Genomic DNA, 57,671 nt, shown 5'->3' with positions numbered 1-57,671 from the left:
CCAAGCTGAAGCGCGACCTCGAACGCTTCGTCGAGGACGCGGAAGGCGCCGATGTCGCCTTCATCTATTACTCCGGCCACGGCATCGAAGCCGGCGGCGAGAATTATCTGGTTCCGGTCGATGCCGACATTTCGTCGCTGAAGGATGCCGATAACGCGCTGGTGCCGATTTCCGCCGTCATGGACGAGTTGAAGAAGACCGTGCCGGTGACGATCATGCTGCTCGACGCCTGCCGCACCAATCCGTTTCCGGCGGACGCCGTGGTGCGCCGGGCGCCGACCGCTTCCGCCGAGCCGATCGGCGCCGGCGGGCTGGAACCGGTGCGCGGCGCCAAGGCGCTCGCCAACGCGTCGGCGCGAGATGCGAGCCTGGGCACGGTGGTCGGCTTCGCCGCCGAACCGGGCCGACCGGCGCTCGACGGCGCGGCCGGCGAAAACAGCCCCTATGCCGCCGCCCTGCTGCGCCACCTCGCGGCGATGAAAGGCACGGAGTTCGGCTCCGTCATGCGCATGGTGACGGAGGAAGTCTATCTCGACACCAAGGCCAAGCAGCGTCCCTGGGTCAATGAAAGCCTGCGCCGCCTGCTGTATTTCGGCGTCGCGCCACCGGAACCGACCGGCGACGACGGGCTGATCACCGGCGAGAGGCGGCAGTTGCTCTTGACCATTTCCGACCTGCCCGACCCGAAGCGGGCGCAGGTGGAACTGGCCTCGCTGCAGGAGGGCGTGCCGCTCGACGCGCTCTATGGCGTGCTGAGGGCGCTGGGCACGGACAAGATCCCCGAGGATCCGACCGACCTGCAGAAGCTGCTCGACGCGCAAGCCGAGCGCCTGAAGAAGATGATGTCCGAGCGTGCTGCACTGCGCACCGACGATCCCGAGATCAAGCGGCTGGTCGCCTCCGCCGACAAGGCCATTGGCCAGGGCGCCATGGTGACGGCGCGCAAATTCCTCGACGACGCCGTCAGCAGGGTCGAGCAGAACAGCGGTGCCGTCGACGAGGCCGAAGAACTGGTCAGGCAGAAACGCATCGCCGACGCCGCCATCTATGCCAAACGCGCCGACGCCGCCGCACTGGTCTTCGACTACAAATCCGCCGCCAACGACTATGCCAAGGCCTTCTCGCTGGTCGAGAAATGGGACGACAAGCTGCGCTGGAACTACAAGAACCAGGAAGCCGAGGCGCTCAACGCCCACGGTTACGCCACCGGCGATCTCGATGCATTGCAGCACGCGATCGAGGCCTATCGCGTCATCCTGAACTTCATTCCCAATGGCGAGCAGAACAGGGATTGGGCCATCACCCGCAACAACATGGCTGTGGTGCTGCAGACCATCGGCGAGCGCGAGACCGAGACCGCACATTTGGAAGAAGCCGCGCAGATCTTCCGCGCTTCGCTCGTCGTCTTCGAGCGCGAGAAGGACGATCGCAACTGGGCGGCCGCGCAGAATAACCTTGCCAATGTCCTCTTGAAGATCGGCGAGCGCGAGAGCGATCCGAAGCGTCTAAACGAGGCAGTGGCCGCGATGCGCGCCACGTTGGAAAAGCGCCCGCGCGACAAGCTGCCGGTCGACTGGGCAGCTTCGCAGAACAATCTCGGCCTGGCGCTCTATGCGCTTTCCGAACGCGAACCAGCCGGCGAGCACCTGAAGGACGCGGAAGCCGCCTACCGGCTGGCGCTCGAGGAATACACGCGCGAGAAAGCCCCCGTGGAATGGGCGATGGTCGAGAACAATCTCGGCAACACGCTGGTGACGCTCGGCATCCAGCTCAACGACAAGGCCAAGATCAACGAAGCGGCCGATGCCTTCCGCGCCGCGCTGAAGGTGCGAACCCGCGAGACCTTCCCGGTCTCGTGGGCGACCAGCCGGCTCAACCTCGGCAACGCGCTGAGCGGTGTTGCCCGCTTCGACATGGGCACGGACACGCTTGAAGAGGCAGCCGCGGCCTATGACGATGCGCTGACGGTGTTTACCCGGCAGCGCTTCCCGATGGACTGGGCGTCCGCCCAGAACAATCTCGGCTCGATCTACCAGACGCTTGGCCAGCGGACCCGCGACGCGGCCAGGCTCGAACAGTCGGTGGCAGCGTTCCAGGCAGCCCGGCAGGTCTATGTCAGGCGGAAATTCCCGCAGGATTGGGCCATGAGCCACTACAATCTCGGCAACACGCTGCAGCTGCTTGGCGGCGTGACGGACAAGCCCGAGCACTACAGCGAGGCTGTCGACGCCTACAGCAATGCGTTGCGCGAGTACAAGCGCGAGACCAACCCGCGGCAATGGGCGCTCGCCCAGGCCGGCCTCGGCTCGACGCTGCACTGGCTGAGCATGAGCAAGGCCGATCCCAAAACCCTGCGGGATTCGATCGCCGCCCGGCGGGCGGCACTCGAAGTGCTGACCATCGAGACGGCACCGGTCGACTGGGCCAACGCCCAGAACGGCATCGGCATGAGCCTGCTCAATCTCGGCAATATCGAACGGACCGGAAAATATCTCGACGAGGCCGAGGCGGCCTTCACGGCGACGCTGACGGTCTTCACCAGGGAAAGCCAGCCCATGCAGTGGGCCTTTGAGCAGAACAATCTCGGCGACATCCACTGGAACCGCGCCAGCTATGGTGGCGGCAAGGCCGAGTATGTCAGGGCTATCGCGTTCTTCGAGAATGCCAAGCAGGGCTTTACCGAAGCCGGCTACACCATTCCCATCCCGCTTACCGACCAGAAGATCGATCTGGTGAAAAAGCAAATCGCCAAAAAGTGAGGCTGGGACATCTGCGACGCCCGCTTGTCTTTGTGCCGGCGTTCCGATCCCTATATGCGAATGGCCGGAACCCGATGTCGGGCCCCTGGAAGGACTGCGATGATCCGATTTGCCCTGGCCCTGTTGCTGCTCGTCGTTCCCGTCGCGGCCCATGCCACGGATGCCGGCTGGGCGTTGCTGCGCGATGGCGGCCATGTGGTGCTGCTGCGCCATGCCATGGTCACCGGCACCACCGATCCGGCCAATTTCGACATCGACAGCTGTGCCACCCAGATCAATCTGTCGGCGCGCGGCAAGCAGCAGGCAAGCAAGATCGGCGCCTTGTTTGCCGCTCGCGCCGCGCCGATCGAACGCGTGCTGTCCAGCCGTTACTGCCGCTGTCTCGACACCGCGCGTATCGCCTTCGAGGCCGAGCCGGAGCTTTTTGCCCCGCTCGATCTCCTGAAGGGCGACGACGGGCAGAAGGCAGCACAGATCGCCGCCATCATTAAGGAAATCCGCGCCTATTCCGGCTCCGACAATCTGGTCATGGTCACCCATTTGGAAGACATCGTGGCGCTGACCGGTGTTTCCCCGCGCGAGGGCGAGGCCGTGGTCGTCGAGCCGCAGGGCGACGGTCTGCGCGTGCTCGGCCGCGTCACCTTCTGAGGCCACTGCGTTCCATCCCGGGCGCGGCAGACAGTGTTGCCGAAATACCACCGCCGAAAGAAGCCGTAAATTCGCCGCGACAATGCCGCTTGCGACAACCCGTCGCAGGGGCTATAGGCGCGCACCCGGTCACGAAAACCGAAGTGAGCACAACGGTTGGAGCTTTCGTCTCCGCCCGTACAGGCGGCTTTGCCGCGCTGTATACGGTGCCGCTTTGGGGATTGGGATCGCGGACGTAGCTCAGCGGAAGAGCGCCGGATTTGGGTCCGGAGGTCGCAGGTTCGATTCCTGCTGTCTGCACCACGGATAGCTCAGTTTGGTTAGAGCATCAGATTGTTAATCTGACTGTCGAAGGTTCGATTCCTTCTCCAACGGCCTGATAAGCCGACACCTTTGGGTGGTGTTATCCAAAAACGGTCCGGGGACCGGAATGCTGAAGACCTGACGAACGGCCGAAGCCTGCGGGCCAGGGCCGTATCGAAAGGTCCGACGCCATCGGTTCGCGGCCAGGTCCGCGGTGACGATCAAGGCGCAGTGTCGCCGGCAAGGGAGGCTTCGACCTCCGGCGCCCGCTTCGCTGCCCCGCGATCCGCTCCCGAAGGCCCGCCACGGATCGATGCCACCGGTCTCCGGATCATTCGTGCCCGGAAGATGATGTGAAACGAGAAACGAAGGGAAGATCGACGCATGAGTTGACGCCTCGCATGGGGCCATGCCCGACAGGAGTAAGACAATGACTGTTCTCGAAAAGGTTCTTGGACGCGAGCGCGTCCTCGTAAGGGAAAACGAACGTGCCCTCACCCTCTACAAGGGCGAGATCAAGGCCGTCCTGATGCCGGGCGAGCACTGGCTCGCCAACCGGCGCGGGAGCCTGGAAGTGTCACGGCACGATCTGAAGAACCCGGAATTCGTTTCGGCATACGAGAAGGCGTTGTTCGACAAGCTCCCGGATGTGGCCGCGCGTCATTTCACCGTCCTTCGCACCGGGCGCACGGATGTCGCCATCATCGAGCGTGACCGAAACCTCCATGCCGTTCTGGCGCCGGACCGCAAGCTGGTTCTGTGGACCGATGCCGGGCCGTGGACGGTGACGACGGTCGACACTTCGGCCGATCTGGCCATCGATCCGGCGGTCATGCGCCGGCTCGGCCAGGCCCGGAAGGCGGAGTTGATGTCCGTCCATCCGGTCATCGACGGCCAGGCCGGCCTGCTGTTCGTCGACGGTGTCCTGGTCCGGACGCTTGCCGCGGGCGTGCACGGTTTCTGGAATGTCGGACGCCTGGTGCAGGTGAAGGTCGTCGACCTCAAGCGCCAGTCGCTCGACGTCGCCGGGCAGGAAGTGCTGACCAAGGATCGCGTGACGATCCGCGTCAACATCGCCGCCGAATACCGGGTCGTCGACCCGGTCAAGGCGGTGAGCGCAGTGAAGGACTTCTCCGAGGCCCTTTATCGCGCCCTGCAATACGCCTTCCGCAAGACGCTGGGCGCGCTGACGCTCGACCAGATCCTTGAAAAGAAGGTGACGGTCGACGAGGAAGCCGCGGCCAAGGTCCGTGCCGACATGGCCGAGATCGGCGTCGAGGTCAGCGATATCGCCCTCAAGGATGTGATCCTGCCGGGCGAGATGCGCGAGATCCTCAACCAGGTGGTTTCGGCCGAAAAGCAGGCCGAGGCCAACGTCATCCGCCGCCGCGAGGAGACGAACGCCACGCGTTCCCTGCTCAACACGGCCAGGGTGATGGCGGAGAACCCGGTGATGCTGCGGCTGAAGGAGCTCGAGGCTCTGGAAACCATCGCCGGCAAGGTCGAGCGGCTGACCGTCCACAACGGAACGGGCGGGCTGCTGAACGACCTGGTCAAGCTCCGTGACAACGACTAACCTAACGTAATGGGAAGGGCCGCCGGGTTGACCGGCGGCCCTTCTTGCGTTTCTTGGGCACGCTTCCCATCTGCGCCCGGACTATCAGGCCTTTTCCTGCCGGGAAAAACCGATTAGACAGCGCCCAAACAGGATGCGGACAGATTCCGCCCGCAAAGAAGGAAAAGCCCTTGTCCACCACGTTCGACAAAGTCGCCAAGATCATTGCCGACACCAGCGAGATCGATATCGACACCATCACGCCCGAGAGCCACACGATCGACGATCTCGGCATCGACAGCCTCGATTTCCTCGACATCGTCTTTGCCATCGACAAGGAATTCGGCATCAAGGTGCCGCTGGAAAAGTGGACCCAGGAAGTCAATGACGGCAAGGCTTCGACCGACGACTACTTCGTCATGAAGAACCTGTGCGCCAAGATCGACGCGCTCGTCGCCGCCAAGACCGCCTGACTTCAGTTGAGCGCGCGACCTTGACGCGCTTTGCCGCCTGACCCACAAAGCCGCCCATGAGTAGCCCCCGCGACGTCGTCATCACTGGTATCGGCCTTGTCTCCTCGCTGGGAGAAGGCCCTGACGCCCACTGGCAGAAGCTCGCGCAACCGGGCCTGCAGCCGGTGCTCGAAACCGCGCGCTTCGCGCCCTATACTGTTCATCCGCTGCCGGAGATCGACTGGAACCTGCAGATCGCCAAGCGCGGCGACCAGCGACAGATGGAGACATGGCAACGCCTCGGCACCTATGCTGCCGGCCTGGCGCTCGATGATGCCGGCATCAAGGGCAATGACGAGCTTTGCACGACCATGGACATGGTGGTGGCCGCCGGCGGCGGCGAGCGCGACGAGGCGGTCGACGCCGCCATCCTCGCCGCTTCGGAAAGCCGCAACGACCGCGACGTACTGCTCAACGAGAAGCTGACCACGGAACTGCGGCCGACCTTGTTCCTGGCGCAGCTTTCCAACCTTCTCGCCGGCAACATCTCCATCGTCCACAAGGTGACGGGCTCCTCGCGCACCTTCATGGGCGAGGAAGGGGCCGGCGTTTCCGCCGTCGAGACGGCCGCGGCGCGGATCCGCTCGGGCCAGTCGACGCACGTGCTGGTCGGCGGCGCCTTCCAGACCGAACATTCCGATATGCTGCTCGGCTACGAGCTTGCCGGCTATCTGCATCGCGGCCCCTGGAAGCCTGTCTGGCAAAGGCAGGGTGCCGAGGGTGGCGGCGTGGTCTCCGGCTCCGGCGGCGCCTTCCTGGTGCTGGAACAGCGCGACCACGCAATGAGCCGTGGGCGCAAGATCTATGCCGAGCTCGGACCGGTCGTCTCCGGCCGGGCCAGGCGGTCGCGCGGAGAACTCGACGCCGAAATCGCCGAACTGCTCAGCCAGGCGGCGCTGCCGAACGGCAGACTGCTCGCCATGTCAGGCGCGTCCGGCGCGCATGCCGCAACCACTGCCGAGAAAACAGCGCTCGATGCCGTCGAGACAATCGCCGCGCGCGGCTTCTCGACGCTGACCGGGCACATGAAGGAAGCGCAGTTTCCGTTCGCCGTGGCGCTGGCGGCACTCGCCGTTGACCGTAAGGCCGCCTACCCCGTCTTTGATGCCGCGGCCGAGAAGCCGTTCGAAGGCATCCCCGCAAGCGTCCTTGCAACTGCGATCGGCTATCACCAATTCGAAGGCATGGCGCTGGTCAAATCAGCGTAAGGCGGGCACTCGCCATGCTGCCATGCTGCAGAGATAAACCGCTCGAGGGCTCCGATGACCAATTTCAGAGATCACATGGGCAGGCCGATCGTCGCCGTCACCGGTATCGGCGTGGTGACTTCGCTTGGCGTCGGCAAGGCTGACAATTGGGCGGCGCTGACTTCGGGCAAGTCGGGCATCCACCCGATCACCCGCTTTCCGGTCGACCACCTCAACACCCGCATTTCCGGCATGGTCGACTTTCTGGACTCAAGCTCGAAGGGCGCCAGCCCCCTCACCTACGAGCTGGCCGAAACCGCCGCGCATGAAGCCGTGGCCGAATCCGGCCTTGATTCCAGCGATTTCGGTGGGCCTCTCTTCCTTGCCTCGCCGCCGGTCGAGCTCGACTGGCACGAACGCTTCTCGCTCTACAATTCCGACAAACAGGACGCCGGCGCCGAAAGGCTGCTGCGGGTAGCGCGCGGACTGAAGGAACTCGACATCTTCGAGACCACCCAGTTCGGCTCGATCGCTGACCGGCTCGCCGATCGGTTCGGCACGCGCGGCCTGCCGATCACGCTGTCGACCGCCTGCGCCTCGGGCGCCACAGCCATCCAGCTCGGCGTCGAGGCGATCCGCCGCGGCGAATGCGACCGGGCGCTGTCGATCGGCGCCGACGGCTCGGCGACCGCCGAGGCACTGATCCGCTTCTCGCTGCTGTCGGCGCTGTCGACCCACAACGACATTCCCGAAAAGGCTTCCAAGCCGTTCTCCAAGGACCGCGACGGCTTCGTGCTGGCCGAGGGCTCCGGCGCGCTGGTGCTGGAATCGCTGGAAGCAGCCCTGGCCCGTGGCGCGACCGTGCTCGGCATCCTGCGCGGCTGCGGCGAAAAGGCCGACGATTTCCACCGCACCCGCTCCAAGCCTGACGGTTCGCCGGCAATCGCGGCGGTTCGCGCCGCCCTTGCGGATGCGGGCCTCAGCAAGGACGAGATCGACTACGTCAACGCCCATGGCACCTCGACGCCGGAAAACGACAAGATGGAGCATTTGTCGCTGTCGACAGTGTTCGGCGAGCGCATCGGCTCGATGCCGGTCTCGTCGAACAAGTCGATGATCGGCCACACACTGTCTGCGGCGGGCGCCGTCGAGGCGGCGTTCTCTCTGATGACGATGCGCGAAAGCGTCATTCCGCCGACCATCAACTACGACAATCCCGACCCGGCGATCGTGCTCGACGTGGTGCCGAACAAGAAGCGCAACGCCGAGGTTCGCAGCGTTCTGTCGAACTCCTTCGGCTTCGGCGGCCAGAACACTTGCCTTGTCATGGCGCGGGAACCGGTCTAAGCGACCTTTTTCAGCCCCACTGAACCGACAGGCCCAATGCGCGCATTGCAACTTATCGAGGATCGCCGTCTTGAGACGGTGGACCTGCCGCCTCCCCCGCCACCCGCACTCGGCGAAGTCACGCTGCGCATCAAGGCAGTGGCGCTGAACCATATCGACGTCTGGGGCTGGCGCGGCATGGCCTTCGCCAAGCGCAAGCTGCCGTTGGTTGTCGGCGCCGAGGCCTCCGGCGAGGTCGAGGCGGTCGGTCCCGGCGTGTCCAGCCTGCTGCCCGGGCAATTGGTGTCGATCTACGGCGCGCGCACTTGCGGCCTTTGCCGCGCCTGTCGCGAAGGCCGCGACAATCTCTGTGAACATGTTTCCGGCGTCCACGGCTTCCATCTCGACGGTTTTGCCCAGGAGAAGATCAACCTGCCGGCGCGCCTGCTGGTCCCCGCCCCGCCCGGCGTGAGCGATATCGGCGCCGCGGTAGCCCCCGTCACCTTCGGCACGGTCGAGCACATGCTGTTCGACAATGCGAGATTGCAGCCCGGCGAAACCATCCTCGTCCATGCCGGCGGCTCCGGCATCGGTTCGGCGGCGATCCAGCTGGCGAAGCGGATGGGCTGCACCATCATCACCACGGTCGGCTCCAACGACAAGATCGACAAGGCCAAGGCGCTCGGCGCCGACCAGGTCATCAACTACCGCGAAGACCGCTTCGAAGGCGTCGTGCGCAAGCTGACCAAGAAGAAGGGCGTCGATGTCGTCTTCGAACATGTCGGCGCCGACACCTTTGCCGGCTCGATGCTGTGCCTGAAGCGCGGCGGCCGCCTGGTGACCTGCGGCTCGACCTCGGGCGTTTCGACGCAGATCAACCTGATGCAGCTCTTCCAGCAGCAATTGAAGCTGCTCGGCTCCTTCGGCTGCCGCATGGAGAACATGGCCAACGCCATGCAGAAAATGGCGGCGGGACAGGTCGCGCCGGTCATCGACACCGAAGTCGGCTTCGACGATATCGACGCAGCGCTGAAGCGCATGGAAGGCCGCGACGTCTTCGGCAAGATCATCCTGCGCGTCGCCTGAGGCCTTGACTTCGGTGCTCAAGAAGTTTCGCCGCGATCTCAGGTTTCGCTATGGCAGGCAGCTGCGCCAGCTGAACTACTGGCTGGTCGCACGTGCGGCGATGATCATCATTTCGGTGCTGCGCCTGCTGCCGGTCGACAGCGCGCTGAATTTCGCCGACCGCGTCGCGCGCTTCATTGGTCCCAGGGTCGGACGCCACCGGGTCGCCATCGACAATCTGCGCAAGGCCTATCCGGAAAAGAGCGAGGACGAAATCCAGGCTATTGCCTCCGACATGTGGGGCAACATGGCCCGCCTTGCCGCCGAATACATCTTCCTCGACGCCCTGTTCGACTATGACCCGGCCGCCAGCACGCCCGGCCGCGTCGAGGTCAAGGGAATAGAGCATTTCGTCGAGATCGCCGCGGAGAAGCAGCCGCACATCGTCTTCACCGGCCATCTCGGCAATTTCGAGCTGCTGCCGGTGGCGGCGGCGACCTTCGGCATGAATATCACGGCGCTGTTTCGCCCGCCCAACAACCCCTACCTTGCCGACTACATCCTCTCGACGCGGCGCTCGACCATGGGGGCGCTGCTGCCGTCGATGGCCGGCGCTTCCTTCGCATTGGCCGGGGTGCTGGAAAACGGCGGCAATATCGGCGTCCTTGTCGACCAGAAATTCTCCAATGGCCTGGACACGACCTTCTTCGGCCGCCCCTGCCAGAGCAACCGTGTGCTCGGCACGCTTGCCCGTCACTATGACTGCGACGTCTATCCTGCGCGTTGCATCAGATTGCCAGGCAACCGCTTCCGCCTCGAGATCGAGGACAGACTGGTCCTGCCGCGCACCGCCGACGGCAGCGTCGACGTCCACGCCACCACCCAGATGCTGAACGACGTGGTCGAGCGCTGGGTGCGCGAGGATCCCGGCCAGTGGATGTGGTTCCACAAAAGGTGGGAGATCAGCAACTGGCGGCGTAAAAAGCAGCCGCAGGCAAAGGCGCCGGCCGCGAACAGCTGACCCCTGAAGTGTTTGGCGCCTGCCATTTCCGGTACCGATGGGCCGCGATCCAGACATTCGTAACGTCGCTGGTCAGGGAATCTTAAACGACGAGAGCGCACATACCCCACCGAGATGTTCATCGACTGGGATGGAGCCCGTGGCATGACGAATATCGAAATGCCGCGCCTGGATCGGGATGGCCTCGAAGATCGTTCCTTCGGCCGTCTTGGCCGGGCATGGTCCTATCTCCGACAGCATGGCCTGCTGGAGCCGCTAAGGCTCATCCGCCGGCATGGGCTCGGCGCAAGCCTTGGCTTTGTCCAGCGCAACATCAGGCATATGCTCGCCGACCGTCTCGCCCGCAAATGGGATCGCCGGCACGGCGTCGATACGGCCGGCTCGATCCAGCTCGGCGCCCTCAATGTCGTCGGCCCGCACCGCGCCATGGGCAATGAAGCCGTCTGCACGTCGCCCAGAACCTTCGACTTCATCATGAAGTCGCTGCCACGCGATCTCCATGCCCATACATTCATCGACATCGGCTCCGGAAAATCGCGAACGCTGTTGCTGGCCTCGCAATATCCGTTCGCCGAGATCATCGGCGTGGAGTTCGCCCGCGAACTGGTGGACATCGCCCGGAGCAACATCGAGCGTTTCCGCGACCCGTCGCAGCGATGCCGAGCGCTCAGCGTCGTCGAGACCGATGCGGCGGCCTACGATTTTCCGCAAGTGCCCCTGGTGGTCTATTTCTACAATCCCTTCTCACAGGACGTCTTCGATATCGTCTTGAAGAATCTCATATCGTCGCTCGAACGCCACCCGCGGGATTGCTTCATCGTCTATGGCAGCTCGAGCCACCGCGCCATCGATTGGGCAAGGCCCGCCATCCGTGACACCGGTATTTTCCGGGAACTGTCCGTGCCGGCCATGCCGGGCTTCCTCGATGCGGTCCGCACCATCGACTACGCGGTCTTCCAGCTTCAGGCAGCGTAACGTCTGTCTCTCGTCCTCTGAATGAAACGGGAGACGGTGCGCGCGGCGAACGGCGTGCCGGCGGTGAACCGCATCAGCGGGCCAAAGCTGTCGACCGCGCTCGCGCCGACGAAATGCAGGCCCGGGATGCTGGATTCGAACCCGGCGGAAAGCAGCGGCAACCCTTCCCGGCGCGCAATCGGGGCAAGCATGGCGGGTGGGAACAGACCGAGCTTGGCGATATCTATCCGGTAGCCCGTGCCGAGCAGGACGTGGTCGAAGGTGGCGGCATCCTTCTCGAACCGCAGTTCGATGCCATTGTCCTTGGCGGATGCGCTGATCATCCTGCTGCCGGCCCTGATCTCTATCCCGTCGAAATCCGGCTTCAGCCAGCCCGTCGCACCGGCACCGAGGCTGCGCCTGTTGAGTCCGGCCCGGGCTGGCTCCGGGAACCGGTGCACGAAGCCCGGGACCTCGACCAGCCAGGAAATCGGGAACGGACCGACCCTGGACGGCGATGCGAGCCGCTCCGACAGGAAGTCGCGCAGGCTCCAGCTCTGCTTTCCCGACAGCGCCCGATAGCCCAGCCAATGGATGTCGCCATGGCAGATGAGCTCGACTTCGGCCCCGTTTTGTTTGAGCAGAACGGCGGATTCGCAGGCGCTTTGCCCACGCCCGATGACGGCGACGCGCTTGCCGCGGAAGGCCTCATAACCAGTATGGTCGCTGGCATGGCTGACAAGTTCTTTTGGGATGCCGTTGAAGACAGTGGGGATCAATTGCTGGTTCATCAGGCCGGTGGCAACCACGACGCGACGTGCCTTCAAGGCATCGCCATCGGCCAGTGCCAGACGAAATCCGCCATTAGCCTTCTCGACGCGGTCCACCTTGCGGGTATCCAGATCCGGAACCGTCTGGGCCTGGATCCACAATCCATAGTCGACGAAGTTCTCGAGCAGCAGCGGTTCGCGTGGCGAGATTCCAAGGACCTTGGCATAGGAATCGAGCGACATCGGACCTTTGGTGTGGCCGATATAGGTCGCGTGCCAGGGCGAGCGCAGCCTCATGCCTCTCGGCATATGGTCGCGCCAGAACGACATCACGCCGCCGAGGGTAAGCGTATCGACGCCCGCTCGCTTGAGGGCGGAAGCCACGGCCAGCCCAAAAGGACCGGCGCCGATCACGGCCACCTCGCAGTCGGTCCTGGGCGTGAAAACGGTCATGTCAGCGGTCTCGCCTGTCTGGTTCTGCAGCCGCGGAACTCACTCCGTCACGCCGCCGTCCTAAACATTTCCCGGTTAAGATTGCGGAAAGTATCCGTCGCGTCAGTACTCTCCAGGCCGTCAACGGCACGTCGATCAGGCCAGGCATCGGGTCATTCGCCTGGAATGTCGCCCATGCCCGTACTTTGGCGAATGAACTGAAATAGGCGAGTTTTGCCAACCGGCCGCTCGAGATCAACCGGCCGGCCGCCACAATATCCCTGACCAGATACATCCACGACGTGTTGGGCCGCGCTGAAGCTGTCTTTACCGGCTGGCCCGATTGGATCGCCCAAAGCATGGCGCCGAGGTCGACGCCAGCGGCGGCACCCAGCCCAAACCATGTCCAGGGCCGTGGATTGACGTCGAGCACCTTCATCGAGCCATCGCGCGCATCGCGCTTGAATTCGACCTCCACCAGCCCGTGATGCGCGATCGATCCAAGCAGCCGGCGCGCGGCGTCGATCAATTGCGGTTCGTCGACCACCTCCACGAAGGTGCTCGTGTAGCCGAAATCGACCGGATATTGCCGTGTACGGCGGGCGGTGAACTCCGCCACCGGCGCGCCCTCATTCCAGAGCGCCGCGTAGGAGAACTGGCCCTCGCCTCCGCCCGGTATCATCTCCTGAACCACGACATTGTCGCCACCGATCTCTTCGGCAGCCCAGGCATAGGCTGCCAAAAACGCTGCTCTGTCATTGGTGAGAACGGCCTTGGCACGCGCAAAACGGCTGCGCCCGCCCATATTCGGCTTCAGGATCACGGGAAAGCGAAGTTTGGCTGCCTCTGCCTGCTCGAGCGAGCTGACTGCATAGGTCAGCGGAACGGCAAGCCCCAGTTCGCCCGCCCGGCGATACAGCAGCGGCTTTTCACAGACCCATTTCAGTTGCTCCCAAGGCGGCAGCACCACGTCGAACGCGGCGGACAACCGGTCGATCGATTGCGATACGAAGCGAACTTCTGGATCACCGCCGGCAATCAGCAGAAAACCGCCCAGCCCATGAACCTTGGCCAGATCGAGCAGGAAGGCGGCCGCACCACCATCGTCGGGGCCGGGCCACGTCATTGTCCGCCGGGCATATCGCGAAAAGCCGGGCAACGGCGTGTCGTTGCTCACCAGCCAGACAGGCACTTTCCGAGCGCCGAAGCTTCTGGCCAGCGCCAGCGTCCCGTGCGCCCCGCCAAGAATGAGCACCCCGGCGGGCCGACTGGGAAGACGATCGTCCATCTGTGACTGGGGATGCATCTGTCAATTCCAGCAAACGGCACGCAACGGCAGGTTTCCGGCGAACCGATTGATCAGCCGGCAATATTTAAGCTACCCCTAATAGTTCAAACCGCCCGATACTGCCGTTTGTCCTCTGTCAGACATTGGCATGGAAAGCACGCCCCTTATCCCTCGACAATAGCCCTCAATCTCGGAACAGGTAAACCTTGGCCGATTGTTGTTGCCGTCAGTGGAATGTCTCGCGCCGGGCTCCGGCCCGGCAACGAGAATTCGCGCGTGCTTTTAGTTCGTCACGACAATGCGCGTGTTGCCGAAGCCCACTTCCCGCACCATGGCATAGAACGTCGCGGCATTGGCCGTGTGCAGCCGCACGCAGCCATGCGAGGCCGGACGGCCGAGTTGCCTGACGGCGCCCGTCCCATGGATGGCATAGCCGCCATGGAAAAACACCGAATAAGGCATCGGCGACATTTCGTATTTGCGCGAATACCACATCCGCGCGGTCCGCTGCGGCCGATACGTGCCACGCGGTGTGAAATAGCCCGGACGGGCAGTCGACACGACCCAGCGATAGACCTCCGACCCGTACCGTACCGTCATCGTCTGCGACGACACGTCGATATTTGCTTCCAACATTGCCGCGTAACTTGCGGACGGCGTACCAAACAGCGCGGTTGCCAACATCGCCGCTGCTACGAGAAAGAACTTCCTCATGCGATCAAACCCCTTTGATTGCCCCTTGCCTTCTTGCCATCACGTTGTTTTTCACCTTTTTAATGGCAGTGAACAGCTAGCACACACTCCTTGATCAATTCGCCAATCCAAAGCAGCGAATTTGAACGATTTCCCGCGATAGTTGCCGCAACGACACGCCGCACCGGCTTGATTGCCGGCGGGCTTGCAATGCAACGTCGTTCGTTGCTCAACTCCCCTGATGAACGAGCGACTCCTTCAAGCAATCGATGACAGGCGCGACGATGTCGTCGCGCTGACTGCTGACCTGATCCGTTTCCCGACCATCAATCCGCCTGGCGAGGCCTACCGGCCATGCGCCGAATATGTCGGCGCGCGGCTGAGGAAGCGTGGTTTTGAAACCGAATTCATCCGCGCCGAAGGCACGCCCGGCGACACCGATCGCTACCCGCGCGTCAATGTCGTGGCCCGCTTCGACGGCCGGTCACCCGGCGCCTGCGTCCACTTCAACTCGCATATCGACGTGGTCGAGGCCGGCGACGGCTGGACCGTCGATCCCTTTGCCGGCATCGTCAGGGACGGCAGGGTCTATGGACGCGGCGCCTGCGACATGAAGGGCGGCCTGGCCGCGTCGATCATCGCCGCCGAAGCCTTCATGGAGGTCTATCCCGACTTTCCCGGCGCCATTGAGATATCCGGCACCGTCGACGAGGAGTCCGGCGGCTTTGGCGGTGTCGCCCATCTGGCCAGGCTCGGCTATTTCTCCAAACCCAGGGTCGACCACGTCATCATCCCCGAGCCGTTGAACAAGGACCGCATCTGCCTTGGCCATCGCGGCGTCTGGTGGGCCGAGATCGAGACCAAGGGCGAGATCGCGCATGGCTCGATGCCGTTTCTCGGCGATAATGCGGTGCGCCATATGGGTGCCGTGCTCCAAGCTTTCGAGGACGAACTGTTCCCGGCGCTCGACCGCAAGATGACGCGCATGCCGGTCGTCCCCGAGGGCGCCAGGCGCTCGACCATGAACGTCAATTCCATCCATGGCGGGCAGACCGAGGATTTCCGGCCTGGCCTGCCCTCGCCCAACGTGCCCGATTCCTGCCGGCTGACCATCGACCGCCGCTTCCTGCTCGAGGAAGACCTCGCCACGGTCAAAGGCGAAGTGACCGGCATTCTGGAACGGCTGAAGCGCGAGCGCAAAAAATTCGATTACGAGATCCGCGACCTGATGGAAGTGCTGCCGCTGATGACCGAGCGCGACGCGCCGGTGGTCAGGGCGGTGGCACAAGGCATTCATGCGATCTTCGACCGCGAGCCCGACTACGTCATTTCGCCCGGCACCTACGACCAGAAGCACATTGCCCGCATCGGCCACATCTACGACTGCATCGCCTACGGGCCCGGCATTCTCGATCTCGCCCACCGGCCGGACGAGTGGGTCGGCATAGAGGACATGGTGGAATCGGCAAAGGTGATGGCGATCGGCCTCAACGTGCTGCTGCGCGGCACAACCGGATGATCGGCCCGCGGCGCAAAAACATTTCTCCTGGCGCGGCGCGACAGCACGAAACGCAATTTACTCCCGTGCGAAATCACGCTTCTATCCCCAGGCTTGAGCATTTGAGCATATGGGGAGTTCAGCGATGAAACTTTGGAAGACCCTTCTGGCCGCTGCCGTGCTGGCGGTCGCAACCGCCACTTCGGCGTTTGCCGCCCGGACCGATCTCGTCATCGGCATTCCGCTTGAACCCCCGCATCTCGACCCGACTGCGGGAGCGGCCGCGGCAATTAGGGAGGTCACCTACGCCAATGTGTTCGAGGGCCTGACCCGGATCGGCCCCAATGGCGAAGTCTTGCCGGATCTCGCCGAAAGCTGGACCATTTCCGATGACGGCAAGGTCTATACCTTCAAGCTGCGCACCGGCGTGAAATTCCACGACGGCGCCGATTTCAGCGCCGACGACGTGAAGTTTTCGCTCGACCGTGCCCGCGCGGAAAACTCCGTCAACGCGCAAAAGCAGCTCTTTGCCGCCATCGACAAGGTCGACGTGGTCGACACCGCCACCGTGAAGGTGACGCTGACCCACCCGCAAGGCTCGTTCCTCTACAATATGGGCTGGGGCGACGCGGTGATCGTGTCGCCGAAATCCGCCGACACCAACAAGGAAAAGCCTGTTGGTACCGGCCCCTTCAAGTTCGAGAGTTGGGCCAAGGGCTCATCGATCACGCTGCTGAAATCAGATCACTACTGGGGCGCCCCTGTCTTCCTCGAAAAGGTCGAGTTCCGCATCGTTCCCGATGCCGCGGCGGCGGTGCCGGCGCTGCTTTCCGGCGACATACAGGCCTTCCCCTTCTTCGATCCCGACAGCGTCTCCCAGGTCAAGGATGATCCGCGCTTCAAGGTGGTGGTCGGCGCGACCGAAGGCGAGACCATCCTGTCGATCAACAACAAGCAGCCGCCCTTCGACAAGTTGCAGGTGAGACAGGCGATCTCCTACGCGCTCGACCGCAAGGCGATCATCGACGGCGCCTCGGCCGGGCTCGGCCTGCCGATCGGCTCGCATATGTCGCCGGCCAACAAATATTATGTCGACCTCACCGGCCACTATCCGCACGACGTGGCCAAGGCCAAGCAACTGCTGAAGGAAGCAGGACTGGAGAACGGCTTCAAGGCCACGTTGAAGCTGCCGCCGACGACCTATGCACGGCTCGGCGGCGAGATCATCGCCTCGGAACTCCGCGATGTCGGCATCAACCTCGAGATCATCCCCGTCGAGTGGGCGCAGTGGCTGGACCAGGTGTTCACCAAGAAGGATTACGATCTGACCATCGTCTCCCATACCGAGCCCAACGACATCGATATCTATGCCCGCAAGGACTACTACTTCAATTACGACAACCCCACCTTCAAAAAGGTGATCGCAGATCTGGAACTGACGTCCGACGAGGCCAAGCGCAAGGAATTATATGCCCAGGCGCAGAAGATTCTGGCCGACGATGCCGTGGTCGGCTTCCTCTACGAATTGCCCAAGGTCGGGGTCTGGGACGCCAAGCTGCAAGGGTTGTGGGAAAGCGCACCGATACCTGCCAACGACCTGACCAAGGTGAAGTGGAGCGAGTGAGGTTCGTTTCGTCATCCTGGGGCGGAGCAGGCGCGCTGCGACTGTGCAGACCCTGGGATCCATTCCGTGACTTACGAGCGCCCTCGCGGTGCAGAATCTGGGAGACGTTGCAGTGGAAACAGTGAGGCGCGAGGCTGGTTCTGGACCGTCGCGCTGTTCGACCTCTGTTACGGAATGGACCCTGGGGTCTACGCGACGGAGCTTCGCTCCTGCTTCGCCCCAGGACGACGACACCTCTGTCGTCCCGTGTCCATGACTGCCTACCTCCTCAAGCGCCTCGCCATCTCGCTTGCCACGCTGGTGCTGGCCTCCATCGTGGTGTTCGCCGTGCTGGAAATCCTGCCGGGCGACCCGGCGCGACTGATGCTGGGCATGAACGCCAGCGCCGACCAGGTCGAACTCTTGCGCAACCAGATGGGCCTGAATGCGCCCCTGCTCTTGCGCTACCTGCACTGGGCCGGCGGCCTGCTCAGCCTCGATTTCGGCCGCTCCTATACCTATTCGGTGCCGGTCATCGATCTCGTGCGTGAACGGCTTGCCGTCTCGCTGCCGCTGGCGCTGATCGCGCTTGCACTCTCCACGATCATCGCCATTCCGGTCGGCCTGTTTTCCGCCAGCCGGCGCGGCCGGGCCGGCGACACGATTTCCATGGGCGCGGCACAGCTTGGCGTTGCCGTGCCGAATTTCTGGTTCGCGCTGATGCTGATCTATGTCTTCGCCGTCTGGCTGCGGCTGGTGCCGGCCGGCGGCTTTCCCGGCTGGAGCGCCGGCATATGGCCAGCGCTGAAATCGCTGCTGCTGCCGGCGGTGGCGCTTGCCTTGCCGCAGGCGGCGATCCTGGCGCGCGTCACCCGCTCGGCACTGATCGAGGTGCTGAACGAGGACTATATCCGCACCGCCCGCGCCAAGGGCCTGCCCTACCGCGCCGTGCTGTGGCGGCATGCATTGCGCAACGCCATGATCCCGGTCCTGACCATTCTTGGCCTGCAATTCGCCTTCCTGCTCGCCGGCACCATCATCATCGAGAATGTTTTTTATCTGCCTGGTCTCGGCCGGCTTGTGTTCCAGGCGATCACCCAGCGCGACCTGATCGTCGTCGAAAGCGTCGTCATGTTGCTGGTCGCCGCCGTCATTGCCGTCAACCTCGTCGTCGACCTTTCCTACGCGGTCGTCGATCCACGCCTGAGAAGCCGGCAATGACCCTGCACATCGACATCCCCGAGGAGACGCTCAGCGGCATCCTGGCCAAGGCGTTCCGGAACACGGCTTTCGTCGCCGGCTTCGTCATCACAGTGCTGATCCTGGTGATGGCTGTCATCAGCTACCTCTGGACGCCTTACGATGTGACGAAGCTGATCATAGCCGACAAGACGCAAGGCCCCTCGCTGGCGCATTGGTTCGGCACCGACCATTTCGGCCGCGACATCCTGTCGATGATCATGGTCGGCGCCCGCAATTCGATCGCCGTGGCGCTGGTCGCCGTCAGCATCGGCATGGGTGTCGGCGTGCCGCTCGGCGCTTTTGCTGCCGCGCGCGGCGGCCTCGTCGACGAGGCGCTGATGCGCGTCAACGATCTCGTGTTCGCCTTTCCCGCGCTGCTGTCGGCCATCATGATAACAGCCATCTTCGGGCCGGGCGCCGTCAACGCCATCATCGCCATCGGCATCTTCAACATCCCGGTCTTTGCCCGCGTCGCCCGCGCCGGCGCGCTGGCGATCTGGCCGCGCGAGTTCATCCTGGCCGCGCGCGCCGCGGGAAAAAGCAGCACGCAGATATCGATCGAACACGTGCTGCCCAACATCGCCACGCTGCTCCTGGTACAAGGCACCATCCAGTTCGCGCTGGGCATCCTGGCCGAAGCCGGGCTTTCCTATCTCGGCCTCGGCGCGCAGCCGCCAATGCCGAGCTGGGGCCGCATGCTGTTCGACGCCCAGACGCGCATGGTGGTGGCGCCGTGGATGGCGATCTTCCCCGGCATGGCGATCGTCATCACCGTGCTCGGCCTGAATCTCCTGGGCGACGGCATCGCCGACATTCTCGACCCGAAATCGCGGCGGCAGCGATGAGCCTGCTGGAAATCGACAGTCTGTCGCTGACCATCGGCGACACGCAGATCCTGAAGGGGATGGAGCTTTCCGTCGCCCCCGGCGAGGTGATGGGGCTGGTCGGCGAATCCGGCTCCGGCAAGTCGATGACCGCGCTGACGGCGATGCGGCTTTTACCGCATGCAGCGCGCGCCACCGGGCGCGTCACCTTCGACGGCATCGACATCCTGGCGGCAACCGAGGACCAGATGTGCGCGCTGCGCGGCGACGACATCGGCATGGTGTTCCAGGAGCCGATGACAGCTCTCAATCCAGTGAAGACCATCGGCGAGCAGGTCGCCGAAGGCATACGCTGGCATACCAAGGTCACACGCGCGGCGGCCGAAGAGCGGGCGCGAAAAATGCTCGACCGCGTTGGCCTGCCGCAAGCGAAATTCCCGCTGTCGCGCTATCCGCACGAACTCTCCGGTGGCCAGCGCCAGCGCGTCGTCATCGCCATCGCATGCGCGCTGAAGCCGAAGCTCTTGATTGCCGACGAGCCGACGACGGCGCTCGACGTGGTGCTGCAGGCGCAGATCCTCGACCTCCTGCGCGACCTTGTCGCGGAGAGCCGCATGGGTCTGCTCCTGATCTCGCACGACCTCGCCGTGGTGACCGAGATGGCCGATCGCATCACCATCCTGCGCCGCGGCGAGGTGATGGAGGCCGGCGACACCGCCCGCACGCTGTCCGAACAGCTCCACCCCTACACACGCCAGCTGGCGCAGGCCTCGATGCATGTGCCGGCACGCGCCAGAACGCACGATACAAGTCAGGGCAAGCCCCTGATCCAGGTCGAAGGCGTGACCCGCGACTACCCCGGGCGGCGCAGCTCCCTGCTCAAACGGGCAGCCCCTATCCGCGCCGTCGACGATGTCTCGCTGTCGATGCAGCCGGGCCAGTCGGTGGCGCTGGTCGGCCGCTCCGGCTGCGGCAAGTCAACACTCGCCCGCATGATCCTGGCATTGGATCGACCGAGTTCGGGCACGATCCGGTTTCGCGGCGAGACCATTACCGGCAAGAGCGAAGTCGAGCTAAAACCCGCCAGGCGCGACATGCAGGTTGTCTTCCAGGACCCATACGGCTCCTTCGATCCGCGCCAGAAGGTCGAGAAACTGGTTGCCGAGCCGCTGCACGTGCTGGAGAAAAAACCGACGCGCGCCGAGCGCCGCGAGATGGTTGCGCATGCGCTGCACGAGGTCGGCCTCGACCAGCGCGACATGGATAAATACCCGCACGAATTTTCCGGCGGCCAGCGCCAGCGCCTGTCGATCGCCCGCGCTATCATCACCCGCCCCAAGCTGGTCGTCGCTGACGAGCCGGTCTCGGCGCTCGATGTCTCGATCCGCGCGCAAATCCTCGATCTGTTCGCCGAGCTCAATCAAAAACTCGGCATCGCCTATCTCTTCATCACCCATGACCTGACTGTCGCCCGCGCCATCACGGACGAGGTGCTGGTGATGCATGACGGCAAGATCGTCGAGCGTGGCAAGACGACCGAGGTGCTCGATCATCCGCAATCAGAAGCGGCACAGGCGCTCGTCGCTGCCGCGCCGGACCTGCATCGGGCGATCGCCCAGAAGATGCAAGAGCAAGGCTGAGCGGGTGAAAGAACCTACTCTTCCGGCTTCACCACATCGACCGGGCTGATGTCGAGCAGGTCGAGCGTGCGGCGCAAGAGGCGCACCTCGCTCTCGGCCAGCTGCGAATCCGCCTTGGCGATCTCAGCCATGTGCTGGGCCAATTGCTTGCGCCGTTCGACGTCGAGATCGCGAAACAGCGCGATCGCCTGCGAGCCATTGGTCTCGTAGCCGAACTCATTGAGATATTCGATGACGGCGTCGATGCTGGTTTCCTGAATGCCGAAGGCGTCCTTGCAGATCCGCCGGAAGGCAACCATCTCGCTCTCGCTGACCGTCCCGTCGGCCAGGATCATACGGAAAAGCATCAGCAGTTCCGCCGACAGGACAGGATCGTCGGCAACCTTGCGCACGCCCGGGTCGCCGTCGAAGATGGAGCGTATCTGGTCCAGCAATGCGAATGCCATCAGGGTCTCTTTCCGGGTTAACCAAATCCAAGCGCATTGCGCTTGGATAGAGGTAGCGCGGAATCGGCCTTGCGCAAACAGGGCTGTCGTGGTCGAACGCCGTTATCCCGCCGACCGGACGCCTCCTCACATCAGATGATCGATCTCACCACCCAGACAATCGTCATGCTCGCCTTCGCCGCCTTTGCGGCGGGCTTTGTCGATTCTATTGCCGGCGGCGGTGGGCTGATCACCATTCCGGCGCTTTTGCTTGCCGGCTTCTCGCCGGTCGAAGCGCTTGGGACCAACAAGCTGCAAGGCATGTTCGGCTCCGGCTCGGCGACCATCCACTATGCCTCCAAGGGCCATGTCGATCTTCGCCGGCAATTGCCGTCGGCGCTGTTGGCGGCTGCAGGCGGTGTCATTGGCGCCTTGCTGGCCACCATCGTTCCGGGCGATCTCCTGCGCGCCCTGCTGCCCCTGGTGCTGATCGCCATCGCGCTCTATTTCGCGCTCAAGCCCAACATGAACGATGTCGACCGGGCCGAGCGCCTGTCGCCATTCCTGTTCGGACTGGCCCTGGTGCCGGCGATCGGCTTCTATGACGGCCTGTTCGGCCCGGGCGCCGGCTCCTTCTATATGCTGGCCTTCGTCGCCCTTGCCGGCTACGGCGTGCTCAAGGCGACGGCGCACACCAAGCTGCTCAACTTCGCTTCCAACATCGGCGGCTTCATCGTCTTCGCCGCTGTCGGCGTCATCTCCTGGAAGATCGGCCTGATGATGGGCGTTGCCCAGTTCCTCGGTGCCCGCGTCGGCGCGAGCCTCGCCATGCGCATCGGCGCCAGACTGATCAAGCCGCTGCTGGTGATCGTCTGCCTGGCGCTGGCCGTAAAGCTGCTGGCCGATCCGGCCAACCCGCTGCGTGTCCTGATTGGTGTGTGATCACGCGCCTGTTACTATGGCGCTGTTCGAATCATGTTGGAGGAGCCACACATGAATCTCAGCGCGCCTACCCAGATCGTTTTCATCATTTCCCTGGTCATCGCCATCATCGGCATTCTCGCCGCGCTTGGCGTTCTCGCGTTCATCCCGCTCGCATCGGTGTGGATCGTTCTCATTGCCTACATCGTGCTCGCCGCCGGTTGCCTGATGCGCGGCGCCTGACAGGTTTCCCTTGAAGTGGGGACGGAGAGCGCCCGGCCAAAAGCCGGGCGCTTTCGATTCCGGCCGACGGCTGATAGATTTGTCCCGGCGGAAGGATGGCCATGCCGATCGAGATGCAGCGCCGGGAGGAACAGGACCGCTCCATCGTAGGGCGCTTCGAGATGCGCCGGCGTCATCCTGATCCAGCGCTTGACGGCATTGTGTCAGACATTTGCGGCTATCGCGAAACAGCGGCAGGCCATTTCCGCAATGTCGAATACGCATCACTGACCGTGCCGCTGGTGATTAGCTTCGCCGAGCCTTTCGCCATCGGCCTCGGCAGGACGCCTGGCGACAATGACCGCTTCGCCAGTTTCGCCGCCGGGCTTTTTGCCGGACCGGTGATGATCGAATCCTTCGGCGCCGCCTGCTGCATCCAGGTCAACTTCACGCCGCTTGGAGCGCGCCGTTTCTTCCGCTTGCCGATGAGCGAACTCACCGACAGCATGGTCGTCCTCGACGACGTGCTGGGCGCCGAGGGGACGGCACTGCGCGAACGGCTCGGCAATGCGTCGGACTGGGCGTCGCGTTTCGACCTTGCAGAAACCTTCGTCACCGCCCGGCTTGAGCGCGCCGCCGAAACGCCGCTGGAAATCGCCTGGGCGTATGACCGCATCATCGCTTCCGGCGGCCGGGTCCGCATTTCCTCCATCGCCGAAAAACTGGGCTGGAGCCGAAAGCATCTCGCCGGCAGCTTTTCCAATGCTATCGGCATCGGTCCGAAGACACTGTCGCGCATCGTCCGCTTCAACCGGGCGCTCGGCCTGTCACGGCGGCAGACCGCCGATTGGGCCGATATCGCCGCCGATTGCGGCTATGCCGACCAGGCGCACATGGTGCGCGAATTCCGCGACCTTGCAGGCGACGCGCCGACGGCGCTCTCGGTCAGGTAACATTTCTTCAAGACGCTGGACCGGCCATGGAACAGAGTGGGTTATCGGCCAACTCAGATCAAGAAGGTTCCCATGCCCACCGCCACTGAAGCCCCTCGCCTCTACCCTGCCTTGCGTTACAAAAACGCGGCGAAAATGATCGACTGGCTCTGCGAAGCCTTCGGCTTCAGCGTCCGTGCCCGCTATGGTGAAGGCGATGTCGTGCACCATGCCGAGCTAGTCTTCGGCACCTCGATGATCATGCTGGGCAGCGCGCGCGATGACGATTACGGCAAGATGGTCGGCGAACCCGGCACCGGTGGCGGCAAGTCGATCTATATCGCCGTCGATGATGCCGATGCCGCCTATGCCAGGGCCAGGAAAGCCGGCGCCACGATCATCCAGGAACTGACCGAGCGCGATTATGGCAGCCGCGAATTCATCTGCCGTGATCCGGAAGGCAATGTCTGGTCGTTCGGCACCTACTGGCCGAAGGCCGGGGAAAGGGCATAGGTCCTACCTAGCCAGCGAAAAAATCGCGTCGCAGTCGAGATGGGTCTCCAACTCGGCCGCGACGTCGTCCAGCGCCCGCTCGACTTCGGCGCGGTAGTCGATGCCGCCGCCCTTGATGCCGAGGCTTTCGAGGAATTTTCCGCGAAAGGCGTCGGCACCGAACAGACCGTGCATATAGGTGCCTGACACCTTGCCGTCGGCCGAGATCGCACCGTCGGCAACGCCATTGATGATCGCCGACGGCCGCATCGTGTCCGGGCCGGTGGTGCGGCCGAGATGGATTTCGTAGCCTTCGAGCGGCAGGTCGAACTGGACCGAATGCGCGCTGACATTGCGCACCGTCTTCTCCGGTTCCATCACCGTTTCGATATCGAGCAGGCCAAGCCCTTCGGCCTCGGTGATGCTGCCTTCGATGCCGTCGGGATCGCGCACCCTGCGGCCCAGCATCTGAAAGCCGCCGCAAATGCCGACGACATGGCCGCCGCGCTTGCGATGCGCGGCAAGATCCCGGTCCCAGCCATTCTCGCGGAATTTCAGGAGATCGCCGATCGTCGATTTGGAGCCGGGAATGACCACCAGCCCGGCATCGGCCGGCAGCGGTTTCCCAGGCGGCACGAACACCACCTCGACCTGCGGTTCGGCCTTGAGCGGGTCGAGGTCGTCGAAGTTGGCGATGCGGCCAAGCATCGGCACCGCTATTTTAAGCGCCCGCGCCTCGCCGGATGCCAGCCGCTCGAGCACCACCGAATCCTCCGACGGCAGCCGCGCCGCCGCCTTCAGCCACGGCACGACGCCAAAACAGCGCCAGCCGGTGAATTTCTCGATCGCCTTCAAACCGTCATCGAACAGCGAAACATCGCCCCGGAACTTGTTGATGAGATAGCCGACGATCATGCGCCGGTCCTCTTCCGGCAGGATCAGATGCGTGCCGGCGACCGAGGCGATGACACCGCCCCGATCGATGTCGCCGACCAGCACAACCGGCACGTCGGCACGCGTGGCAAAGCCCATATTGGCGATATCGCGGCTGCGGAGGTTGATTTCGGCCGGCGAGCCCGCGCCCTCGACGATGACCAGATCGGCGCCCTCGCCGACCTTGCCCCAGGAGTCGAGTACGGCATCCATCAGCTTGGCCTTCAGCGCCTGGTAGTCGCGCGCGCGCGCCTCACCGAACACCTTGCCCTGCACGATGACTTGGGCGCCGACATCGGTCTGCGGTTTCAACAGCACCGGGTTCATGTGGACCGATGGTGCCACGCCGCAAGCGATCGCCTGCAGCCACTGCGCGCGGCCGATCTCGCCGCCGCCATGGTTGTTGTCGCCCGGAATATCCGCGACGGCGGCGTTGTTCGACATGTTCTGCGGCTTGAACGGCCGCACCTTCAGGCCACGCTTCTTCGCGGCGCGGCACAGGCCGGCGACCAGCACCGTCTTGCCGACATCCGAACCGGTGCCTTGCAGCATGATTGCCCTGGCCATCAGATTCGGCCCTGCGTGGCGGGTCCAGTGATAGTGGATTTCTGCGCCAGTGGTCCGCCGCGCCAGATGTAGAGCGCCAAAAGCGGTTCGGTGCCGGTTCGCATGGCGTGGTTGACATTCGAGGCGTGGTGGACGACCTCGCCCGCCTCCCGCACTCGAAAACCGCCCTCGCCCATGCGCCATTCCGTGCCGCCCGTCAGCGGAATGTAGATCTCCTCGGCGACGTGATGATGGTCGGGATAGACAATGTCTGGCCCAAGGATCAGCAGGCCGGCGGCCACTTCGTCATTGGCGAAAAGGCCGCGCGTACCGAACACTTCCAGCCAGCCATAATTGTCGATGAAGGCCTTGCTGAAATCCGCCTCGGTGTAGGTCTGCCCCCAGTGCAATCCGTTGCGATGCTCCGCCAGCCATTGCACCAATGGTTTGGCGGCAGGAGGCGCCAGTTCGGCGGCACGGTCGAGATGGCGCACGCAGCTGATCCTATGCGGCTCCAGCGCGCGGGCCGGCATGTCCCAGCCGATGCGGGCCACGGCGTCGCGCACCAGGGCATTGTTCACAGAAGTGAGATAGGCGTGGAATTGCCGAAGCAGCTCATCGAATTTTGTCGTCACATCTCGCTCCGGACATGCATTGGTGCACAGCCGCTCCGCGGAGGCTCGGGTTGCGCGGCGGCATCATTGGTCTAGATTGATGCGCGCGCAAAGCCAAAAACGACAGGCCAGCGGGCCAGCTGGCATATAGGGAGAGAACGCCATGGACGCCGCGGTCGATGCGAGCACCAGCCAGTTCGAACTCAACGAGGAACAGCGCGCCATCCAGGAGATGGCGCAGGCGTTCGCCGCCGACCGCGTCGCGCCGAATGCGCTCGACTGGGATCGCAGGAAGCATTTCCCGGCCGATGTGATCCGCGAGACCGGGCCGCTCGGCCTCGGCGGCATCTATGTCAGGGACGATGTCGGCGGCTCCGCGCTCGGCCGCCTCGACGCCGTGCTGATCTTCGAGGCGTTGTCACATGCCGACCCGGGCTTTTCGTCCTTCATCTCGATCCACAATATGGTGGCCTCGATGATCGACCGCTTCGGCGATGAGGAGCAGCGCCAGCGCTTCCTGCCGAAGCTCACCTCGATGGAATGGCTGGCGAGCTATTGCCTGACCGAGCCGGGCTCCGGATCGGATGCCGCGGCGCTCAAGACGCGCGCGGTCAAGAGCGGCGGCGACTATGTCCTCAACGGCGCCAAACAATTCATCTCGGGCGCCGGCGACAGCGATGTCTATGCCGTCATGGTGCGCACGGGCGCCGACGGGCCGAAAGGCATCTCCACCATCGTCGTACCGAAAGATGCGCCTGGCCTCTCCTTCGGCGCCAACGAGCACAAGATGGGCTGGCACATGCAGTCGACCCGCCAGGTCATCTTCGAGGACTGCAAGGTGCCGGCGGAAAACCTCTTGTCGGGCGAAGGCGCCGGCTTCGGCATCGCCATGGCCGGGCTCGATGGCGGCCGGCTGAACATCGCCGCCTGTTCGCTGGGCGGCGCCCAGTCGGCGCTCGACAAGGCGCTGTCCTACACCGCCGAGCGCAAGGCCTTCGGCTCGAAGATCAACCAGTTCCAGGCGCTGCAGTTCAGGCTGGCGGACATGGAGACCGAGCTGCAGGCAGCGCGCATCTTCCTCTATGCCGCCGCCTCCAAGCTCGACCGCAAAGCGCCGGACGCCGGCAAATGGTCTGCCATGGCCAAGCGTTTCGTCACCGACACCGGCTTCAACGTCGCCAACGATGCGCTGCAACTGCTCGGCGGCTACGGCTATCTGCACGATTACGGCGTCGAGAAATTGGTGCGGGACCTGCGCGTCCACCAGATCCTCGAAGGCACCAACGAGATCATGCGCGTCATTATCGCGCGCGCGTTGATCGGACGATAGGCAGTAGGCAGTAGGCAGTAGGCAGTAGGCAGTAGGCAAGAGATGACCGGCAAGATCAATTCTTACAAGGATCTTATCGTTTGGCAGCAGGCAATGGATCTGGCCGTCGCCACCTACTCCTTGACCAAGACATGGCCAAAAGAAGAAATGTATGGCCTGACCAGCCAAATCCGCCGCTCTGCAACCTCTATCCCTGCCAACATCGCTGAGGGCTACGGCCGCGACAACAGAGGCTCCTATCAGCAATTTCTCGGGATAGCCCAAGGCTCACTGAAGGAGTTCGAGACACACCTCCAGATCGCTGAACGCATTGGCCTCGCCACGCATGATCAGGCTCATCAGATGCTATTGGCGACCGAGGGTCTTGGAAAAATGCTTCGCCAACTCATTATCAAACTTGCCCCAGAATAAAGTCCCTACTGCCTACTGCCTACTGCCTACTGCCTTACCCAACCACGGAGCGTCACAATGACCACAATCGCCTTCATCGGCCTCGGCAACATGGGCAATCCGATGGCCGCCAATCTGGTAAAGGCCGGGCATGCGGTTCTAGGCTTCGATCTCATGCCGGAGAACCTTACGGTCGCAAGGGAGCATGGCGTGACGGTGATGGCCAACGCCATCGCGGCAGTCAAAGATGCCGATGTCGTCATCACCATGCTCCCTGCCGGCAAGCACGTGCTGTCGGTCTATGAAGACATCGCGCCCAAGGCAAAAAAAGGCGCGCTGTTCATTGATTCCTCGACCATCGACGTCGAGTCGGCGCGCAAGGCGCATGCGATTGCCGCCAAACACGGCCTGCTCTCCATCGACGCGCCCGTCTCGGGCGGCACCGGCGGTGCGGCGGCCGGCACGCTGACCTTCATGGCCGGCGGCTCCACCGATGCCTTCGCCGCCGCCGAGTCGATCCTGAAGCCGATGGCCGGGCGCATCGTCCATTGCGGCGGCGACGGTGCCGGCCAGGCGGCGAAAATCTGCAACAATATGATCCTCGGCATTTCGATGATCGGCGTCGCCGAGGCCTTCGTGCTGGCCGAAAAGCTCGGCCTGTCGCATCAGGCGCTGTTCGACGTCGCCTCGACCTCTTCGGGCCAATGCTGGTCCTTGACCACCTACTGCCCGGTGCCCGGTCCGGTGCCCACTTCACCCGCCAACAGGGATTACAAGCCGGGCTTCGCCGCTGCCCTTATGCTGAAAGACCTGAAATTGTCCCAGGAAGCCGCACTGAGCGCGGGCGCGGTGACCCCACTTGGCGCCGAGGCGGCACAGCTCTACGCCCTGTTCAACGCCCAGGGGTACGGCGGCGCCGATTTCTCCGGCATAATTAATTTTCTCAGGGGCAACCCAGCGTAACCAGCGGATTTGATGGGTTTTTTCCAGATCAACCCGGCAGAAGAACCGCAAATTTAGATTTGCTTAAGCTCTCGATAACTCTGCGGTAACGATGTCCCTATAAAACGGACTGCGAGGCGGACATATCGCATCCGCCCGGCGCTCCGGATCAGGTCTCGCGTACCGGAGCCCGTAAGTTTCGCCAAGTGTTTGCGTAGCGAAACGCCATGCGTATCTGGCAAAGCCGCGTTCCCGATGGAGCGCGGTTTTTGCATTTCTGCCGCACCCACTTCTCCCCGATGTCTATATTCCGATCGCCGCGTTCGGGATTGGCACATGATCTTCGTTGGTCAGCACAATCGGCGCGTCCACTCCATCGACCCTGACCACAAGCAGGCGGATGCTCCACGTGCCGGCATTGCGGACCAGATGGGATAACACGGTGGCTTTGCCCTTGGCGCCGTGGACGGGAATGCTGAACTGGGCGTCGCCCGTGCCGTTCGCACTGACGTTGAGATGGCCGCCGACCCAGAAATTGTCGGTCACGTCGTCGCCAATGGCAGCCTTGACGCGGGTATCGGAACGCACGGCGTCCATGGTCATGTGGTAGGCGTCGCTGCCTTTGAACATGAAGGGGATGCTGCCGACCGCCGTCGCACAGCCCCCGATACTGAGCACCCAGACAGCCAGGCCGGCTATTGCCCAGTTGCGCTGCGTCTTGCGGAACTGCTCGGCGTCGCGCCAGGCCCGGTTCTGCCAGGCCCAGCGGCTGCCGCGTGCTCCGAGCACGAAGATCATGACGAGGTTGACGACCGGGATCAGTGCCAGCAGCGCGATGAAGGTGCTGTTGCCGATGCCCCAGATCCAGTTGAGGAAGAAGGCGCCCCAATTCCAGCGGTCGAGCTCGGCCGGGATTTCAGCCGGCTGGTTGAGCGGTTGTCCGGCCATGATGTCCCCCCATCGGTGCTTATACCGATTGGTTCTAGACCATGATTTCGACAATGCGCAAAATCAAAGTTCCGCAGGGTCTATTTCAAGCCTTTGACGACAGCCGGCGAAAATTCGCCTTCACCGCGCGGCTGGCGGGCTTGAGCGCGGCGCTGATCGACCGTTCCGCCGCGACGCCGTTGAACAGCGACGGCGTGCGACCGGAAAGGAGTTCCGGCCAGAATCGCGATGCCGATTGCAGGAAGGACATTTGCGCCGCGAACGCGCCCTCGGCGATTGCCGCGGTCTTCTCGTTCACCGCACGCGCGGTTTCGGTGCTCCAGGGCTGGCTGCTGCCGCTGTCCATCGCCATCAACGGCAGGCGCATCATCGCCACCAGCGGCGCCAGCATCAGGTCAGCGCCGATGCTGGCTGCTTCTTGCGCGCGTCGGCTCTTGCCGGTTTTTGTCATGGAAATGAACCCCTTGTCGCGGCCGGATGGCTGCTGCCGGACACACTACGCGCGGAGGATAACGTTTGTTCCCCATCGGGCAGCATGTTTCTCGAGGCCGGGCGTTCCCCTGAAGAAACGCCCGGTCGAGGTTCGCCTTACCGCTTGCGCAGATCGGCCTGCGCCAGATCCAGCGCCTTGCGGATCCGCTCGCAGGCCATGTCGATCGTGTCGCGGGTCCAGATCAGCGGCGGCGACAGGATCATCGTGTCGCCGGTGGCGCGCAGCATCATGCCGTTGGCGATGGCATGGTCGCGCACCGTCACCGCGGCACTTCCCGACGGCAGGAACCGTTCCTTGGTCGCCTTGTCCTTGACGATCTCGATCGCGCCCATCAGCCCGATCGAGCGTACCTCGCCGACCAGATCATGCCCGGCGATACGCTCCTGCAGCGCCTTGGCGAAATAAGGCCCAGTTTCGTTCCTGACACGATCGACCAGGCCTTCCTGCTCGATGATCTCGAGGTTCTTCAAGGCCACCGCGCAGGCCACGGGGTGGCCGGAATATGTGTAGCCATGGTTGAACTCGCCGCCCTTCTCGACCAGCGTCGAGGTGATGCGGTCGCCGACCAGCAGCGCCGACAGCGGTTGATAGCCCGAGGTCAGCGCCTTGGCGGTGGTGATGGTGTCCGGTTCGATGCCGAAGGTCTGTGCCGCGAACCATTCGCCGGTGCGGCCATAGCCGGTAATGACCTCGTCCAGCATCAGCAGCACATCGTATTTGCGGCAGATCCGCTGCACCTCAGGCCAGTAGCTCGCCGGCGGGATCTTGACGCCGCCCGCACCCATTACCGGCTCGCCGATGAAGGCCGCGACCTTGTCGGCCCCGGCCTCGAGGATGGCGTCCTCGACCGATTTGGCCGCGCGCAGGCCGAAATCATGGTCGCTCTCGCCCGGCAGCGCCAGCTCATAGGCATAGGGCATCATCACATGCACGATGTTGGGCACCGCTCCGTTGAGCTGCTTGTGCATGGCGTCCATGCCGCCGAGCGAGGTGCCGGCGATGGTCGAGCCGTGATAGGCCATCTTGCGCGAGATGACGCGGTTCTTCTCGGGCTTGCCCTCGATCACCCAGTAGTGGCGGACAAGACGCAAGGCGGTGTCGTTGGCTTCCGAGCCGGAGGAGCCGTAGAACACCTGGTTGACGTTCTTCGGGGCGATCTCGGCCAGCTTCTTGGACAACAGCACCGGCGTCGGCGTCGAGCATTTGAAGAAGGAATTGTAGTAAGGCAGTTCCTTCATCTGGGCGTAGGCGGCCTCGGCCAGTTCGTCGCGGCCATAGCCGATGTTGACGCACCACAGGCCGGCCATGCCGTCGAGCAGTTCCACCCCTTCGGAATCGTAGATGAACGGGCCATTGGCGCGGGTGATGATGCGCGAACCCGCCTCACGCAATTCCTTGTGGTCGGTGAAGGGATGGAGGTGATGCGCGGCGTCGATCTGCTGAAGCTGCTTCAGCGAATAATTCTGATAGGTCATGTCTGGATCTTTCCTCTGGATTCAGTCCGGCTGGCGCCGGGGCGAATGCATCAGAGGGCGGCGGGTGGCGAATAACCGATGCGGGCGCACAGCCGCAAAAGCTCCGCACGCAGCGTGCGCGGTGACGGTGTCACCGCGACCCCGAACGTGCAGACAAAGGTCATAGCAGGAGCCATGCCAGGCACCTTAGAGCAAAGGCTGGCCGAGGTGAACCACCCTTTGCCTGGCCCATGACGGATACTTCTAAGCCTTGGCGCTCAGTGCCCGCTGCAGGAAGACATATTTCATCGCCGTCTGCGCCGCCTGCGGCCGGCGGTCGCCCCGCCCGCCATGGCCGCCTTCGGTCTCCTCGAAGAACAGTGTCCTGTCGTGGCCGGCCTCCTGCAGGCGAGCCGCCATCTTGCGCGCATGGCCGGGATGGACGCGGTCGTCGGCGGTCGAGGTCGTCAGCAGCACCGGCGGATAGGCGGCACCCGCCTTGACGTGCTGGTAGGGCGAATAGGCGGCCAGCCACCTGGCATCCTCCGGCTTCGACGGATCGCCATACTCGGCCATCCATGAGGCGCCGGGCGGCAATTCGGTGTAGCGCAGCATGTCGAGCAGCGGCACCTCGATGATGACGGCGCCGAAGAGTTCCGGGCGCTGCGTCAGCGAAACGCCGGTCAGCAGGCCGCCATTCGAGCCACCCTGGATGCCGAGCGAGCCTGCCGTCGCGATGCCGCGCCTGACGACGTCCTCGGCCACCGCGGCAAAATCGTCAAAACCGTTCTGGCGATTGCCTTTCAGCGCCGCCTGATGCCAGGCCGGGCCGAACTCGCCGCCGCCGCGAATGCAGGCCTGCACATAGGCATTGCCCTTCTCCAGCCACAGCCTGCCGCGCACGCCGGCATAGCCGGGCAAGAGCGGCACTTCGAAGCCGCCATAGCCGTAGAGCAGCGTCGGCACCGGTCCTTTCTGGTCGCGCCGCCGGACGACGAAGTATGGGATCATCGTGCCGTCCTTCGAGCGCGCCTCGAACTGTTCCGAGATCAGCGGCGCGGCATCGAAGCGCGCCGGCTGCGACTTCACCGTGGCGAGCGTCTCGCCATCGTCATCCGACCAGATGATCGAGCTTGGCGTCAGGAAATCGGTGAAGGAGAAGGACACGCTGGAGCCGAAGTGCTCGGCATGGCTGATGCCGACAGTGCCGTTCTCAGGCAACGCGACCGGCTTCAGAGACCAGGCGCCATTCTTGCGCTCGCAAACGAGAACCTTGCCGCGCACATTGTCCATCAGGCTGATGAACAGCCGGTCCTGCGTTCTGGCGAGCCCGGCGATGGACACGCGATGCGCCGGCGCCAGCAGGGTTTCGATGGTGCCCAAGCCGCCGGTTTCGATCCAGTGGGCGAAATCGAGCGAATAGAGCCCGTCCGGTTGGCACAGCGTGCCGTCCGGCGCCGTCCAGGGCGTGCGCACCCCGAACACCAGCTGGTCCTTGAAAAGCGATGTGTCGGTGGCGTCGTCGGGCAGCGGAATGCGCCTGTTCTCACCGGACGGGAGATGCAGGAAACTGTGCGATGCGAAGAAATTGATTGCCCGCGCCAGAAACACGTGACGCTTGTCGCCGTCGAACTCGACGCCCGCGCCGGCGGCGAGATCGTCTTTCTGCGCCTCGAAAATGGGTGTTGCGTCTTCGAGGCTGGTGCCGCGCTTCCAGAGCTTGATCACACGCGGATAGCCGGACTCGGTCTTGTCGGATTCCTCGAAGGCCGCCGAGACGATGACCGTGTCCTTGTCCAGCCAGCCGAAACCCGACTTGGAAGCCGGCGCACGGAACCCGCCCTCGATGAACGATCTGGTTTCAATGTCGAATTCGCGCATCTCGCTGGCGTCGCCGCCGTCCGGCGACATCGAGAGCAGGCAGCGGCTGAAGTCCGGATAGAGCCGGCTGGCGCCGCTGAACACCCATTTTATCCCCTCCTTCGCCGCGAGCTGGTCGAAATCGATGATCGTTTCCCAGACCGGGTTCTCGGTCTTGTAGGAAGCGACCGTCGTGCGGCGCCACAGGCCGAGCGCATTGGTCTTGTCCTGCCAGAAATTGTAGACATGGCCGGCGATTGCCGCGCCGACGGCGATGTTGTCCTCGGCCGTCATCAGGTCGAGTGCCGTCTGGAACGACGCCTGATACGAAGGATCGCCTTGCAATTCCCCAATCGCGATCTCGTTCTGGCCATGCACCCAGTCGAGCGACTGTTTGCTGGTCCTGTCCTCCAGCCAGAGGAAGGGGTCCGCGGTATCGGCTTCTGGCTTGGCGATGGGCTTGGTCATGGAATCTCCAAATAGGCAACGCTTGGGCATGCAACATCGACATGCCGCGTCCGATATTCAAGAGTTGCTGCCAAGGATTTAGGCCTTGCCGCGACCGGGGAGGCTCGCGACCGCCAGGGCCAGGCACATGAAGCAAAGCGTGATCGGCAGGCCTCTCGCGCCCAGTATATTCATGGCGCTGCCAGCCAGCGGCGGCACGGCTATGCCGCCGACGCCCCACATCAGCGAGAAGGCGGCGTTGCCGGCGACCAGGGTCGAGCCGGTGAAACGCTCGCCAAGCTCGATGATCGACATCGTGTAGATGCCATAGGAGACCGCGCCCCAGACGAAGATCATCGGCCAGATCAGCGGCGTTTCGATGAGAAGCGGCAGCAACACGCATCCGAGCACGGTCAAGGAAACACAGGCAAGCCGAACCAGGCGTGCGGTCAGCCTCTCCGCCAGCAGGCCGAGCGGCACCTGCATGGCAATGTTGCCGGCGATCATCATCGACAGCAGCGCCGACATGCGGGCTTCCGCGATACCATAGTGGTTACCATAGACCGGCAGCAAGGCCAGCGCCCCCTGTTCGAACCCCGCGGCCACGATGACCGCCAACAGAAGCAGCCAGGCCATCGGTACGAAGCCCAGAACGGAAACCCGATGCCCGGCCTCGTCCACCTTCGGCAGGCGCGGCAGCACCGACGCCAGGCACATGCCGCATAGCACGAAGGCGCAAATACCGACGAGGAAGGGCGGCCATCCCTGCGTACCGACGGCGAGCAGGCAGAGCGGGCCGGCCGCGAAGCCGGCCGAAATGATCGTCGAATAGACGCCCATGATGCGCCCGCGCCTGGCCGGCGGCGCAAGGGCAATTACCCAGATTTCGCTCAAGACATAGAGCGGATTGGTCACCACGCCGATCAGGAAGCGCAGCGGAAACCACAGATAGACATTCTGCGTCCAGCCGATCAGCGCCAGCACGACGGCCGAGAGCGCGGCGCAAGTAAGCGCCGTGCGCCCCGCCCCGAACCGCCGTGCCAGCCCCGGGATCAGCGGCGACGAGACGATGAAGCCGATCGGCGTCATCGCAGCCGACAGGCCGATCATCGCCGGCGAGACGCCCTGGCGCTGCAGGATGAAGCTCAGCAGCGGATAGGACAGGCCCTGCGCGATGGCGAACACCGAGACGGTCGCGATCACGCCGGTGATCGCCGCCCATTGCATTCCTTCGCCAGTTTTCGAAGCCGACGCGGCCATGGTCCTACCGTTGGTACCCGGCAGGATTAACGGTTCGGCCAGACAGCGGTAAGCCCCGCCGGCGGAAAGCGCTTGCTCCAGCCAGATCGATGTCAGGAGGCTCGACGTTGCGAGGAGCGGTACTAGGCGAAGACGACCAGAATCGCATCGAGAGCGGCGATCACCACGGGCAGGCCCAGCGGGCCGATGCCTTGCATCAGCAGGCCGGCACTTGGCGGGCCGACAATGCCGCCAACGCCCCACAGCAGGGCGAAGGCCGCATTGCCGGTGACGAGCAGCGTGCCCTTGAAGCGGCTGCCGAGTTCGACCAATGCCATCGTATATACGCCGTAGCCGACCGCGCCCACCACCAGCAACACCGCCCCAGATCAACGGCATGGTGAGCAGCAGCGGCAGCAGCGCCGCGCAGATTGCCGTCGCCACCGCGCAGGCGCGGCCCTGGCCGAGCGGCCGCGGACTGGAATGAATGGCAGATCCCCGGCCCGGCGGCACTACGGGAAATAGCGGGCAATCGCGCCCTTCTTGCCGTCGGCGTATGGCGTCAACCACTTGTCGTCGATATTGAGCCCGTCGTCGTCGGAAGGCCCCTTGCCGATTGTCCTGCGCCAGGCGCGGAATTTGTAGTGGTCGAACACGTCAAGCATGTGCACGGCATAGGCGGTCGCGAAAGTCTTGTCGCCCTCGACGATCACCATGTTCTCGTCATTCTCGTAGGACGCCTTGTAACCGAGATTGTGGCTGCCGGTGATGACGGTGGCGTTGTCTTCCATCGGATCGATGATGACGATCTTGTCGTGCACGATCGCATGGCCGACGGTCAGCACCTCCGCCTGGAAGTCACGGGCGATCGTGGCGCCGGTCAGGTTTGCCGCACGCACGATGGAGACGTTCGGCGCTTCCCAGACCTTCTCCGGATAGACGAACGGCGCCTTGCCGTCCTTGTTCGACTTGTGTGTGACCGCATCCTTGGTCGGCGCGACATAGTTGGGCATGGCGGTCTCGTCAGAGATCGCGCCCTGCACGATCAGGTTCGGATCGGCCTTGGCCGCCGCCACGGCCTGGTCGACGATCGAGTTGTCGCCGAGCAGCGAGGGATTGAACACCAGGAACAGCACCGCCCGCTTCGCCGCTTTGATGCGGGCAAACACATCCGCCAGGTCGACCGGCCGCACGGAGATGTCCTTCTTGTTGCGGTCAGGGTCGTTGGGCGAAAACCAGACCGTCATGCCGTCCAGCGCTGCGGTGGCGCCGTTGAGCGGATTGGGCATGTGGTTCTCCCCGCGGAACGGCACGCCTTGTGTCTGCGCGACACGACCGGCCGCACTTTCCGAGGCCGGGGGCGGAAAGACGTCGGCCTTCATGCGCTGCCAATAGGCGTCGAAGATCTCGGCCATCGCCGGATCGTCGCGGATGAAGGCGTTGTTGGACTGTCCGCAGATACCGGTCGACGTCCAGTTGGTGCTGCCGGTCATCACTGCTTGCGGCTTGCCGTGGGCATCGCGGTAGACGGCAAATTTGTTGTGGCCGATGTGGTTGTTGTTGAACAGGCGGTCCGTCACCACGACGCCCGCGTCATGCAGGCGCTTCCTGTATGGCGCATTGCCGGCATCCCAGGCCTTGGTCTCGTCGTCCCTGCCCGAATTGGAAAGGATGACCTCGACGGCGTCTTTGGCGGCGATGATGGCATCGCACAGCTCGTCGTCACCGAGTTCATAGAGCGCGAGCCTGACGGTGCCGCCTTCGGTCTTGGCCCGCGTCAGGAGGCTGGTCAGCACGTCGGGAACATCGCCATGCAGATAGGCCCGTATCTTGCTCGTCGGGTCCTGCAGCACTGCCCTGATCTTGTCGCGGTGCCCGACCTTGATGCCGGCCTCCTGCAGCGCATGCGACATCCATTGCGTCGACAGCACGCCATTGGTGAAGGCAACCCGCGCCTTGCCGAACATCTGACCCAGATAGATCGGCGGGCTGACCGCGCCCTTGCCGAGATAACCGAGCGGGCGCGCCGGGTGTGTGGGCGGGTTTGCCGTCGACGATCTGATCAGGGCGCACCGGCACCGCATCGAGGCCTGGCTTCCTGTCGCCGACCGGGCGCACCCGGTAGGCGATCATTTCGCCGTCCGGCCTGACGTCAATGCTGTCGCGCCGGCGCCGCACGGTGAGATCGCGCCAGAATGTCTTCTGCACCGGCCAGACGCCGGTATCCTGCGGGATCCAGTCCTTGTTCCTCTGCCCCTTGAAGGGCACCCAGGAGGCCAGGCAGCGCTCCTCGCCTGTCCCGGGATAGAGGCGAACGATCTCGAAACCGAGGCAACCCGGGATCATCCCGTCTATGTCCCAGGAAAGGAACGCGACTTCGTTGTTTGTCGCGGCACGCACTTTGACGACGTCAGGCATGGCTGTCCCTCCAGAGACACTCGGCGCGCAAGTATGTCAGAAGTAGCGAGTATGTCAGAAGTAAAAGACGATACTGTAACGTACGACCCGTCGATATCCATCGCGCTCGGCACTCGTCGAGCGCGACGCTGTGGACCGGGCAATGTCGCAGCCATGCGGCTGCCGTTCAGGCATGTCGCTTCCCTCGCCCTAGTGGTCGCCGCCTCCGCAATGGCTGGCGGGTCGCCGGTCCATTATGCCGGCCGCTATTCGCATCCTACGAGGACCATCATGACCGCCGCCCTAAACCCCTTGGAACCGGCTCTGGCACCCGACCGTGCCCGCCGTGGCGGCCGCGCCGGAAAGCGCGCTGGAGGCTCGGCCGCCTTCGAGCAACCGGCTTTCCGCCAGTTGAAAAACCCGCTGGCGCCGACCAGGCTGGTGTCGGAAGACGAGCTGGAATCGATCCACCTCGCCTCCTTGCGCGTACTCAAGGAAATCGGTGTCGACGTCCTGCACGACGAAGCCCGTCGCATCATGCAGGCGCATGGCGCCGATGTGCGCGAAGGTTCGGAGCGCGTACGCTTCGACAGCGACATGATCCTCGGACTCGTCTCGCACTGCCCGTCGGAATTCACCATCCATGCCCGCAACCCTGCGCATAATGTGCGCTTTGGCGGCGACAATCTGATCATCTCGATGATGGCGTCGGCGCCCAACTGCTCCGACATCGACCGCGGGCGCCGGCCCGGCAACCAGGCCGACTACCGCAATTTCCTGCGCCTGGCGCAGATGCACAACATCCTGAATTGCACCGGCGGCTATCCGGTAGAACCGACCGATATCCATCCGTCGGTGCGCCACCTCGAATGCATCCGCGACCTCGCCACGCTGACCGACAAGGTGTTCCACATTTATTCGCTCGGCAAGGAGCGCAATGTCGATGGCATCGAGATCGCCAGGATCGCGCGCGGCATCAGCCACGAGCAACTGCTCGAGGAGCCGTCCGTCTTCACCATCATCAACACCAATTCGCCGCTCAAGCTCGACGTGCCGATGATGGAAGGCATCATCCAGATGTCGAGCAAGGGCCAGGTCGTTGTCGTCACGCCCTTCACCCTGTCGGGCGCCATGGCGCCGGTCACCATTGCCGGCGCGCTGGTGCAGCAGAATGCCGAGGCGCTGTCCGGCATCGCCTTTGCCCAGATGGTACGCAAGGGAGCACCCGTCGGCTATGGCGGCTTCACCTCCAATGTCGACATGAAGTCAGGCTCACCGGCCTTCGGCACGCCCGAATATATGAAGGCGCAGCTTGTCGGCGGCCAGCTTGCCCGCCGCTACAACATCCCCTACCGCACCTCCAACACCTGCGCCGCCAACACGGTCGACGCGCAGGCGGCCTATGAGAGCGTGTTCTCGCTATGGGGCGCCATCCAGGGCGGCGGCAATCTGATGATGCATGCCGCCGGCTGGCTCGAGGGCGGCCTGCGCTGCTCCTACGAGAAGACCATTCTCGACATCGACCTGTTGCAGATGGTGGCCGAATTCCTCACCCCGCTCGACCTGTCCGACGAGGCGCTCGGCTTCGACGCCATCCAGTCGGTTGGCCCCGGCGGCCATTTCTTCGGCACCCAGCACACGCAGGACCGCTACAAGACCGCCTTCTATTCGCCCATCATTTCCGACTGGCGCAATTTCGAGACCTGGGCGGAAGCCGGCTCGCCGACGGCGCTCGAAAAGGCCAACAAGGTCTGGAAGGAACGACTGGCGTCCTATGAAGAACCCTACATGGATCCGGCGATCCGCGAAGAACTCAACGACTTCGTCCAGAAGCGCACAGCCGAAGGCGGCGCGCCGACCGATTTTTGATCAATGTTGTTGATGAACAGTCGACCCCCACTCCGTCGAGCTGCGCTCGACACCTCTCCCCCGATCGACGGGGGAGAGGAAGGGCGCGAGCGTGCCCCGGATGGCTCCCTTCCTCTCCCTCCGGAGGGGGGAGGGGTGGTGCCGCGAAGCGGCGACGGAGTGGGGGAAGCCGCTGGTCAACCCCGCAGTCGCCGCAAGACAGGCACAACCCAGCGGGTGCGCAACCTCAGGCAAGCAGGCAATCAGGCGGAAGCATTGCTTTGGCTTGAACTGAAGGCGCGCAAGCTTGGCGGCTATCGCTTTACACGCCAGTTTTCCATCGGCCCCTTTTTTGCTGACTTCTGTTGCCGCGAGCGAAGGCTCGTCGTTGAGATTGACGGCTCGCAACACGCCGGCAGTTCACATGACCGCCGCCGCGACGACTTCATGCGCGGCCAAGGCTATTCGATCGTGCGTCTTTGGAACCATGACGTTCTGAAACATCGTACTTCCGTCTGTGAAGCCATTCTTGCCGCGCTTGGCGGCAGGCTGGCCGAGGATACCACTGTCTCCGACCTCCGCTTCGTCTTCGCGCCGCGCTTATCCAATTCAATTTCTCTAAAAACGGACCTATCTTCATGAAATCCCATGTAAAAGCGGTGGTCATCGGCGGCGGTGTCGTCGGCTGCTCGGTGCTCTATCACCTGGCCAAGGCCGGCTGGACCGACATCATGCTGATCGAGCGCTCGGAGTTGACCTCCGGCTCGTCCTGGCACGCGGCGGGCGGCTTCCACACGCTGAACGGCGATCCCAACGTCGCCAAGCTGCAGGCCTACACGGTGCAGCTCTACAAGGAGATCGAGGAAATCTCCGGCCAGTCCTGCTCGCTGCACCTGACCGGTGGCGTGATGATGGCCGACACGCCGGAACGCATGGACTTCCTGCGCCTTGCCCATGCCAAGGGGCGCTATCTCGGCATGGACACCGAGCTGATCACGCCGTCCGAAGCCAAGGCGATGTTCCCGCTGATGGACGAGAAGAACTTCGTCGGCGCCATGTGGGACCCGGTCGAAGGCCATCTCGACCCGTCCGGCACCACCATCGCCTACTCCAAGGCGGCGAAGAAACTCGGCGCCGAGATCGTGCTGCGCAATCGCGTTGTCGATCTCACGCAGCAGCCCGACGGCACCTGGAACGTCGTGACCGAACAGGGCACGGTCCACGCCGAGCATGTCGTCAATTGCGGCGGCCTGTGGGCGCGTGAGATCGGCCGCATGGTCGGCGTCGAGCTGCCCGTGCTGGCCATGGAGCACATGTATCTCCTCACCGAGCCGATGCCGGAGGTCGAGGAATTCAACAAGTCGACGGGCCGCGAAATGATCGGCGTGCTCGACTTCAAGGGCGAGATCTACACACGCCAGGAGCGCAACGGCATCCTGCTCGGCACCTATGAAAAGGCCTGCAAGCCGTGGTCGCCGATCAACACGCCGTGGGATTTCGGCCACGAATTGCTGCCGCCCGACCTCGACCGCATCGCGCCGTCGCTGGAGATCGGCTTCAAGCACTTCCCCGGCATCGAGAAGGCCGGCATCAAGCAGATCATCAACGGGCCGTTCACCTTCGCGCTCGACGGCAACCCGCTGGTCGGTCCGGTGCAGGGCCTGACCAATTTCTGGTGCGCCTGCGCTGTCATGGCCGGCTTCAGCCAGGGCGGCGGCGTCGGTCTCGCCCTGTCGAACTGGATGGTGCATGGCGATCCGGGCTTCGACGTCTGGGGCATGGATGTCGCCCGCTTCGGCGAATGGGCAGGCCTGCGCTACACCAACGCCAAGGTGCGCGAAAACTATTCGCGCCGCTTCTCCATCCGTTTCCCCAACGAGGAGCTGCCGGCCGCGCGGCCGGCCCAGACGACGCCGCTCTACGACACGATGCTCGCCAACAACGCCGTCATGGGCGACTCCTGGGGTCTTGAAACCCCGCTCTGGTTCGCGCCGAAGGGCAAGGAACCGAAGGACATCGTCTCCTTCCATCGCTCCAACGATTTTGGGTCGATCAGCGAGGAAGTGCGCGCCACGCGTGAGCGCGTCGGCGTCACCGAAATCGCCAACTTCGCCAAATACGAAGTGTCGGGACCGGGCGCGGAAGAGTTCCTCAACCGGCTGATGACCAACCGCATGCCGAAGACCGGCCGCATCGTGCTCACCCCGATGATCAACGAATTCGGCAAGCTGATCGGCGACTTCACCATCGCCAAGGCCGGCGAGGACCGCTTCATGATCTGGGGTTCGTCGGCCGCGCAGAAATACCACATGCGCTGGTTCGAGAAGCACCTGCCGAAGGACGGTTCGGTGCGCATCCACCGTTTCGACCAGACGCTTGTCGGCCTGTCGATCGCAGGGCCGAAATCCCGTGACCTCTTGCAGAAGCTGGTCGACGTCGACATCTCGACGAAAGCCTTCCGCTTCATGGACTTCCGCGAGATGGCGGTCGGCGGCGCTCCCTGCATGGTCAACCGCATCACCTATACCGGCGATCTCGGCTACGAGATCTGGATGGCGCCGGCCTATCAGCGGCTGGTGTACAAGGCGATCAAGGACGCCGGCGAGGAGTTCGGCCTGGTCGATTTCGGCATGCGCGCTTTGCTGTCAATGCGCCTGGAAAAGAACTTCCCGACCTGGTTCCGCGAGTTGCGGCCGATCTACGGGCCGTTCGAAGGGGCGATGGACCGCTTCATCAAGCTCGAGAAGAACGACTTCATCGGCCGCGAAGCCGCTGCCAAGGAACAGGCGGAAGGCCCGAAACTGCGTCGCGTCTCCTTCATCGTCGATGCGGCGGACGCCGATGTGATGGGCGACGAGCCGATCTGGGCCAAGGTCAGCAAGGATTACGGCACGGTGGAAAAGCCGCATGGCTATGGCGCGCCGCGCTTCGATGACAAGGGCAAGGAAGTGCGCGGCTCCAACGCCGCCGAAGGCGCTTCCGCCGTGCGCGGCATCGTCGATGGCGGCTGGCGCGTGGTCGGCTGGGTCACATCAGGCGGCTATGCGCACTATGTGCAGAGGTCGATGGCGCAGGGCTACGTGCCGGCGGCACTGGCCGAGGACGAAAGTGCCGGCCTTTTCGAGATCGAGATCCTCGGGCACCGCCGCCCGGCGCGAATCAATGTCGAAGCGCCTTTCGACCCGAGCGGCGAGAAGATGCGGACCTGAGCCCATGGACAGCGCGGGGCCAAAGGGCAGTTTTGGCCGCCATCGCAAGATCATGCCGTTCGAGCCCGGCTCGATCGAGGCGCTGCGCGAAGCCTCCCGCCAGAAGGCGGCGTCTCTCAACCAGCATGTGCTGGGCTATGGCGCGCAGGCGGAAGCTGAATGGGCAGCGGCAGGGATTGCCGCGCCCGACCTGCCGGCGATGCGCCAATACCGGCTGGAGCGCATCCGCGCCGAGCTGAAGCGCCGCGACTATGCCGGCGCCCTTCTCTACGATCCCGTCAACATCCGCTACGCCACCGACAGCACCAATATGCAGCTGTGGGTGGCGCACAACCCGACTCGGCATTGTTTCGTCGCCACCGAGGGTCCGGTGGTGCTGTTCGACTATTTCTCCTGCGAGCACCTGTCCGACCATTCCGGCGTCGTCGACGAGGTGCGTCCGGCCGTGTCGTGGATGTATCTCTATGGCGGCGAACTGACAGAGCAGAAAGTCCGCCGCTGGGCCGCCGGCATTGCCGATCTGGTCAGGGAACATGGCGGCGGCAACAGCCGCATCGCGGTCGATCACATCAATCCGGAAGGCGTCGAGGAACTCGCCCGTCTCGGCATCTCGATCGGCAATGGCGAAGCGGTGATGGAGAATGCCCGGCTGATCAAATCACCGGACGAAATCCTCGCCATGCGCCGCGCCATCGTTGCCTGCGAGGCGGCGATGGGCGAAATGAAACAGGCTCTGCAGCCCGGCATTTCCGAGAACGAGTTGTGGGCCGAACTGCACCGCGGCAACATTGCGCGCGGCGGCGAATGGATCGAGACGCGGCTGCTGGCGTCCGGCCCGCGCACCAATCCGTGGTTCCAGGAGTGCTCGTCGCGCATCATCGAGGCCGGCGACCTCGTCGCCTTCGACACCGACCTGATCGGCCCCTACGGCTTCTGCGCCGACCTGTCGCGCACCTGGCTGTGCGGCGATACAAAGCCGACCAACGAACAGCGCGACCTGTTCCGCATCGCCGCTGACCAGATCACCCACAATACCGAATTAATGCGGCCGGGCATCTCGTTTCGTGACCTTGTCGAACACTCGGCCGTGCCGCCTGGAGACTGCTTCCCGACCCGTTACGGCGTGCTCTATCACGGCGTCGGCCTGGCCGACGAATACCCGACGCTGCCACATGCCAGCGACTGGACGCCGGACACGCCGGACGGCATGCTCGAACCGGGCATGGTGCTGTGCGTCGAAAGCTATATCGGCAGGCTTGGCGGGCGCGAAGGCGTCAAGATCGAGGAGCAGATCCTGATCACCGAGACCGGCAACGAGCAGCTTTCAACCTACCCGCTGGATGTGAGGCTGCTCGGCTAACCCAGCTAAGGCTTCACGCATTGCCCGGACGGTCTTTTCCGGCGTCGTCCTGGCAGTGATGAAGGGCAGGCCCTTGCGCCGTGCGGTCCAGCCGACGATCACAACCTTACGTGCCGCCGGTTCGAAACGCTGCGCCAGCGCCCAGCTCTCGCAGTCGATCGCGGCGACATCTGCCCTGCCCTCGGCAACAGTGACGATCGAAGCGCGATGACCGCCGCTTTCGCTGCGCGAGGAAAAGATAGCGAGGCTTTCGCCGGCCGCCTGCAGATCGCGCGTCAGGCCGATGGTGCCCGACATCGAATCCAGGCTGTTGAAGGTGAAGCATTTGCCGCGGAGCAGGTCGAGCGGCAGCACGGCCTTGCCATCCGCGGGCGATCGCGCCTCCGGCCCCTCGCCCGTCCGCATCACCAGCGCGCTGGAATAAAGTTCGCCCTGCCCGCCTTCATAGGCGTCATAGCTTGGCTGGCCGACCACTTGCACATGGCTCGACAGGCCGAATTCCATCGGCCCCCAGCAGGTCTGCGCGAACAGCAGCGCCGGATGTAGCCAGAGCATATGATAATCGAGTTCATCCGGTGGCGATGTCGCTGGATCCGGCGCGATCAGGACCCCCTGGGCATCGTGGATGCCGCCCGGCACCGGCGGCAGATCGCCATTGCGACGCACGATGGTTTGCGGTGCGTCGATGCCCTTTTGCCGGAAGGCATCGCGCAGCAGCGCCCACTGCGCATCGACCTCGCCGCGCACTTCGGGCCAATCGTACATCGGCAGGGCCGCAATCGATTCACTCATGCCGACACTCAATCATCATGTCTGTAGAAAGGATCGCAAAAACGCGGCGTCCAATCAGAATTGGCCGACACAGAACCCGAGGGATGCCCCGGATTATTCCTTGGGCGGCTCGGCGGGCACCGGCGCGGTGCCGAGGCCATTGATGTTGCGCGCCCGGATACGCGGCTTGAACGCCCGGCCGTGCTCGGGCGCACGCCGCAGCACCGGATGCACGATCGGCTCTTTCGCCTTGAAGGCATAGGCTTTGATCAGCGCGAAATAATTCGGATAGGCATAGCCGTTGTTCATCCGCAGCCATTCGTCGCGACGCTCGCGAAACAGTTTCGGCAGCTTGTACCAGGCCACCGTAGGCGTCTTGTGATGGACGAAGTGCAGATTGTTGTTGAGGAACAGGAACGACAGCGGCGAGCGCTCGATGATCACCGTGCGGCCTTCCGGATGCTCGGACCACTGATGCTCGGCAAAGGTGCGGATCGCGATCAGCGACTGGCCGAGCCAGACCGGCGCCAGAATGTAGAGCCACAGCGGAATGCCGAAGCCAAACTGCACGATCGGCGCCACGATGGCGAGGCCGATCGCATGCAGCAGCCAAGCCTTGCGGATCGCCTTGTCGCCGGCCATCATCTGCTTGAAATCGTCGATGAAGAAGCCGATGCAGGACAGCCAGGGGCCAAGGAAGAAACGGCCGACCATGGTGTTGTTGATCTTGAGCAGGAACTTCATCGTCGGCGGCAAATCGTCATGCTGCCACAGCGCCTGGTAATAGCTTTCCGGATCGTCGAGCGGATCGGTCAGCCGCTCGTCGGCATGGTGGCGCAAATGCAATGTCTTGAAGCGGCGGAACGGCCAGACCAGGCCGATCGGCAGGAAGACGAAGGCCTCGTTGATCAACGCGCTGCGCGTCGGATGGCCATGCAGCACTTCGTGCATGATCGACGACTGCAATGCCAGGATGAAGCCAAGGAGAGCGAGCGCGAGGATGGGATAGGACGGCCAGAGCAGGAAACCGGTGGCAAGCCATGTTCCGTAGCAGAAGAAAGCGAGAACCACGGTCGGCCACTCGATGGCCGGTGCGTTGCGTCGCTTGATGCTCTTGCCTGTCATGCTATCGACCACTGCCCCTCAGTCGTCGGAACCCCAACTGGTTCCTGACAGCATAGTGTCAGGAGAAACGATTCCACTCAACGCGACAAAGTATACAAAATGTTGCGATTGCGCATTTTTGACCGCACATGTTACACATTGTAAACAACCTTAGGGATTCATTTACGCCTGAGACGCCTCACTAAGCTGCTTTGGCGCAAATTTTTCCTCAAGACTCGGAGAAGCGGACGATGGACAAACGCGATCTGTCAGCAATTTTCCGGGAGCGTCTGAAGCTGCTCCTGACACGCTCGGACCTCAACCAGTCGGCCTTCGCGTCAGCGGTCGGCATCGACCGGTCGGCACTGTCGCAGCTGATGTCAGGTGCCTCGACGCGCCTGCCGCGTGCCGAAACGCTGCTCAACATCGCCGCCGAATTCAAGGTGTCGCTGGACTGGCTGCTGGGCCTCAGCCAGGACGAAGGCGTCACCGGCGAAATCCGCGAAAGCCTGGAGATCGAGGAAGCGCCCGATGGTTTCGACCGCACGCTGCTCGCCAAATGGTTCGCCGAGGCAGCGGGCACCAAGATCCGCTACGTGCCCGCGGGCATTCCCGATCTGCTGCGAACCCGCGCGCTGGTCGACTACGAAGCCAACATCACCAACAGGAGCCGGCTGGCGCAGGCCAGCGAGACGCAGTACCGCATCGAATACAACCGCCGCCCGGAAACCGACATGGAAGTCTGCATGCCGCGCCACACGCTGGAGATTTTCGCGCGCGGCCTCGGTGTGTGGGATCGCTTTCCCGAGGCCGACCGCCGGCAGCAGCTCGCCCATATGGCGACGCTGCTCGACGATCTCTATCCGACCTTCCGCCTGTTTCTCTATGACGGCCGCATGCGCTATTCGATCCCGCTCACCATCTTCGGCCCCTATCGCGCCGCCATCTATGTCGGCGACATGTATGTCGTGCTGAACGCCACCCAGCCGGTCCAGGCACTGACCCAGCATTTCGACAATCTGATCCGTGCCGCCGACGTCAATCCGCACGAGGCAGCAAGCTTCGCCCGCAATCTGGCCGGCATGTCGTTCCCGTCAGGCTCTGTCTGATCGACGGCAATCATGGTCATTCGAATGCTGGACCCCGACACGGTCGAAGGCCACGCCATTGGCATTGCCGAAGGTCGCCACAAATCATTGACTAGACATAAAGACTTCTTTATATCCTTATTCGAATTTGAAACACGAAAGCCAATCCGATGACCACCACCAATCCGATCGATGCCCTGCTGGCTGAAAAGGGCGTGCTGCTGGCCGATGGCGCCACCGGCACCAACCTGTTCGCGATGGGTCTGGAGGCCGGCGAGGCACCCGAACTGCTGAACGAGACGGCGCCCGGCACCATCACCAGCCTGCACCAGAATTTCGTCGATGCCGGCGCAGACATCATCCTGACCAACTCCTTCGGCGGCACCCGCCACCGGCTGAAACTCCACCATGCGCAGGACCGTGTGCATGCACTCAACAAGCGCGCCGCCGAAATTGCCCGCGCCGTCGCCGACAAGGCCGGCCGCAAGGTGATCGTTGCCGGCTCCGTCGGCCCGACCGGCGAATTGCTGGTGCCGCTTGGCGCCATGACCTATGACGAGGCGGTCGACGCCTTCGCCGAGCAGATCGAGGGTCTCAAGGAAGGCGGCGCCGAAGTCGCCTGGATCGAGACCATGTCGGCGCCCGACGAGATCCGCGCCGCCGCCGAAGCCGCCATCCGTGTCGGCCTCCCCTACACTTATACCGGCTCCTTCGACACCGCCGGCCGCACCATGATGGGCCTGCTGCCGAAAGACATCCATGGCGTCGCCGACGGGCTGTCGGAAGCACCGCTCGGCGTTGGCGCCAATTGCGGCGTCGGCGCCTCGGACATCCTGGCCTCGCTGCTCGACATGACTGAGGCGAAGCCGCGGGCGACGGTGATCGTCAAGGGCAATTGCGGCATTCCGGAATTCCGCGGCACCGAGATCCATTACTCCGGCACGCCGGAACTGATGGCCGACTATGTTCGCCTCGCCGTCGATGCCGGCGCCAAGATTGTCGGCGGTTGCTGCGGCACGTCGTTCCAGCACCTCGCCGCCATGCGCAAGGCGCTCGATGGCCACACCAAGGCCAGCCGCCCGACGGTCGAGACGATCGTCGAGCGCATCGGTCCGATGCGCAACAAGGTGGCAACGCAAAACACCGCCGAGACCAGCGAAGCGCGCCGCGAGCGTCGCCGCAGCCGGGCCTGAGGATTTCGATTATTCGCTGTTGTCGGCGTAGCTCGACTGCGCCGACTTGAAATCGACGGCATTGTCGCCGCGCATCGTCATCAGCGCGCCGGACGAAGCCGGATCGGTGATCTGTTCCAGCATGGCGCTGAAGCGGTCGTTGGTCAGCGCCGACATGGCGGTGTGACGGGCCTGCGCGACATCGTCGCTGATGCGTTTGGATTCGGCTGATGGTCCGGGCGAAGCCGTCGATGTTTGTGCTGGAATCTCTCGCGCCGGCGGCAACGAGTTGGCGATGGTGGTGATCTGCAATTGCGGCTCCCTCAAGCCCGAAGGCCAGTCCTGAATAATGGACCCGGGTTGCGATCCTCTACCGGAAATAACGCGCAATTTAACGACCTCGGAAAATCCGAAAAAAAGGCCGGCAAGGGAATGAACCCCTCGCCGGCCTGCCTCACCCGCCCGTGGGCCGGTTTCCCCTGTCAGAACGATCCCACCTGAAGGAAACCGGCCGTCATCGCCACTACCGGTTACCGCCCAGCGCCGAGGCAAGGCGCACAAGCGAGAGGAACTCGGACCTGTACCCAAACGGGTCGGCTCCTCGGGCGGCAGTGGCAATCTCCATGATCTTGTCGTAGCCGAACTTCGCGGTCGCATCCTCGTCGCGCAGCTTCTGGCCGAAGGCGGCGACCGCGACGGAGAAACGCTGGTCGGTGCTGGCCTGGTCGAAGGACGCCACCTCGTTGGCCGATGTCACCGGCGTGGTGATCAGCTTCGAGACGTCCTCGCTGGGCAGCTTGTAACGGATCTTGACGAAGGCATATTCATCCGCATTGGCGACGCCGCCATTGTTGACCGTGGCCTGGCCATAACGCAGCGGATCGATCTGCTCGCCACCACTGCCCTTCGGGGTGATCTCATAGATCGCGGTGACCGAATGGCCCGAGCCGATATCGCCGGCATCGACGCGGTCATTGTTGAAGTCCTCGCGGTTGAGCGCCCGGGTCTCGTAGCCGATCAGGCGGTATTCCGAGACCTTGTTGGGGTTGAACTCGACCTGGATCTTCACGTCCTTGGCGATCGGGAACAGCGTCGAGGAGGCATCCTCGACCAGTACCTTCTCCGCCTCGGCCAGTGTGTCGATATAGGCGGCGGTGCCGTTGCCGTTCTGGGCGATGGTCTGCATCATCTGGTCGTTCAGATTGTCGTGGCCGAAGCCGAACACCGACAGGAAGACACCGCTCTTGCGCTCCTGCTCGATCAGGCGCTTGAGATCATCGTCGTCGCTCTGTCCAACATTGAAGTCGCCATCGGTGGCCAGCATCACCCGGTTGACGCCGTCCTTGACGAAGGATTGCTGGGCAAGCTTGTAGGCTTCCTTGATGCCGGCTTCGCCGGCCGTCGAACCGCCGGGCGTGAGATTGTCGATGGCGTTCAGGATCTTGTCCTTCTCGGCAGCCCTGGTCGGCATCAGCACGGTGCCGGCCTCACCGGCATAGGTGACGATCGAGATCGTGTCGTCGGCCCTGAGCTTGCTGACCAGCAGCCGGAATGCCGACTTGAGCAGCGGCAGCTTGTCCGGCTCGTCCATCGAGCCCGAGACGTCGATCAGGAAGACCAGATTGGCCTTCGGCTGCTCGGTCGGCTTGATGTCGAAGCCCTTGATGGCGACATGCATCAGCTTGGTGTGACCATTCCACGGCGTCGGCATGACGCTGACGGTCGAATTGAACGGCGTCGACGCCGAGTCCGGCCCCTTCCAGTCATAGGGGAAGTAGTTGATCATCTCCTCGACACGGACGGTGTCGGCCTGCGGCACGGCCCCTTCCTTCAGCGAACGGCGCACGAAGGAATAGGAGGCGGTGTCGACATCGATCGAGAAGGTCGAGACCGGGTCTTCCAGTGCCGCATGCACCGGATTGGTCTTGAAATCCTGGACGCGATTGCGGTTTTCCTCTTGCGGCGCGATCTGATCCGCCGGCGCCATGGCAGGCTGCTGCGGGGCCATCAGCTTGGCCTCGGGAGCAGCTCGCGAGGCACTGCCCTCGAGCGCGAATTCGCCGGTTGGCGCCGGCGCTGGCGGTGCAATTTCGCTCAGCACGCCTCGTCCGAGCGCTTTCTGCTGCTGCGCTGTGCCGCCGGCAACGGTCGATTCGGATTTAGGCGGCGAAGCCGGCGCGACGAGCGCATCGCTGGCGTCGCGGCTTTCGACATCCGCGTCGGCCTTCTTGTCCTTGGCCGGCTCGGTGGCTGCAAGCGGCTGGTTGATCTTCGGCTTCGCCTGCTTCGGCTCGGCCGGCTTCAGCGTCGCCGGCTTGTCGGCCAGCGTTTCGGTGATCTTTTCGTCGCCGCCGAATTTGGCCGGCTGTTCCCTCAGCAGATGGAAAGTGGCGTATCCGGCGATCGGCAGGGCGACGAGCCCGGCAAGGGCCGGCGTGGCGATGAGTTTCTTTTGCATGATCTCGCTCCAGAGCTTTTGTGCTCGCTCTGTGAGACGAAGGCCGCCGACCGATCCTTGGGTGACGGCAGAAATAATTTCCTCATCATAGGCGCGCAAGGCGGCTTCGAAGGCGCGCGCCTTCGCGCTCTCACCCGGCGCCGGTGCCGCGATATCGCGCAGTCTGTTGAGTTGGTTGTCGTCGACCATGGTCACACTTCCCCGGCCGAGCGCATCAGCGTCTTCAGCCGTTTCTTCGCTTCATGGATGTGCCAGGAAACCGTCGTCTCCGAGATCGCCATCGCCTCGGCAGCGGCCGCATGGCTCAAGCCCTCGCCATAGACCAGCAGCACGGCGTCGCGCTGCTTGTCCGGAAGCTGCCGCACGGCGGCCCACAGCGCCTCGGCCGGATCCTCGCTCTCGGCCGGGGCCTCGCCCGAAATCAGCGCATGGACGCCATAGGCCTCGGTCTTCACGGTCTCGCGGGTGGTCTTGCGCATCATATCGCGCGCCGCGTTCATCGTCACGGAATAGAGCCATGTCGTGAAGGCACCTCCACCGCGATAGTCGCGGATCGCCTTGCCGAGCCGGACGCAGACTTCCTGGGCGATGTCTTCGGCATCGGCCTTCTTGCCGCACCAGCGATAGGCGGCGCGATAGACGAAGTCGTAGTGGCGCTCCAGCAATGTGCCGAAGGCCCCCCTGTCTCCGCCCTTCGCCCGCCCGATCAGTTCGGCGTCGGAGGCTTCGCTCTCATCCAGCATCATCGCCATCATTTGCCTGTTGGACGAAGGCTAATGGCTAATCCTTGGGATGATGGAAAGATTTTTTTGGCAAGCGCCCTCCTCCTTCACCCCGTTCACGGGAGAAGGTGCCCGGCAGGGCGGATGAGGAGCGGCGCCAACTCTCGAAGGTTCGTGCTGGAGTGCCCGAAATTGGAGCTTATCCCAAGCAGGCAGCCCCCCTATCCCAGCGTCTCCGCAAACAGCGTGATCAGCCTCTGCCAATGCCGTTCGGCGCCGGCCTGGTTGTAGACGCTGTGGTCCGGCACGCACCAGCCATGCGCCATGCCGACATAGTTCTCGATGGCGTGGTCGACTTCGGCATTGCGCAGCGCCTCCTCCAGCCGTGTCGACTGCTCCGGCGGGAAACTCCTGTCGATCCCCGCCATGCCGACATAGACACGCGCCTTGATGGATGCCGCTTTGCGGTGCGGGCTGTCGGCGGCATCGCTGGCGAGATTGCCGCCATGGAAACTCGCGGCGGCCCTGATCCTGTCCGGGTAAGCCGCGGCCGCATTGAGCGCCCGCGCGCCGCCCATGCAATAACCCACGGTGCCGATCGGACCGGTGACGCCTTCCTCGGCGAGCGCATCGAGAAAGGCTTCGCCGTCACTGATGGTCATCTGCTGCGTCGTGCCGGTGACCAGCGCCATCAGCGCTGCCTTGGTGCTTTCCTCGGTGAAGGCGGTCTTGGCGTCGAACGGACCATAGGGCGCGTTGCGATGGAAGAGGTCCGGCACCAGCACCGCGTAACCCTCGCCTGCCAGCCGCTCGGCCATGCCGTCGAGCGCCGGACGCGGACCGAAGGCGTCCTGGTAGAGAATGACGCCGGACTTGGCGGAGGGCGTCTTGGCCGAACGGAACAGGCCCGCTTTCGCCACGCCATCACGGGTCTTGATCCTGAGATCCTGCTTCGCCATTGCGCGCTCCATTTGTCGGATGCGCGATACATATCCACGCGGCCTGCCACGGCAAGGCATTCCTTGAAAGTACCCGTCAACATTTCGTGCAGGATCGCGGGACGATCACAGGCCGGCGAATGCCGCCATGTGGAAGGCCTGGATATCAGACGGATAGCGATATTCCGTGCCATAGGGACAGGCATTGCGGTCGAGGCAGCCGCCGCTCCGGCACGGTTCGCCATTCCCTCCCCGCACATGCGCCAGGCAGGCCTGATAGGCGAAGCCTTTCGTGGAATAGGCATCGACCGGACAGGATTTCAGGCAAGGTTTCTCAACACAGGCATCGCAGAGATGCGCTGCCGCGCCCTGCCCCGGAAGCGCGATCTCGTCCTCGAACAGCAAAGCGCCGCGATAGGCATGCCAAAGCCCGTATTGCGGATGCATCAGAATGCCGAGCGGCGACGGTTTTAGCCCCTCGGCCCGGACAGCCCATTGCTGGAACGGCAGATAGGGCTTGTCGGAGGGAGAAACGGCGCGCGCGCCGAATGCCTCCGCCACATCGCCGATGACCTGCCGCGACCAGCTGTCGAGCGGATCGGCGATTGTCGACGGCTGCTGCTCCCGCCAGCGCAGGAAATGCGGCCAGGGTGCCGCACCCGCCTGCCCCACCAGCAGCACGGATTTCGCCGGCGCGCCCGAGGCGCTATGAGGGGCATCCTCATCACCGGGGAAAAAGAAGCCGCCACGCAGGATGAGGCCGTTGACGCCGAGCGCGGCGGTGATCTCTTCGACCATGCCGCGGGCAATCATCCCTTGTTGTCCGGATCGGAGAAGGCGCTCCGCCAGACTTCCTTGTGGATGATGTTGGCGACTTTAGCCCCGCCTGACTCGGGCTCCTTTCAAGTGAAGGCGTCGGGCATCGACCCCTTCTTCTTGGCGATGAACTCCTTCAGGGCTTCGTCGATGCTTGGATCGAGATGCGGCGCCTCGTAGCTCTCCAGCCAGCGGCGGGCGAGTTCATTGGCGCGCTGCGGCGCGGTTTTCTCGCCTTCGGCCAGCCACTGTTCGTAGGAATTGTTGTCGGCGATGCTGGAGCGATAGAAGGCCGTCTGGAAATTGGCCTGGGTGTGGTCGCAGCCGAGATAGTGGCTGCCTGGGCCGACCTGGCGGATGGCGTCCATCGCCTGGCCGTTCTCCGACAGGTCGACGCCTTCGGAGAATTTCTGCTGCATGCCGAGCTGGTCGATGTCCATCATGAATTTTTCATAGCAGGACGCCAGCCCGCCCTCGAGCCAGCCGGCCGAGTGGAGGACGAAATTGGTGCCGGCAAGGATCGTGGAGTTCAGCGTGTTGGCGCTTTCATAGGCCGCCTGCGCATCCGGAACCTTGGACGCGCACAGCGAACCGCCGGTGCGGAACGGCAGGCCGAGGCGGCGGGCGAGCTGGGCGGCGCCATAAGAAACCAGCGACGGCTCCGGCGTACCGAAGGTCGGCGCGCCCGACTGCATCGAGATCGACGAGGCAAAGGTGCCGAACAGCACCGGCGCGCCCGGCCGGATGAGCTGCGTGAACGATGCGCCGGCCAGCACTTCGGCCAGAACCTGCGTCAACGTGCCGGCGACCGTCACCGGGCTCATCGCGCCGGCAAGGATGAACGGCGTGACGATGCAGGCCTGGTTATGGCGCGAATAAACCTTCAGCGCGCCCAGCATGGTTTCGTCGAACACCATCGGCGAGTTGGCGTTGATCAGGCTGGTCAGCACCGTGTTGTTCTCGACGAAATCGTCGCCGAACACGAGCTTGGCCATGGCGACGGTGTCCTCGGCGCGTTCCGGCGCGGTCACCGAGCCCATGAACGGCTTGTCCGAGTATTTTATGTGCGAATAGATCATGTCGAGGTGGCGCTTGTTGACCGGCACGTCGACCGGCTCGCACACCGTGCCGCCCGAATGGTGGATCGACGGCGCCATATAGGCGAGCTTCACGAAATTCTGGAAATCCTCGATCGTCGCGTAGCGCCTGACACCGTCAAGGTCGCGCACGAAGGGCGGGCCATAGACCGGCGCAAAGACGGTAGCATTGCCGCCGATCTGCACCGAGCGCTCGGAATTGCGGGCATGCTGGGTATAGACGGACGGCGCGGTCTTCAGCAGCGAACGGCAAAGCCCCTTCGGGAAATGCACGCGCTCGCCCTGGACGTCGGCGCCGGCCTCTTTCCACAGCTGCAGCGCTTCGGCGTCATCGCGGAAGATGATGCCGATCTCCTCCAGCACCGTATCGGTGTTCTTCTCAATCAGCGCGAGGCCTTCCTCGTCGAGCACCTCATAGATGTTGATCTTGCGCTTGATGTAGGTGAGTTGGGTGCCGGGTCCGCCGCCGGAACGCGCGGCGCGCCTTGCCGCCGCTCCGCCGCTCGCGCCTCGCCCACGCCGCGCGTTTGACGCTTCCTGGTCGACTGCCGCGTGTTCGCTCATGATCGCTCTTCCCTGAATATGGCCTGGCCTGACGATGGCCGGTCCGTAGCCGTTGTGGCCGCATGGCGCGGCTTTCGCCGGATCGTAGCCAAGCACCCTATTCGAAACGGCCCGTCCGCGCCAACGCCTGTCGCAAAATCGACAAGAAAACCAATAGATTTTCCAGTCGCTTTCCTTTTGCGGGAAGTCGCAAATCAGCTATGGATAGCCGCCCGTTGCGGGTTAGGTATGAACGCTAATATTTTGTGCCTTGCGACACAGTCGCGATGCCGTGAGGAGCTGGATAAAAATGTCCGACGACGAGATCATCCTTTCTGAACTTTCCGACGACGAGTTGGTGCAGCAGATGCACGACGACCTTTATGACGGGTTGAAGGAAGAGATCGAGGAAGGCACGCGCATTCTGCTCGAGCGCGGCTGGGTGCCCTATAAGGTGCTCACCGAGGCGCTGGTCGAAGGCATGCGCATCGTCGGCGAGGATTTTCGCGACGGCATCCTGTTCGTTCCCGAGGTGCTGCTGTCCGCCAACGCCATGAAGGCCGGCATGTTCATCCTGCGCCCGCTGCTCGCCGCCACCGGCGCGCCGAAACAGGGCAAGATGGTGATCGGCACCGTCAAGGGCGACATCCACGACATCGGCAAGAACCTCGTCGGCATGATGATGGAAGGCGCCGGCTTCGACGTCATCGACCTCGGCATCAACAATGCGGTCGAGAAATATCTCGATGCGATCGAGCAGCATCAGCCCGACATCATCGGCATGTCGGCGCTTTTGACCACGACCATGCCCTACATGAAGGTCGTCATCGACACGATGAAGGAAAAGGGCATTCGCGACGACTATGTCGTGCTGGTCGGCGGCGCGCCGCTCAATGAGGAATTCGGCAAGGCCGTCGGCGCCGACGCCTATTGCCGCGATGCCGCGGTGGCGGTCGAGACCGCCAAGGACTTCATGAAGCGCAAGCACAATGTCCGCGCTTCGGCCTGACCCAAGGCATCAGGATGACCGATAAGAAAAGCCGCGCCTTGCAGCGCGGCTTTTTTGTTCCCAGATGATGGGAAAGGCGGCCGATCAGTTGGCGACAGTGTCTTTGACTGCCCTTGCGGTCGATTTGACATCCTTGCCGACACCCCGAATGGTGTTGGCGCAGGCGGTGAGTGCAAGTGCGCAGGCAAGGATGGCTATCGGCGCGATGCGTAGCAGTTTCATGGATGGTGTCTCCCTCGACAGATAAATTGGCCCCGCAGCGAAAGCCTGATCGACTTGGTCAAGACGCAAAAAACGAAACCGAATCAAACAGACAGGTTGCTTGTCATCGCCTGTGGGATGATTGCGCGTGAGGTATTGGCCGTCAAGGAACAGCTCGGGCTGGATCACCTGGAACTGACCTGCCTGCCGGCAGAGTTTCATTTTTATCCCGACCGCATCGCACCCGCCATGGACAAGGCGATCGAGAAGGCCAAGTCGGAGGGGTACGAGCACATCTTCGTCGGCTATGCCGATTGCGGCACCGGTGGCCTGCTCGACCGCGTCATCGAGAAGCATGGCGTCGAGCGCATGGCCGGCCCGCACTGCTTCGCCTTCTATCAAGGCATGGAAGCCTACGCGAAGATCGCCGACGACGACATGATGTCCTTCTATATGACGGACTTCCTGTGCCGTCAGTTCGATTCCTTCTTCATGAAGCCGCTCGGCCTCGACAAGCATCCGGAGCTGATCAAGGACTATTTCGGCAATTACGAGAAGCTGGTCTATCTGGCCCAGACCGACGACCCGGAACTCGACAAGGTCGCGGAAAAGGCCGCCGCCCTGCTGGGCCTTGCCTATGAGCGGCGCGCGACCGGCTATGGCGACCTGACGGCGGACTTGGCGCAGGCGGCGAAGGTCGCCTGAGCGCAATGCGCTAGGCGGCCTCCTCCGCCCTCAGCGCCGCCAGCACATCGGCAAAACTCGTCTTACAGACAAAGCCGAGCCTCTCCCGCAACCGCGAGGCATCATAGACGCGGTCGATGGAGGAAAACATCGTCCAGCCTTTTTGCGCGTACAGCGCCGGAAAATCCGGGAAATAGCGCGCGGCCACTGACGGCGCATCGGCGATCAGTTCGGCGCAATCATCAGGCCGGAACGGCGTCGGCGCACAGACGATAAAGATGTCGAAGCCGAGCTGTGGCGCCTTCTCCAGCGCAGCGACATGGGCTTCCGCCGCGTCTTCCACCGTCAGCCGGCGGAACAGCAATTCATTCGCCTTAGTGTTGGCGTCAGACTGTTCGATCGCATGCGCCATGTCGTCGGCTTCGGGAAAGAAGCGGGCCGTGCGCAGCACGACCACCGGCAGGCCATGCTGCAGATGATAGAGGCGGCAGAGATGTTCGGCCGAAAGCTTGGTGACGCCATAGATGTTGCGCGGCTCGGGCGACATCGCCTCGGTCAGCCAGGCGGCCTTGCGCGCACCGCCCTTGAACCCGTCGCGTATCGCCTGCGAGATCATCAGCGAGGTGGTCGAGGTGAAGACGAAGCGCTGCACGCCGCTCGCCACCGCGGCGTCGAGAAGGTTAAGCGTGCCTTGCACGTTGGTGGCGACGAAATCGCTGTTGGCGCGGCTCTCAATATTGGGCTTG

At 63.5% G+C, this 57,671-nt stretch carries 52 protein-coding genes, 2 tRNA genes and 1 pseudogene (2 of these 55 only partly in view); 31 read left to right on the top strand and 24 right to left on the bottom strand.

Annotation, left to right across the window (positions count from 1 at the left end; translation table 11 throughout):
- The 11 genes from CK227_RS21630 to CK227_RS21580 form a co-directional block, all read left to right on the top strand.
- A protein-coding gene (locus CK227_RS21630) for a caspase domain-containing protein (protein WP_095772908.1) crosses the window boundary here: on the top strand, positions 1-2,759 show its 3' portion. 262 nt of this gene lie to the left of the window's left edge; only the last 2,759 of its 3,021 coding nucleotides appear in the window; its start codon lies off the left edge, out of view; its stop codon occupies positions 2,757-2,759.
- 99 nt (positions 2,760-2,858) lie between these two features.
- Positions 2,859-3,407, top strand: coding sequence for a histidine phosphatase family protein (locus tag CK227_RS21625; RefSeq protein WP_095772909.1), 549 nt, complete (start codon positions 2,859-2,861; stop codon positions 3,405-3,407).
- A gap of 229 nt (positions 3,408-3,636) precedes the next feature.
- Positions 3,637-3,710 (top strand) — tRNA-OTHER (locus tag CK227_RS21620).
- A gap of 1 nt (position 3,711) precedes the next feature.
- Positions 3,712-3,779: transfer RNA gene (locus tag CK227_RS21615), tRNA-Asn, on the top strand.
- 361 nt (positions 3,780-4,140) lie between these two features.
- Positions 4,141-5,286, top strand: coding sequence for a slipin family protein (locus tag CK227_RS21610; RefSeq protein WP_179296430.1), 1,146 nt, complete (start codon positions 4,141-4,143; stop codon positions 5,284-5,286).
- 170 nt (positions 5,287-5,456) lie between these two features.
- A complete protein-coding gene (locus CK227_RS21605) occupies positions 5,457-5,738 on the top strand; it encodes an acyl carrier protein (RefSeq protein ID WP_010909964.1) in 282 nt (93 codons plus the stop codon).
- Between the two features lie 56 nt (positions 5,739-5,794).
- Positions 5,795-6,985 carry a beta-ketoacyl-ACP synthase gene (locus tag CK227_RS21600; RefSeq protein WP_095772910.1) on the top strand — a complete coding sequence of 397 codons (1,191 nt, stop codon included), beginning with the start codon at positions 5,795-5,797 and terminating at the stop codon, positions 6,983-6,985.
- Between the two features lie 54 nt (positions 6,986-7,039).
- On the top strand, positions 7,040-8,311 hold the full coding sequence (locus CK227_RS21595) for a beta-ketoacyl-ACP synthase (RefSeq protein ID WP_095772911.1): 1,272 nt from the start codon (positions 7,040-7,042) through the stop codon (positions 8,309-8,311).
- A 36-nt stretch (positions 8,312-8,347) separates the two neighbouring features.
- Positions 8,348-9,376: a zinc-binding dehydrogenase gene (locus CK227_RS21590; RefSeq protein ID WP_095772912.1), complete on the top strand. Its 1,029-nt coding sequence runs from the start codon at positions 8,348-8,350 to the stop codon at positions 9,374-9,376.
- Positions 9,377-9,389: 13 nt separating this feature from the next.
- Positions 9,390-10,376, top strand: a complete 987-nt coding sequence (locus tag CK227_RS21585; RefSeq protein WP_179295839.1) for a lipid A biosynthesis lauroyl acyltransferase — start codon at positions 9,390-9,392, stop codon at positions 10,374-10,376.
- A 144-nt stretch (positions 10,377-10,520) separates the two neighbouring features.
- Positions 10,521-11,351 carry a class I SAM-dependent methyltransferase gene (locus tag CK227_RS21580; protein ID WP_245318121.1) on the top strand — a complete coding sequence of 277 codons (831 nt, stop codon included), beginning with the start codon at positions 10,521-10,523 and terminating at the stop codon, positions 11,349-11,351.
- On the opposite strand, the gene CK227_RS21575 is transcribed toward CK227_RS21580, so the two are convergent.
- The 3 genes from CK227_RS21575 to CK227_RS21565 form a co-directional block, all read right to left on the bottom strand.
- Positions 11,339-12,553: an NAD(P)/FAD-dependent oxidoreductase gene (locus CK227_RS21575; protein WP_095772915.1), complete on the bottom strand. Its 1,215-nt coding sequence runs from the start codon at positions 12,551-12,553 to the stop codon at positions 11,339-11,341. The two genes, CK227_RS21580 and CK227_RS21575, sit on opposite strands and share 13 nt — an antisense overlap.
- Before the next feature lies 1 nt (position 12,554).
- Entirely contained in the window at positions 12,555-13,691 is a 1,137-nt protein-coding gene (locus CK227_RS21570) for an ATP-grasp domain-containing protein (protein WP_245318122.1), read from the bottom strand.
- Between the two features lie 411 nt (positions 13,692-14,102).
- A complete protein-coding gene (locus CK227_RS21565; RefSeq protein ID WP_095772917.1) occupies positions 14,103-14,534 on the bottom strand; it encodes a L,D-transpeptidase in 432 nt (143 codons plus the stop codon).
- 220 nt (positions 14,535-14,754) lie between these two features.
- Between CK227_RS21565 and CK227_RS21560 the strand changes: the two genes are divergently transcribed.
- The 5 genes from CK227_RS21560 to CK227_RS21540 all read left to right on the top strand — a co-directional run bounded on the left by CK227_RS21560 (position 14,755) and on the right by CK227_RS21540 (position 21,320).
- Entirely contained in the window at positions 14,755-16,032 is a 1,278-nt protein-coding gene (locus tag CK227_RS21560) for an acetylornithine deacetylase/succinyl-diaminopimelate desuccinylase family protein (protein ID WP_095772918.1), read from the top strand.
- Between the two features lie 124 nt (positions 16,033-16,156).
- Positions 16,157-17,635, top strand: coding sequence for an ABC transporter substrate-binding protein (locus CK227_RS21555; protein WP_095772919.1), 1,479 nt, complete (start codon positions 16,157-16,159; stop codon positions 17,633-17,635).
- Between the two features lie 252 nt (positions 17,636-17,887).
- Positions 17,888-18,835, top strand: coding sequence for an ABC transporter permease (locus CK227_RS21550; RefSeq protein WP_095773106.1), 948 nt, complete (start codon positions 17,888-17,890; stop codon positions 18,833-18,835).
- Positions 18,832-19,701: an ABC transporter permease gene (locus CK227_RS21545; protein WP_095772920.1), complete on the top strand. Its 870-nt coding sequence runs from the start codon at positions 18,832-18,834 to the stop codon at positions 19,699-19,701. Before CK227_RS21550 ends, CK227_RS21545 begins: the two co-directional genes overlap by 4 nt.
- The gene (locus CK227_RS21540; RefSeq protein ID WP_095772921.1) at positions 19,698-21,320 is read left to right on the top strand and encodes a dipeptide ABC transporter ATP-binding protein; all 1,623 of its coding nucleotides are present in this window, start codon (positions 19,698-19,700) and stop codon (positions 21,318-21,320) included. The genes CK227_RS21545 and CK227_RS21540 overlap by 4 nt, the downstream gene beginning before the upstream one ends.
- Positions 21,321-21,334: 14 nt before the next feature.
- Here the strand turns inward: CK227_RS21540 and CK227_RS21535 are convergent, their stop codons facing one another.
- Complete coding sequence (locus tag CK227_RS21535; RefSeq protein ID WP_027046940.1) at positions 21,335-21,766, bottom strand: TerB family tellurite resistance protein; 432 nt, start codon at positions 21,764-21,766, stop codon at positions 21,335-21,337.
- Between the two features lie 135 nt (positions 21,767-21,901).
- Here CK227_RS21535 and CK227_RS21530 point away from each other — a divergent pair, with 135 nt between their 5' ends.
- The 4 genes from CK227_RS21530 to CK227_RS21515 all read left to right on the top strand — a co-directional run bounded on the left by CK227_RS21530 (position 21,902) and on the right by CK227_RS21515 (position 24,333).
- Positions 21,902-22,687: a TSUP family transporter gene (locus tag CK227_RS21530; RefSeq protein WP_095772922.1), complete on the top strand. Its 786-nt coding sequence runs from the start codon at positions 21,902-21,904 to the stop codon at positions 22,685-22,687.
- Positions 22,688-22,738: 51 nt separating this feature from the next.
- A complete protein-coding gene (locus tag CK227_RS21525; protein WP_080511798.1) occupies positions 22,739-22,909 on the top strand; it encodes a hypothetical protein in 171 nt (56 codons plus the stop codon).
- A gap of 101 nt (positions 22,910-23,010) precedes the next feature.
- Positions 23,011-23,841 (top strand): AraC family transcriptional regulator, encoded by an 831-nt coding sequence (locus tag CK227_RS21520; RefSeq protein ID WP_095773107.1) that lies wholly within the window; start codon positions 23,011-23,013, stop codon positions 23,839-23,841.
- Between the two features lie 72 nt (positions 23,842-23,913).
- Entirely contained in the window at positions 23,914-24,333 is a 420-nt protein-coding gene (locus CK227_RS21515) for a VOC family protein (protein ID WP_095772923.1), read from the top strand.
- A 3-nt stretch (positions 24,334-24,336) separates the two neighbouring features.
- On the opposite strand, the gene CK227_RS21510 is transcribed toward CK227_RS21515, so the two are convergent.
- Both CK227_RS21510 and CK227_RS21505 read right to left on the bottom strand, forming a co-directional pair.
- On the bottom strand, positions 24,337-25,812 hold the full coding sequence (locus CK227_RS21510) for a cobyric acid synthase (RefSeq protein ID WP_095772924.1): 1,476 nt from the start codon (positions 25,810-25,812) through the stop codon (positions 24,337-24,339).
- On the bottom strand, positions 25,812-26,426 hold the full coding sequence (locus CK227_RS21505) for a dimethylsulfonioproprionate lyase family protein (RefSeq protein WP_095772925.1): 615 nt from the start codon (positions 26,424-26,426) through the stop codon (positions 25,812-25,814). The genes CK227_RS21510 and CK227_RS21505 overlap by 1 nt, the downstream gene beginning before the upstream one ends.
- A 142-nt stretch (positions 26,427-26,568) precedes the next feature.
- On the opposite strand from CK227_RS21505, the gene CK227_RS21500 reads away from it, so the two are divergent.
- Genes CK227_RS21500 through mmsB form a run of 3 tightly spaced genes read left to right on the top strand, consistent with a single transcriptional unit; the run spans position 26,569 to position 29,088 of the window.
- Positions 26,569-27,735 carry an isobutyryl-CoA dehydrogenase gene (locus CK227_RS21500; protein WP_095772926.1) on the top strand — a complete coding sequence of 389 codons (1,167 nt, stop codon included), beginning with the start codon at positions 26,569-26,571 and terminating at the stop codon, positions 27,733-27,735.
- A 42-nt stretch (positions 27,736-27,777) separates the two neighbouring features.
- Entirely contained in the window at positions 27,778-28,146 is a 369-nt protein-coding gene (locus tag CK227_RS21495) for a four helix bundle protein (protein WP_095772927.1), read from the top strand.
- A 57-nt stretch (positions 28,147-28,203) separates the two neighbouring features.
- Entirely contained in the window at positions 28,204-29,088 is an 885-nt protein-coding gene (gene mmsB, locus CK227_RS21490) for a 3-hydroxyisobutyrate dehydrogenase (RefSeq protein WP_095772928.1), read from the top strand.
- A 282-nt stretch (positions 29,089-29,370) separates the two neighbouring features.
- Here the strand turns inward: mmsB and CK227_RS21485 are convergent, their stop codons facing one another.
- The 8 genes and pseudogenes from CK227_RS21485 to CK227_RS21450 form a co-directional block, all read right to left on the bottom strand.
- A complete protein-coding gene (locus CK227_RS21485; protein WP_095772929.1) occupies positions 29,371-30,015 on the bottom strand; it encodes a cytochrome c oxidase assembly factor Coa1 family protein in 645 nt (214 codons plus the stop codon).
- An 85-nt stretch (positions 30,016-30,100) separates the two neighbouring features.
- A complete protein-coding gene (locus CK227_RS21480; RefSeq protein WP_245318123.1) occupies positions 30,101-30,406 on the bottom strand; it encodes a hypothetical protein in 306 nt (101 codons plus the stop codon).
- 197 nt (positions 30,407-30,603) lie between these two features.
- Complete coding sequence (locus tag CK227_RS21475; RefSeq protein WP_095772931.1) at positions 30,604-31,983, bottom strand: aspartate aminotransferase family protein; 1,380 nt, start codon at positions 31,981-31,983, stop codon at positions 30,604-30,606.
- Positions 31,984-32,033: 50 nt separating this feature from the next.
- Entirely contained in the window at positions 32,034-32,159 is a 126-nt protein-coding gene (locus CK227_RS21470; RefSeq protein WP_095772932.1) for a capsid protein, read from the bottom strand.
- A gap of 67 nt (positions 32,160-32,226) precedes the next feature.
- Positions 32,227-34,290: a prolyl oligopeptidase family protein gene (locus tag CK227_RS21465; protein ID WP_095772933.1), complete on the bottom strand. Its 2,064-nt coding sequence runs from the start codon at positions 34,288-34,290 to the stop codon at positions 32,227-32,229.
- 78 nt (positions 34,291-34,368) lie between these two features.
- The gene (locus tag CK227_RS21460) at positions 34,369-35,496 is read right to left on the bottom strand and encodes an MFS transporter (protein ID WP_245433484.1); all 1,128 of its coding nucleotides are present in this window, start codon (positions 35,494-35,496) and stop codon (positions 34,369-34,371) included.
- 155 nt (positions 35,497-35,651) lie between these two features.
- Positions 35,652-35,961: pseudogene (locus CK227_RS21455) on the bottom strand (MFS transporter); the annotation flags it as partial.
- 59 nt (positions 35,962-36,020) lie between these two features.
- Entirely contained in the window at positions 36,021-37,592 is a 1,572-nt protein-coding gene (locus CK227_RS21450) for a phospholipase D-like domain-containing protein (protein WP_245318124.1), read from the bottom strand.
- Positions 37,593-38,196: 604 nt separating this feature from the next.
- Between CK227_RS21450 and CK227_RS21445 the strand changes: the two genes are divergently transcribed.
- The 4 genes from CK227_RS21445 (at position 38,197) to CK227_RS21430 (ending at position 44,322) form a co-directional block, all read left to right on the top strand.
- Positions 38,197-39,774 (top strand): trimethylamine methyltransferase family protein, encoded by a 1,578-nt coding sequence (locus CK227_RS21445; protein WP_095773108.1) that lies wholly within the window; start codon positions 38,197-38,199, stop codon positions 39,772-39,774.
- Between the two features lie 135 nt (positions 39,775-39,909).
- Positions 39,910-40,395 (top strand): DUF559 domain-containing protein, encoded by a 486-nt coding sequence (locus CK227_RS21440; protein ID WP_095772935.1) that lies wholly within the window; start codon positions 39,910-39,912, stop codon positions 40,393-40,395.
- The gene (locus CK227_RS21435) at positions 40,392-42,962 is read left to right on the top strand and encodes an FAD-dependent oxidoreductase (protein ID WP_095772936.1); all 2,571 of its coding nucleotides are present in this window, start codon (positions 40,392-40,394) and stop codon (positions 42,960-42,962) included. The genes CK227_RS21440 and CK227_RS21435 overlap by 4 nt, the downstream gene beginning before the upstream one ends.
- Before the next feature lie 4 nt (positions 42,963-42,966).
- Positions 42,967-44,322 carry a Xaa-Pro peptidase family protein gene (locus CK227_RS21430; protein ID WP_095772937.1) on the top strand — a complete coding sequence of 452 codons (1,356 nt, stop codon included), beginning with the start codon at positions 42,967-42,969 and terminating at the stop codon, positions 44,320-44,322.
- On the opposite strand, the gene CK227_RS21425 is transcribed toward CK227_RS21430, so the two are convergent.
- Both CK227_RS21425 and CK227_RS21420 read right to left on the bottom strand, forming a co-directional pair.
- Positions 44,287-45,114, bottom strand: a complete 828-nt coding sequence (locus CK227_RS21425) for a PhnD/SsuA/transferrin family substrate-binding protein (protein ID WP_095772938.1) — start codon at positions 45,112-45,114, stop codon at positions 44,287-44,289. The two genes, CK227_RS21430 and CK227_RS21425, sit on opposite strands and share 36 nt — an antisense overlap.
- 93 nt (positions 45,115-45,207) lie before the next feature.
- Positions 45,208-46,218, bottom strand: a complete 1,011-nt coding sequence (locus CK227_RS21420) for a fatty acid desaturase (RefSeq protein ID WP_179296431.1) — start codon at positions 46,216-46,218, stop codon at positions 45,208-45,210.
- Positions 46,219-46,448: 230 nt separating this feature from the next.
- On the opposite strand from CK227_RS21420, the gene CK227_RS21415 reads away from it, so the two are divergent.
- Both CK227_RS21415 and bmt read left to right on the top strand, forming a co-directional pair.
- Complete coding sequence (locus CK227_RS21415) at positions 46,449-47,306, top strand: helix-turn-helix transcriptional regulator (RefSeq protein WP_095772939.1); 858 nt, start codon at positions 46,449-46,451, stop codon at positions 47,304-47,306.
- 149 nt (positions 47,307-47,455) lie between these two features.
- Positions 47,456-48,478: a betaine--homocysteine S-methyltransferase gene (gene bmt, locus CK227_RS21410; RefSeq protein ID WP_095772940.1), complete on the top strand. Its 1,023-nt coding sequence runs from the start codon at positions 47,456-47,458 to the stop codon at positions 48,476-48,478.
- Positions 48,479-48,487: 9 nt separating this feature from the next.
- Here the strand turns inward: bmt and CK227_RS36805 are convergent, their stop codons facing one another.
- From CK227_RS36805 to CK227_RS21380, 6 genes are all read right to left on the bottom strand, one after another.
- The gene (locus CK227_RS36805; RefSeq protein ID WP_095772941.1) at positions 48,488-48,769 is read right to left on the bottom strand and encodes a hypothetical protein; all 282 of its coding nucleotides are present in this window, start codon (positions 48,767-48,769) and stop codon (positions 48,488-48,490) included.
- Between the two features lie 211 nt (positions 48,770-48,980).
- Entirely contained in the window at positions 48,981-51,104 is a 2,124-nt protein-coding gene (locus CK227_RS21400) for a VWA domain-containing protein (protein WP_095772942.1), read from the bottom strand.
- A 2-nt stretch (positions 51,105-51,106) separates the two neighbouring features.
- The gene (locus tag CK227_RS21395) at positions 51,107-51,667 is read right to left on the bottom strand and encodes an RNA polymerase sigma factor (RefSeq protein ID WP_095773110.1); all 561 of its coding nucleotides are present in this window, start codon (positions 51,665-51,667) and stop codon (positions 51,107-51,109) included.
- Between the two features lie 191 nt (positions 51,668-51,858).
- On the bottom strand, positions 51,859-52,596 hold the full coding sequence (locus CK227_RS21390; protein ID WP_095773111.1) for a dienelactone hydrolase family protein: 738 nt from the start codon (positions 52,594-52,596) through the stop codon (positions 51,859-51,861).
- 105 nt (positions 52,597-52,701) lie between these two features.
- Positions 52,702-53,388, bottom strand: coding sequence for a hypothetical protein (locus CK227_RS21385; RefSeq protein ID WP_095772943.1), 687 nt, complete (start codon positions 53,386-53,388; stop codon positions 52,702-52,704).
- 89 nt (positions 53,389-53,477) lie between these two features.
- Positions 53,478-55,052, bottom strand: coding sequence for a trimethylamine methyltransferase family protein (locus CK227_RS21380; RefSeq protein ID WP_095773112.1), 1,575 nt, complete (start codon positions 55,050-55,052; stop codon positions 53,478-53,480).
- A gap of 289 nt (positions 55,053-55,341) precedes the next feature.
- Here CK227_RS21380 and CK227_RS21375 point away from each other — a divergent pair, with 289 nt between their 5' ends.
- The gene (locus tag CK227_RS21375; protein WP_027046950.1) at positions 55,342-56,040 is read left to right on the top strand and encodes a B12-binding domain-containing protein; all 699 of its coding nucleotides are present in this window, start codon (positions 55,342-55,344) and stop codon (positions 56,038-56,040) included.
- A gap of 84 nt (positions 56,041-56,124) precedes the next feature.
- Here the strand turns inward: CK227_RS21375 and CK227_RS21370 are convergent, their stop codons facing one another.
- Complete coding sequence (locus CK227_RS21370; protein ID WP_019858698.1) at positions 56,125-56,262, bottom strand: entericidin A/B family lipoprotein; 138 nt, start codon at positions 56,260-56,262, stop codon at positions 56,125-56,127.
- A gap of 54 nt (positions 56,263-56,316) precedes the next feature.
- Here CK227_RS21370 and CK227_RS21365 point away from each other — a divergent pair, with 54 nt between their 5' ends.
- Positions 56,317-56,946 (top strand): DUF1638 domain-containing protein, encoded by a 630-nt coding sequence (locus CK227_RS21365; RefSeq protein WP_095772944.1) that lies wholly within the window; start codon positions 56,317-56,319, stop codon positions 56,944-56,946.
- Between the two features lie 10 nt (positions 56,947-56,956).
- Here CK227_RS21365 and CK227_RS21360 read toward each other — a convergent pair whose 3' ends face one another.
- On the bottom strand, positions 56,957-57,671 hold the 3' portion of the coding sequence (locus CK227_RS21360) for an NAD(P)-dependent oxidoreductase (protein ID WP_095772945.1). 206 nt of this gene lie beyond the right edge of the window; 715 of the gene's 921 nt are visible here — the last part of the coding sequence; its start codon lies off the right edge, out of view; it ends in the stop codon at positions 56,957-56,959.

The sequence above is a fragment of the Mesorhizobium sp. WSM4308 genome (genome assembly GCF_002294905.1).
Lineage (GTDB): Bacteria > Pseudomonadota > Alphaproteobacteria > Rhizobiales > Rhizobiaceae > Mesorhizobium.
Note: the sequence above shows the minus strand (reverse complement) of the source record. Positions and strands in the feature narration are given on the sequence as shown.

Coding starts and splice junctions, on each gene's coding strand:
- CK227_RS21575 (WP_095772915.1), bottom strand. CDS start 12,553: ATGACCGTTTTCACGCCCAGGACCGACTGCGAGGTGGCCGTGATCGGC.
- CK227_RS21510 (WP_095772924.1), bottom strand. CDS start 25,812: ATGGCCAGGGCAATCATGCTGCAAGGCACCGGTTCGGATGTCGGCAAG.
- CK227_RS21535 (WP_027046940.1), bottom strand. CDS start 21,766: ATGGCATTCGCATTGCTGGACCAGATACGCTCCATCTTCGACGGCGAC.
- CK227_RS21445 (WP_095773108.1), top strand. CDS start 38,197: ATGACCGCCGCCCTAAACCCCTTGGAACCGGCTCTGGCACCCGACCGT.
- CK227_RS21590 (WP_095772912.1), top strand. CDS start 8,348: ATGCGCGCATTGCAACTTATCGAGGATCGCCGTCTTGAGACGGTGGAC.
- CK227_RS21600 (WP_095772910.1), top strand. CDS start 5,795: ATGAGTAGCCCCCGCGACGTCGTCATCACTGGTATCGGCCTTGTCTCC.
- CK227_RS21515 (WP_095772923.1), top strand. CDS start 23,914: ATGCCCACCGCCACTGAAGCCCCTCGCCTCTACCCTGCCTTGCGTTAC.
- CK227_RS21370 (WP_019858698.1), bottom strand. CDS start 56,262: ATGAAACTGCTACGCATCGCGCCGATAGCCATCCTTGCCTGCGCACTT.
- CK227_RS21495 (WP_095772927.1), top strand. CDS start 27,778: ATGACCGGCAAGATCAATTCTTACAAGGATCTTATCGTTTGGCAGCAG.
- CK227_RS21450 (WP_245318124.1), bottom strand. CDS start 37,592: ATGCGGTGCCGGTGCGCCCTGATCAGATCGTCGACGGCAAACCCGCCC.
- CK227_RS21545 (WP_095772920.1), top strand. CDS start 18,832: ATGACCCTGCACATCGACATCCCCGAGGAGACGCTCAGCGGCATCCTG.
- CK227_RS21420 (WP_179296431.1), bottom strand. CDS start 46,218: ATGACAGGCAAGAGCATCAAGCGACGCAACGCACCGGCCATCGAGTGG.
- bmt (WP_095772940.1), top strand. CDS start 47,456: ATGACCACCACCAATCCGATCGATGCCCTGCTGGCTGAAAAGGGCGTG.
- CK227_RS21390 (WP_095773111.1), bottom strand. CDS start 52,596: ATGGCGAAGCAGGATCTCAGGATCAAGACCCGTGATGGCGTGGCGAAA.
- CK227_RS21475 (WP_095772931.1), bottom strand. CDS start 31,983: ATGACCTATCAGAATTATTCGCTGAAGCAGCTTCAGCAGATCGACGCC.
- CK227_RS21580 (WP_245318121.1), top strand. CDS start 10,521: ATGACGAATATCGAAATGCCGCGCCTGGATCGGGATGGCCTCGAAGAT.
- CK227_RS21485 (WP_095772929.1), bottom strand. CDS start 30,015: ATGGCCGGACAACCGCTCAACCAGCCGGCTGAAATCCCGGCCGAGCTC.
- mmsB (WP_095772928.1), top strand. CDS start 28,204: ATGACCACAATCGCCTTCATCGGCCTCGGCAACATGGGCAATCCGATG.
- CK227_RS21555 (WP_095772919.1), top strand. CDS start 16,157: ATGAAACTTTGGAAGACCCTTCTGGCCGCTGCCGTGCTGGCGGTCGCA.
- CK227_RS21470 (WP_095772932.1), bottom strand. CDS start 32,159: ATGGCTCCTGCTATGACCTTTGTCTGCACGTTCGGGGTCGCGGTGACA.
- CK227_RS21400 (WP_095772942.1), bottom strand. CDS start 51,104: ATGGTCGACGACAACCAACTCAACAGACTGCGCGATATCGCGGCACCG.
- CK227_RS21435 (WP_095772936.1), top strand. CDS start 40,392: ATGAAATCCCATGTAAAAGCGGTGGTCATCGGCGGCGGTGTCGTCGGC.
- CK227_RS21380 (WP_095773112.1), bottom strand. CDS start 55,052: ATGAGCGAACACGCGGCAGTCGACCAGGAAGCGTCAAACGCGCGGCGT.
- CK227_RS21560 (WP_095772918.1), top strand. CDS start 14,755: ATGAACGAGCGACTCCTTCAAGCAATCGATGACAGGCGCGACGATGTC.
- CK227_RS21430 (WP_095772937.1), top strand. CDS start 42,967: ATGGACAGCGCGGGGCCAAAGGGCAGTTTTGGCCGCCATCGCAAGATC.
- CK227_RS21550 (WP_095773106.1), top strand. CDS start 17,888: ATGACTGCCTACCTCCTCAAGCGCCTCGCCATCTCGCTTGCCACGCTG.
- CK227_RS21520 (WP_095773107.1), top strand. CDS start 23,011: ATGCCGATCGAGATGCAGCGCCGGGAGGAACAGGACCGCTCCATCGTA.
- CK227_RS21540 (WP_095772921.1), top strand. CDS start 19,698: ATGAGCCTGCTGGAAATCGACAGTCTGTCGCTGACCATCGGCGACACG.
- CK227_RS21595 (WP_095772911.1), top strand. CDS start 7,040: ATGACCAATTTCAGAGATCACATGGGCAGGCCGATCGTCGCCGTCACC.
- CK227_RS21625 (WP_095772909.1), top strand. CDS start 2,859: ATGATCCGATTTGCCCTGGCCCTGTTGCTGCTCGTCGTTCCCGTCGCG.
- CK227_RS21385 (WP_095772943.1), bottom strand. CDS start 53,388: ATGATTGCCCGCGGCATGGTCGAAGAGATCACCGCCGCGCTCGGCGTC.
- CK227_RS21480 (WP_245318123.1), bottom strand. CDS start 30,406: ATGCTGGCGCCGCTGGTGGCGATGATGCGCCTGCCGTTGATGGCGATG.
- CK227_RS21530 (WP_095772922.1), top strand. CDS start 21,902: ATGATCGATCTCACCACCCAGACAATCGTCATGCTCGCCTTCGCCGCC.
- CK227_RS21525 (WP_080511798.1), top strand. CDS start 22,739: ATGAATCTCAGCGCGCCTACCCAGATCGTTTTCATCATTTCCCTGGTC.
- CK227_RS21465 (WP_095772933.1), bottom strand. CDS start 34,290: ATGACCAAGCCCATCGCCAAGCCAGAAGCCGATACCGCGGACCCCTTC.
- CK227_RS21415 (WP_095772939.1), top strand. CDS start 46,449: ATGGACAAACGCGATCTGTCAGCAATTTTCCGGGAGCGTCTGAAGCTG.
- CK227_RS21395 (WP_095773110.1), bottom strand. CDS start 51,667: ATGGCGATGATGCTGGATGAGAGCGAAGCCTCCGACGCCGAACTGATC.
- CK227_RS21565 (WP_095772917.1), bottom strand. CDS start 14,534: ATGAGGAAGTTCTTTCTCGTAGCAGCGGCGATGTTGGCAACCGCGCTG.
- CK227_RS21375 (WP_027046950.1), top strand. CDS start 55,342: ATGTCCGACGACGAGATCATCCTTTCTGAACTTTCCGACGACGAGTTG.
- CK227_RS21500 (WP_095772926.1), top strand. CDS start 26,569: ATGGACGCCGCGGTCGATGCGAGCACCAGCCAGTTCGAACTCAACGAG.
- CK227_RS21610 (WP_179296430.1), top strand. CDS start 4,141: ATGACTGTTCTCGAAAAGGTTCTTGGACGCGAGCGCGTCCTCGTAAGG.
- CK227_RS21460 (WP_245433484.1), bottom strand. CDS start 35,496: ATGCAATGGGCGGCGATCACCGGCGTGATCGCGACCGTCTCGGTGTTC.
- CK227_RS21425 (WP_095772938.1), bottom strand. CDS start 45,114: ATGAGTGAATCGATTGCGGCCCTGCCGATGTACGATTGGCCCGAAGTG.